This window comes from Rubellimicrobium rubrum (genome assembly GCF_006152115.1).
Taxonomy (GTDB): Bacteria; Pseudomonadota; Alphaproteobacteria; order Rhodobacterales; family Rhodobacteraceae; genus Rubellimicrobium; species Rubellimicrobium rubrum.
The window spans coordinates 1-56,119 of sequence record NZ_VDFU01000025.1; the positions used below are offsets into that span (position 1 = coordinate 1).

The 56,119-nt window shown below is 65.4% G+C and carries 50 protein-coding genes and 7 pseudogenes (1 of these 57 cut by a window edge); 27 read left to right on the forward strand and 30 right to left on the reverse strand.

All coding sequences use genetic code 11. The features are described 5' to 3' along the window. Positions 1–191: pseudogene (locus FHG66_RS16415) on the reverse strand (transposase); the annotation flags it as partial. 126 nt (positions 192–317) lie between these two features. On the opposite strand from FHG66_RS16415, the pseudogene FHG66_RS22655 reads away from it, so the two are divergent. Then, positions 318–518, forward strand: a pseudogene (locus tag FHG66_RS22655) (cyclic nucleotide-binding domain-containing protein); the annotation flags it as partial. Positions 519–608: 90 nt separating this feature from the next. Next, entirely contained in the window at positions 609–863 is a 255-nt protein-coding gene (locus FHG66_RS22660; protein WP_281282956.1) for a helix-turn-helix domain-containing protein, read from the forward strand. 11 nt (positions 864–874) lie between these two features. Here FHG66_RS22660 and FHG66_RS16425 read toward each other — a convergent pair. Continuing rightward, a pseudogene (locus FHG66_RS16425) lies at positions 875–1,303 on the reverse strand (transposase); the annotation flags it as partial. A gap of 874 nt (positions 1,304–2,177) precedes the next feature. Here FHG66_RS16425 and FHG66_RS16430 point away from each other — a divergent pair. Genes FHG66_RS16430 through FHG66_RS16445 form a run of 4 tightly spaced genes read left to right on the forward strand, consistent with a single transcriptional unit; the run spans position 2,178 to position 6,956 of the window. After that, a complete protein-coding gene (locus tag FHG66_RS16430; RefSeq protein ID WP_246082653.1) occupies positions 2,178–3,704 on the forward strand; it encodes an L-fucose/L-arabinose isomerase family protein in 1,527 nt (508 codons plus the stop codon). An 11-nt stretch (positions 3,705–3,715) separates the two neighbouring features. Then, complete coding sequence (locus tag FHG66_RS16435) at positions 3,716–4,540, forward strand: transketolase (RefSeq protein ID WP_139078142.1); 825 nt, start codon at positions 3,716–3,718, stop codon at positions 4,538–4,540. After that, the gene (locus FHG66_RS16440) at positions 4,540–5,493 is read left to right on the forward strand and encodes a transketolase family protein (RefSeq protein ID WP_139078143.1); all 954 of its coding nucleotides are present in this window, start codon (positions 4,540–4,542) and stop codon (positions 5,491–5,493) included. The genes FHG66_RS16435 and FHG66_RS16440 overlap by 1 nt, the downstream gene beginning before the upstream one ends. Next, positions 5,493–6,956, forward strand: coding sequence for an FGGY family carbohydrate kinase (locus FHG66_RS16445; RefSeq protein ID WP_139078144.1), 1,464 nt, complete (start codon positions 5,493–5,495; stop codon positions 6,954–6,956). Before FHG66_RS16440 ends, FHG66_RS16445 begins: the two co-directional genes overlap by 1 nt. A gap of 284 nt (positions 6,957–7,240) precedes the next feature. Here the strand turns inward: FHG66_RS16445 and FHG66_RS16450 are convergent, their stop codons facing one another. Continuing rightward, positions 7,241–8,308, reverse strand: coding sequence for a LacI family DNA-binding transcriptional regulator (locus FHG66_RS16450; protein ID WP_139078145.1), 1,068 nt, complete (start codon positions 8,306–8,308; stop codon positions 7,241–7,243). A 152-nt stretch (positions 8,309–8,460) separates the two neighbouring features. Between FHG66_RS16450 and FHG66_RS16455 the strand changes: the two genes are divergently transcribed. Then, positions 8,461–8,889: a hypothetical protein gene (locus FHG66_RS16455; protein ID WP_139078146.1), complete on the forward strand. Its 429-nt coding sequence runs from the start codon at positions 8,461–8,463 to the stop codon at positions 8,887–8,889. A gap of 353 nt (positions 8,890–9,242) precedes the next feature. On the opposite strand, the gene FHG66_RS16460 is transcribed toward FHG66_RS16455, so the two are convergent. The 5 genes from FHG66_RS16460 to FHG66_RS16480 all read right to left on the reverse strand — a co-directional run bounded on the left by FHG66_RS16460 (position 9,243) and on the right by FHG66_RS16480 (position 14,600). Continuing rightward, positions 9,243–10,178 (reverse strand): ABC transporter substrate-binding protein, encoded by a 936-nt coding sequence (locus tag FHG66_RS16460; protein ID WP_139078186.1) that lies wholly within the window; start codon positions 10,176–10,178, stop codon positions 9,243–9,245. 59 nt (positions 10,179–10,237) lie between these two features. Next, positions 10,238–11,245 (reverse strand): ABC transporter permease, encoded by a 1,008-nt coding sequence (locus tag FHG66_RS16465; RefSeq protein ID WP_139078147.1) that lies wholly within the window; start codon positions 11,243–11,245, stop codon positions 10,238–10,240. After that, positions 11,242–12,750 (reverse strand): sugar ABC transporter ATP-binding protein, encoded by a 1,509-nt coding sequence (locus tag FHG66_RS16470; RefSeq protein WP_139078148.1) that lies wholly within the window; start codon positions 12,748–12,750, stop codon positions 11,242–11,244. The genes FHG66_RS16465 and FHG66_RS16470 overlap by 4 nt, the downstream gene beginning before the upstream one ends. Positions 12,751–13,086: 336 nt before the next feature. Beyond that, positions 13,087–13,914, reverse strand: a complete 828-nt coding sequence (locus FHG66_RS16475; protein WP_139078149.1) for a GNAT family N-acetyltransferase — start codon at positions 13,912–13,914, stop codon at positions 13,087–13,089. Next, the gene (locus FHG66_RS16480) at positions 13,911–14,600 is read right to left on the reverse strand and encodes a GntR family transcriptional regulator (RefSeq protein WP_139078150.1); all 690 of its coding nucleotides are present in this window, start codon (positions 14,598–14,600) and stop codon (positions 13,911–13,913) included. The genes FHG66_RS16475 and FHG66_RS16480 overlap by 4 nt, the downstream gene beginning before the upstream one ends. Before the next feature lie 233 nt (positions 14,601–14,833). On the opposite strand from FHG66_RS16480, the gene FHG66_RS16485 reads away from it, so the two are divergent. From FHG66_RS16485 to FHG66_RS16505, 5 genes are read left to right on the forward strand one after another with little or no spacing between them, the layout of a single operon-like run. Continuing rightward, positions 14,834–15,808, forward strand: coding sequence for an ABC transporter ATP-binding protein (locus tag FHG66_RS16485; protein WP_139078151.1), 975 nt, complete (start codon positions 14,834–14,836; stop codon positions 15,806–15,808). Between the two features lie 29 nt (positions 15,809–15,837). Next, the gene (locus tag FHG66_RS16490) at positions 15,838–17,103 is read left to right on the forward strand and encodes an ABC transporter substrate-binding protein (protein ID WP_139078152.1); all 1,266 of its coding nucleotides are present in this window, start codon (positions 15,838–15,840) and stop codon (positions 17,101–17,103) included. 40 nt (positions 17,104–17,143) lie between these two features. Further along, positions 17,144–18,025, forward strand: a complete 882-nt coding sequence (locus tag FHG66_RS16495) for an ABC transporter permease (RefSeq protein ID WP_139078187.1) — start codon at positions 17,144–17,146, stop codon at positions 18,023–18,025. Beyond that, on the forward strand, positions 18,025–18,861 hold the full coding sequence (locus FHG66_RS16500; protein ID WP_139078153.1) for an ABC transporter permease: 837 nt from the start codon (positions 18,025–18,027) through the stop codon (positions 18,859–18,861). The genes FHG66_RS16495 and FHG66_RS16500 overlap by 1 nt, the downstream gene beginning before the upstream one ends. Next, a complete protein-coding gene (locus tag FHG66_RS16505) occupies positions 18,861–19,538 on the forward strand; it encodes an aspartate/glutamate racemase family protein (protein WP_139078154.1) in 678 nt (225 codons plus the stop codon). The genes FHG66_RS16500 and FHG66_RS16505 overlap by 1 nt, the downstream gene beginning before the upstream one ends. A 59-nt stretch (positions 19,539–19,597) precedes the next feature. Here FHG66_RS16505 and FHG66_RS16510 read toward each other — a convergent pair whose 3' ends face one another. Next, the gene (locus FHG66_RS16510) at positions 19,598–20,917 is read right to left on the reverse strand and encodes an alpha/beta fold hydrolase (RefSeq protein ID WP_139078155.1); all 1,320 of its coding nucleotides are present in this window, start codon (positions 20,915–20,917) and stop codon (positions 19,598–19,600) included. A gap of 11 nt (positions 20,918–20,928) precedes the next feature. Beyond that, complete coding sequence (locus FHG66_RS16515) at positions 20,929–22,587, reverse strand: S8 family peptidase (RefSeq protein ID WP_218013878.1); 1,659 nt, start codon at positions 22,585–22,587, stop codon at positions 20,929–20,931. A gap of 436 nt (positions 22,588–23,023) precedes the next feature. On the opposite strand from FHG66_RS16515, the gene FHG66_RS16520 reads away from it, so the two are divergent. The 4 genes and pseudogenes from FHG66_RS16520 (at position 23,024) to FHG66_RS22670 (ending at position 25,508) form a co-directional block, all read left to right on the forward strand. Beyond that, positions 23,024–23,740 carry an NlpC/P60 family protein gene (locus FHG66_RS16520; RefSeq protein ID WP_139078157.1) on the forward strand — a complete coding sequence of 239 codons (717 nt, stop codon included), beginning with the start codon at positions 23,024–23,026 and terminating at the stop codon, positions 23,738–23,740. Positions 23,741–24,366: 626 nt separating this feature from the next. Continuing rightward, positions 24,367–24,770 (forward strand): annotated as a pseudogene (tnpB, locus tag FHG66_RS22385) (IS66 family insertion sequence element accessory protein TnpB). Further along, a pseudogene (locus FHG66_RS22665) lies at positions 24,770–25,126 on the forward strand (IS66 family transposase); the annotation flags it as partial. The pseudogenes tnpB and FHG66_RS22665, both read left to right, overlap by 1 nt. A gap of 118 nt (positions 25,127–25,244) precedes the next feature. After that, on the forward strand, positions 25,245–25,508 hold the full coding sequence (locus FHG66_RS22670; protein WP_281282955.1) for a transposase: 264 nt from the start codon (positions 25,245–25,247) through the stop codon (positions 25,506–25,508). Between the two features lie 318 nt (positions 25,509–25,826). Here FHG66_RS22670 and FHG66_RS22390 read toward each other — a convergent pair. The 6 genes and pseudogenes from FHG66_RS22390 to FHG66_RS16565 all read right to left on the reverse strand — a co-directional run. Beyond that, positions 25,827–26,030, reverse strand: a pseudogene (locus FHG66_RS22390) (cold-shock protein); the annotation flags it as partial. Positions 26,031–26,186: 156 nt separating this feature from the next. Then, positions 26,187–26,369 (reverse strand): annotated as a pseudogene (locus FHG66_RS21960) (cold-shock protein); the annotation flags it as partial. 159 nt (positions 26,370–26,528) lie between these two features. Continuing rightward, on the reverse strand, positions 26,529–27,434 hold the full coding sequence (locus FHG66_RS16550) for a DMT family transporter (protein ID WP_139078160.1): 906 nt from the start codon (positions 27,432–27,434) through the stop codon (positions 26,529–26,531). Positions 27,435–27,490: 56 nt separating this feature from the next. After that, the gene (locus tag FHG66_RS16555) at positions 27,491–28,498 is read right to left on the reverse strand and encodes a TRAP transporter substrate-binding protein (protein WP_139078161.1); all 1,008 of its coding nucleotides are present in this window, start codon (positions 28,496–28,498) and stop codon (positions 27,491–27,493) included. Between the two features lie 40 nt (positions 28,499–28,538). Further along, positions 28,539–29,816 (reverse strand): TRAP transporter large permease, encoded by a 1,278-nt coding sequence (locus FHG66_RS16560; RefSeq protein WP_139078162.1) that lies wholly within the window; start codon positions 29,814–29,816, stop codon positions 28,539–28,541. Then, the gene (locus FHG66_RS16565) at positions 29,813–30,352 is read right to left on the reverse strand and encodes a TRAP transporter small permease (protein WP_139078163.1); all 540 of its coding nucleotides are present in this window, start codon (positions 30,350–30,352) and stop codon (positions 29,813–29,815) included. Before FHG66_RS16565 ends, FHG66_RS16560 begins: the two co-directional genes overlap by 4 nt. A gap of 576 nt (positions 30,353–30,928) precedes the next feature. On the opposite strand from FHG66_RS16565, the gene FHG66_RS16570 reads away from it, so the two are divergent. Both FHG66_RS16570 and FHG66_RS22985 read left to right on the forward strand, forming a co-directional pair. Further along, positions 30,929–31,456, forward strand: a complete 528-nt coding sequence (locus tag FHG66_RS16570) for a flavin reductase family protein (RefSeq protein WP_139078164.1) — start codon at positions 30,929–30,931, stop codon at positions 31,454–31,456. 862 nt (positions 31,457–32,318) lie between these two features. Beyond that, positions 32,319–32,615, forward strand: a complete 297-nt coding sequence (locus FHG66_RS22985) for an FAD-dependent oxidoreductase (RefSeq protein WP_218013886.1) — start codon at positions 32,319–32,321, stop codon at positions 32,613–32,615. A 343-nt stretch (positions 32,616–32,958) separates the two neighbouring features. Here FHG66_RS22985 and FHG66_RS21970 read toward each other — a convergent pair whose 3' ends face one another. Next, the gene (locus tag FHG66_RS21970; RefSeq protein WP_218013879.1) at positions 32,959–33,120 is read right to left on the reverse strand and encodes a helix-turn-helix domain-containing protein; all 162 of its coding nucleotides are present in this window, start codon (positions 33,118–33,120) and stop codon (positions 32,959–32,961) included. A 15-nt stretch (positions 33,121–33,135) separates the two neighbouring features. Next, complete coding sequence (locus FHG66_RS16580; RefSeq protein WP_218013880.1) at positions 33,136–33,951, reverse strand: cupin domain-containing protein; 816 nt, start codon at positions 33,949–33,951, stop codon at positions 33,136–33,138. Between the two features lie 91 nt (positions 33,952–34,042). On the opposite strand from FHG66_RS16580, the gene FHG66_RS16585 reads away from it, so the two are divergent. Further along, a complete protein-coding gene (locus FHG66_RS16585) occupies positions 34,043–34,774 on the forward strand; it encodes an SDR family NAD(P)-dependent oxidoreductase (RefSeq protein WP_139078165.1) in 732 nt (243 codons plus the stop codon). Positions 34,775–35,013: 239 nt separating this feature from the next. On the opposite strand, the gene FHG66_RS16590 is transcribed toward FHG66_RS16585, so the two are convergent. Then, on the reverse strand, positions 35,014–36,015 hold the full coding sequence (locus tag FHG66_RS16590; protein ID WP_218013881.1) for an AraC family transcriptional regulator: 1,002 nt from the start codon (positions 36,013–36,015) through the stop codon (positions 35,014–35,016). Positions 36,016–36,133: 118 nt separating this feature from the next. Here FHG66_RS16590 and FHG66_RS16595 point away from each other — a divergent pair, with 118 nt between their 5' ends. Next, on the forward strand, positions 36,134–36,889 hold the full coding sequence (locus tag FHG66_RS16595; RefSeq protein WP_139078166.1) for an SDR family NAD(P)-dependent oxidoreductase: 756 nt from the start codon (positions 36,134–36,136) through the stop codon (positions 36,887–36,889). Between the two features lie 99 nt (positions 36,890–36,988). Here the strand turns inward: FHG66_RS16595 and FHG66_RS16600 are convergent, their stop codons facing one another. Together FHG66_RS16600 and FHG66_RS16605 are read right to left on the reverse strand one after the other, a co-directional pair. Beyond that, positions 36,989–37,612 (reverse strand): cupin domain-containing protein, encoded by a 624-nt coding sequence (locus FHG66_RS16600; RefSeq protein ID WP_218013882.1) that lies wholly within the window; start codon positions 37,610–37,612, stop codon positions 36,989–36,991. A 701-nt stretch (positions 37,613–38,313) separates the two neighbouring features. Continuing rightward, positions 38,314–38,559, reverse strand: coding sequence for a hypothetical protein (locus FHG66_RS16605; RefSeq protein ID WP_139078167.1), 246 nt, complete (start codon positions 38,557–38,559; stop codon positions 38,314–38,316). A 250-nt stretch (positions 38,560–38,809) separates the two neighbouring features. On the opposite strand from FHG66_RS16605, the gene FHG66_RS16610 reads away from it, so the two are divergent. Further along, a complete protein-coding gene (locus tag FHG66_RS16610; RefSeq protein WP_139078168.1) occupies positions 38,810–40,438 on the forward strand; it encodes a recombinase family protein in 1,629 nt (542 codons plus the stop codon). 335 nt (positions 40,439–40,773) lie between these two features. Here FHG66_RS16610 and FHG66_RS16615 read toward each other — a convergent pair whose 3' ends face one another. The 5 genes from FHG66_RS16615 to FHG66_RS16635 all read right to left on the reverse strand — a co-directional run bounded on the left by FHG66_RS16615 (position 40,774) and on the right by FHG66_RS16635 (position 46,370). Next, a complete protein-coding gene (locus tag FHG66_RS16615; RefSeq protein WP_139078169.1) occupies positions 40,774–41,256 on the reverse strand; it encodes a hypothetical protein in 483 nt (160 codons plus the stop codon). Between the two features lie 505 nt (positions 41,257–41,761). Then, positions 41,762–42,616, reverse strand: a complete 855-nt coding sequence (locus FHG66_RS16620) for an alpha/beta hydrolase (RefSeq protein WP_139078170.1) — start codon at positions 42,614–42,616, stop codon at positions 41,762–41,764. A gap of 30 nt (positions 42,617–42,646) precedes the next feature. Then, positions 42,647–44,119 (reverse strand): NAD-dependent succinate-semialdehyde dehydrogenase, encoded by a 1,473-nt coding sequence (locus FHG66_RS16625; RefSeq protein ID WP_139078171.1) that lies wholly within the window; start codon positions 44,117–44,119, stop codon positions 42,647–42,649. Positions 44,120–44,138: 19 nt separating this feature from the next. Then, positions 44,139–45,338 (reverse strand): iron-containing alcohol dehydrogenase, encoded by a 1,200-nt coding sequence (locus FHG66_RS16630; protein ID WP_139078172.1) that lies wholly within the window; start codon positions 45,336–45,338, stop codon positions 44,139–44,141. Positions 45,339–45,359: 21 nt separating this feature from the next. After that, positions 45,360–46,370, reverse strand: coding sequence for an Ldh family oxidoreductase (locus FHG66_RS16635; protein WP_139078173.1), 1,011 nt, complete (start codon positions 46,368–46,370; stop codon positions 45,360–45,362). 94 nt (positions 46,371–46,464) lie between these two features. Here FHG66_RS16635 and FHG66_RS16640 point away from each other — a divergent pair, with 94 nt between their 5' ends. From FHG66_RS16640 to FHG66_RS16660, 5 genes are all read left to right on the forward strand, one after another. Continuing rightward, on the forward strand, positions 46,465–47,151 hold the full coding sequence (locus tag FHG66_RS16640) for a GntR family transcriptional regulator (RefSeq protein WP_139078174.1): 687 nt from the start codon (positions 46,465–46,467) through the stop codon (positions 47,149–47,151). After that, positions 47,151–48,713 carry a sugar ABC transporter ATP-binding protein gene (locus tag FHG66_RS16645; RefSeq protein WP_139078175.1) on the forward strand — a complete coding sequence of 521 codons (1,563 nt, stop codon included), beginning with the start codon at positions 47,151–47,153 and terminating at the stop codon, positions 48,711–48,713. The genes FHG66_RS16640 and FHG66_RS16645 overlap by 1 nt, the downstream gene beginning before the upstream one ends. Then, positions 48,710–49,699, forward strand: coding sequence for an ABC transporter permease (locus FHG66_RS16650; protein ID WP_139078176.1), 990 nt, complete (start codon positions 48,710–48,712; stop codon positions 49,697–49,699). Before FHG66_RS16645 ends, FHG66_RS16650 begins: the two co-directional genes overlap by 4 nt. 42 nt (positions 49,700–49,741) lie before the next feature. Beyond that, entirely contained in the window at positions 49,742–50,698 is a 957-nt protein-coding gene (locus tag FHG66_RS16655; protein WP_139078177.1) for a substrate-binding domain-containing protein, read from the forward strand. Between the two features lie 77 nt (positions 50,699–50,775). Beyond that, positions 50,776–51,408, forward strand: coding sequence for a DJ-1/PfpI family protein (locus FHG66_RS16660; RefSeq protein ID WP_139078178.1), 633 nt, complete (start codon positions 50,776–50,778; stop codon positions 51,406–51,408). Positions 51,409–51,837: 429 nt separating this feature from the next. Here the strand turns inward: FHG66_RS16660 and FHG66_RS16665 are convergent, their stop codons facing one another. From FHG66_RS16665 to FHG66_RS16680, 4 genes are all read right to left on the reverse strand, one after another. Continuing rightward, positions 51,838–52,839, reverse strand: a complete 1,002-nt coding sequence (locus FHG66_RS16665) for a zinc-binding alcohol dehydrogenase family protein (RefSeq protein WP_218013883.1) — start codon at positions 52,837–52,839, stop codon at positions 51,838–51,840. Between the two features lie 29 nt (positions 52,840–52,868). Continuing rightward, complete coding sequence (locus tag FHG66_RS16670) at positions 52,869–53,642, reverse strand: ATP-binding cassette domain-containing protein (RefSeq protein ID WP_139078191.1); 774 nt, start codon at positions 53,640–53,642, stop codon at positions 52,869–52,871. A gap of 132 nt (positions 53,643–53,774) precedes the next feature. Beyond that, complete coding sequence (locus FHG66_RS16675) at positions 53,775–54,716, reverse strand: ABC transporter substrate-binding protein (protein ID WP_139078179.1); 942 nt, start codon at positions 54,714–54,716, stop codon at positions 53,775–53,777. A gap of 39 nt (positions 54,717–54,755) precedes the next feature. Beyond that, positions 54,756–55,787 carry an ABC transporter permease gene (locus FHG66_RS16680; protein WP_218013884.1) on the reverse strand — a complete coding sequence of 344 codons (1,032 nt, stop codon included), beginning with the start codon at positions 55,785–55,787 and terminating at the stop codon, positions 54,756–54,758. 150 nt (positions 55,788–55,937) lie between these two features. Between FHG66_RS16680 and FHG66_RS16685 the strand changes: the two genes are divergently transcribed. Further along, on the forward strand, positions 55,938–56,119 hold the 5' end (the start) of the coding sequence (locus FHG66_RS16685) for a GntR family transcriptional regulator (RefSeq protein WP_139078180.1). 721 nt of this gene lie beyond the right edge of the window; only the first 182 of its 903 coding nucleotides appear in the window; the start codon lies at positions 55,938–55,940; its stop codon lies beyond the right edge, outside the window.

The window sequence follows — 56,119 nt, forward strand, 5'->3', positions numbered from 1 at the left end:
TCTCGTCCTCACGATGCTTCAGCCGCCGGATCTCCGGGCACCCCCATCCCGGCGACCTGCTTCTTCCAGCGTGAGACAGGTCGGTTCCGAGATCCCCAGCTTGCGGCAGATCTCGTCCACCGCCGTCCCGCTCTCCGCTTGGCCCCCAGGGCAAAGGCGATCTGCTCGTCACTGGTGCGCTTCCGCGTCATGGCACTCCTCCTCAGAGTTCAGAGGGCCCGAAGAACGGCCATCAGACCGGACCAGGCTTCGGGGTCAGGACCATCCCCTGTGTGCCCACGACCATAACCCGCCACATCCGCTAGAACGAGGCTGTCTTCTCCGAGCACGACGACTCCACGCATCTGTACCGGGTCGTGTCTGGCGCCGTTTGGACTTCGCGGCTCCTGAGTGACAGCCGGCGGCAAATCGATAAGTTCCACTTCGTGGGCGACGTTTTCGGCTTGGAGAGCGGGGATGAATACCTGTGCAGCGCCGAGGCTATCGAGGACACCGTGGTAGCGATCTACCCCCGCCACATCTTCGAGAGTGTGTCTCCGGCGGACGCCGTCCTGTCGGGGCAGTTGGTGACGGCCCTCGGTCATTCCCTGAGCCGCGCCCGCGAGCACATGCTGCTCCTGGGCTGTAAGACAGCGATCGAGAAGATCGCGGCCTTCCTTCTGAGCCTCGCTGACCGCCTGAAGAACACCGTCCTCACCCGGCCGATGACGCGCCTGGACATCGCCGACCACCTCGGACTCACCATCGAGACCGTCTCGCGTTCGTTCACCCACTTGGAACGTGAAGGCCTGATCGAGACCGGCACGGGCCGTCGCTCTATCAGTCTTCGCGACATGCGGGGGCTCCGGCAGCTCGACGCGTGAGGCGGATATCATCAAGAGTATCTATGCCTAATGTAGGAGGTATGCCCTACGATCGGGGCCCATGATCGGAGCCGGAAGATGACGGCGGTCGCGAGCGCGACGGCGGACAGGAACAGGTCGCGGCAACGCGTGGAGCGCATGGCGAGGGCGCGCCAGTCCGTGAGGCTCACAACGGCGTTCTCGATGCGGCAGCGTGTCTTGGTGAGCTTTCGGTTGTGGGTTGCGGGACAGTTCCGCTTGCTCTGAGCCGGGATGCAGACGCGCAGACCGCCGCGAAGACCCCGGGCCTTCAACTCGTCACGCAGCCAGTCGGCATCATAGCTCTTGTTGCCCAACAGGCGCGTCGCTGGCGGAAGGTCTGCCAAGAGCACCAGGGCACCTTTGGCATCGCTCTTCTGGCCGGGCGAGAGGAAGAAGCTGAGTGGCCGGCCACGGCCGTCGGGTTCCACCTCCCGTGGTTCAAGGATGTTCTACGGGCGCTACGGACCTGCGATGCCGGTCCGCACCGAGCCTAACTCGATTCCGATGGAGTCAGTGCAGCGCAAAGCTTGAGCGGGATCAGGCCAGTTGAAAGGCGTAGTGCTCCACTCGATCCACCGTCTCAGCGTCCCGGCCCGTTTGGCAAAGTTCAGTCCACAATGCCTGATCGATGGAGAGATAAGCTGTCTGCGCCGTGAGACTGCCCTCAGGCCGTGCCGCGTCGTTCCTCCAATCGCTCCAACCCGTCCGTTCCCGGTCATCTCTGCCCATGCACCACCTATGGGACCGGAGTGATGGTGAATCAGCTTTGACAGCCTTCATACAGCCTAAGATCTGCGAAGCATTTCAGAGGCCACAGCCCAAGTCACGTCGCGAGAACCTAGCGGAATGCGCTGCGCCCCGCCTGCACATTATAGGCCCACTCGTACTCCGGTCGTTCTTGCGCCACGACCTGTGCGGTTCACGCAATCAATGAGAGCGCGAAGATTATCAGTGAACACTCAGCATCAAGCGTTGCGCAATGCAGCCCAATGACGCGCGCCAACCCGACCGTTGTTCCCTAACGGCCAAGAGCAACGCTTGTTCGGAGTCAGCACACATCATGGGCCGAGGTGACCGTGGCGCGTTCCAGATCGGCGCCATCCATGCGTCGGCCTGGCAGACCAACGCTGCACCACAACTGACCGGTCCTTGCTCGTACTTCACGCCCCGCAGCCCGGCTTAGTCCACAATCATCTCGTCGTTCTTGCAGGATACAAGAAATGATGTTAATCGCAGGCAAGCAAAAAAAGTCGAAAGCTCGAGATCAGATCTCGTTTGCTTGGAGGAAGGGTGATGACGCTAACCATCATGGGGGAAGAGGCTCCGACCGAAGAAGCGGCCACTGTTCCCGTCACGCCGCAGATCCGGCGCGATGTGACCCTGGGCGTCGTCATCGGCAGCCGTGCCTTCTTCAACGGCGCACCGTGCCGTCAGGTGCGCCAAGAAGTGCTGGACCAACTGCAGCACCTAGGCGTCCGCGCCGTGATCCTGCCCTTTGAGGCGACGCATAACGGTGCGGTCCAATCGATCTCTGACGCGCAGTTGTATGCCGACTACTTCAAGCAGCACCGCGACCGGATCGATGGCCTTGTCATCTGCCTGCCCAACTTCGGCGACGAGATCGCGATCGTGGAGTTGGTCAGCCGGGCGAAGCTCAACGTGCCGATCCTTCTGCAGGCTTCGAACGACGAGAACGACAAGGTTTCGGTCAAGGAACGGCGGGACGCCTTCTGCGGCAAGATCAGCGTTTCCAACAACTTCTGGCAGTACAGCATTCCGTTCTCGGAAACGACCCTCCATACCGTCGATGCCGGAGGCGCCGAGTTCGCGGCCGACCTGGATCGCTTTGCCCGCGTTTGTCGCACCGTCCGGGGCCTGCGGAACGCTCGCCTCGGATCGATCGGGGCGCGCACCGGGGCGTTCCAGACGATGCGCTATTCGGAGAAACTGCTGCAGGACGCCGGCGTGACCGTGGTCACCGTGGACCTGTCCGAGATGATGGGCGCCGCCAACCGGCTCAGCGACAGTGACCCCGACCTTCTCGCCAAGATGGAGAGGATCAAGGTTTACGGCCGCATCCCGGCCCATATCTCGCCTGCGCAGATCCTGCGGCAGGCCAAGTGGTCCCTCACCGTGGACCGCTGGATTGTCGAGAACGGCTGCGACGCCTCGGCCATCCAGTGCTGGCGCTCGCTCCAGGACAACTTCGGCTGTGCCACCTGTGTCACCATGTCGATGATGGGTGAGGAGTTGATGCCCTCGGCCTGCGAGGTGGACATCATGGGCGCGCTGTCCATGTACACCCTGGCCCTCGCATCAGCGGCGCCACCCGCGATCCTCGACTGGAACAACAACTTCGGCCGCGAGCCCGACATGTGCGTCTGCACGCACTGCGGCAACTTTCCCAAGACGTTCTTCGGCCACGTCCCCGAGGTTGGCGAGCTCGACGTTCTGGGCGAGACAATCGGGCGCGAGAAGTGCTTCGGAGCGGTCAAAGGCAAGGTGAAGGCCGGCCCGATGACCTACTTCCGGGTCTCGTCGGACGACAGGGCCGGCACTCTCAAAGCCTATCTCGGGCAGGGTGAGTTTACGGACGACCCCTATGCGATGGACGGCGGCATCGCGGTCTGCCGAGTGCCGCGTTTGCGCAACCTGATGCGCTTCGTCACTCAGAATGGCTTCGAGCACCACGTCGCCATGGTTCGCGGCCACCACGCCGAGGCCGTCAACGAGGCCCTCACCCGTTACCTCGGCTGGCCACTGTACGATCACGATACCCCGCCCGAGCCCATGCTCGTCCCCCCGCCGCGCCGCCTTTGAAGGACCTGCTGATGAGGCTTCCCAACGACTTTCTTCCCCTGATCCGCGAGAAGGCCTTGTGGATGCGCCGGCGCGCCTTCCGCATGGTCTACGAGGCGCAGCTCGGCCATCCGGGGGGCGACTTCTCGGCGACCGACATCGTGGCCACGCTCTACTTCGGCGTACTGCGCCACGACCCGAAGAACCCCGCGGATCCGAACCGGGACCGTTTCGTGATGTCCAAGGGCCACGCCACGGGGGTTCTCTACACCGCACTCGCCGCGTCCGGCTTCTATCCCGAGGACTGGCTCGACACCTACATGCAGCCCGAGTCGCGGCTCAACGGGCATCCCAACCGCAACTATCTCCCGGGCGTGGAGACCAACACGGGGCCGCTCGGCCACGGCCTGCCCGTTGCCACCGGCATCGCCATCGCGGCCCAGCTCGACCGGGCGCCCTGGCGCACCTTCGTGCTGACGGGCGACGGCGAGCTCCAGGAGGGCTCGAATTGGGAAGCCATGATGACGGCGGGGCACCGCAAGCTCGCGGGCCTCACGCTCATCGTGGACCGCAACCGCCTCCAGCAGGGGGCAGGCACCGAGGAGACCAACGGCCTCGACCCCCTGGACGAGAAGATCCGCGCCTTTGGCTGGGACGTGGAGGTCGTGGACGGGCATGACCATGCCGCGCTGCTCGAGGTGCTGGGGGCGCCGGTCGGCGATCGGGTGAAGCCGCTTTGCGTGATCGCCAACACCGTCAAGGGCAAGGGCGTGTCGTTCATGGAGAACAAGGCCGCCTGGCACCACGGCGTTCCCAACGCCGACCAGTTCGACCAAGCGATGAAGGAACTCGTGTGATGGCCCATGCCGCCCCCGTCCAAGCCGGCCTCCACGACTGCCGCGAGGCCTGGTCCGCGACGCTCATCGCGCTGGCCCTGGCCGATCCCCGCGTGGTCGCCGTCGTCAACGACTCCGTGGGCTCCTCCAAGCTCGGCGGGTTCCAGAAGGCGTTCCCCGAGCGGCTCATCAACGTGGGCATTGCCGAGCAGACCATGGTGGCCGTGGGCGCGGGCCTCGCCAACGGCGGCAAGGTGCCGTTCGTCTCGGCCGCCGCTCCCTTCCTCACCGGGCGGGCTCTCGAACAGATCAAGGCCGACGCCGCCTACTCGAACGTCAACGTCAAGCTCGTGGGCCAGTCCTCGGGCGTGGCCTACGGCGAGCTCGGCCCCACCCACCACTCGATCGAGGATCTGGCTTGGCTGCGGGTGCTGAAGAACCTCGCGATCCTGGTCCCTGCTGACCCGGCCGAGACCGAGGCTGCGATCCGCTGGGCCCACGCCCACGAGGGCCCCGTCTTCATCCGGGTGAGCCGCATGCCGGTGCCCGACCTGGGCGAGCAGGGCGCCTACGAGCCCGGCCGGGCCGTCACGCTGCGCGAGGGCGGCGATGTGGCGATCCTGGCCTTGGGCACCACCGTCCACCTGGCCATGGCCGCCGCTGAGCCGCTCGCCGCTGAGGGGATCGCCGCGCGCGTGGTCAACCTGCGCTCGCTCGCCCCCCTGGACGAGGCGGCGGTCCTCGACGCTGCCCGGACAGGCGCCCTTGTGACCGTCGAGGAGGCCCATGTCTCGGGTGGCCTGGGCGGCGCGGTGGCCGAGGTCGTCACGGCCCATGATCCCGTGCCGGTGGAGCGCCTGGGCTTCCCGGGCTTCGTGCCGACGGGCTCGGTCGAGTGGCTCTTCGACACGTTCGGTCTCTCACCCGAGGGCATCGCCGCCGCCGTGCGCCGCGCCATCGCGCGCAAGACGTGATGCGCATCCTTGCCATCGACCAGGGCACCTCAAGCACCAAGGCGGTGCTGTGGGACCAGGATGGTGCGGTTGTCGCCCGTGCAAGCCGCCCGCTGGCCTCGTCCTACCCCCAGGACGGCTGGGCCGAGCAGGACGCCAACGCCCTCTGGGATAGCGTCCGGGACGCCATCACCGACATCGTGGCCCAGACCGGCGCCGAGGGCATCGCAGGCCTCGCCATCGCCAACCAGCGCGAGACCCTGGTCGCCTGGGACGCGGAGACGGGCCGTCCCGTCGCCCCCGCGATCCTTTGGCAGGACCGACGCGGCGCGGCGCTCTGCGTGGCCCTCCTGGGCCAGGGCCATGGACCAGCCATCGAGGCCGCCACCGGCCTCGCCGCCAACCCGCTCCTGACGGCGGCCAAGCTCGGATGGCTCCTGGCACACCACGACGGCGCCCGCGGGCTCGCCCAAGCGGGGCGGCTCCGCGCGGGCACGGTGGACGTCTGGCTGCTATGGCGCCTGACGGACGGGGCAACTTTTGCTACCGACCACGGGAACGCCTCACGCACTCAGCTCTTCGACACCGCGAGGCTTGCCTGGTCGGAGGAGCTTTGCGCCCTTTGGGGCGTTCCCTCCACCTGCCTTCCCGAACCGCGTCCCTCGGACGGGCTCTTCGGCGACCTCGCCGCCACCACGGCCCTGCCTGCGGGGCTCCCAATCCTCTCGGTGATGGGCGACAGCCACGCCGCGCTTTATGGGCACGGCGTGCGCGCGCCGGGGGCCGTCAAGGCCACCTTCGGAACCGGCTCCTCGCTCATGACCCTGTCCGGCTCGCGCGTGGCCTCGACGAACGGGCTTGCCAGCACCGTGGCCTGGTCCACCCAGCAAGGCGGGCCCGCCTACGCGCTCGAAGGCAACATCACCGTCTCGGCCCAGGCGGCGGCCTGGACGGCAGGGTTTCTTGGCCTCCCCGACGCGGCGGCCCTGTTCCGCTTGGCGGGCGAGGTCGACTCCTCCGAGGGCGTGACTTTTGTTCCGGCCCTGGCCGGCCTGGGTGCCCCCCATTGGGACGAGGCCGCGCGCGGCACAATCACGGGGCTCAGCCTCGCCTCGCGCCCCGCCCACCTCGCCCGCGCCACTCTGGAGGCTATCGCGCTCCAGGTGGCCGACGTGTTCGAGGCCATGGAGCGGGACGTGGGCCACCGCCTGGACGCGCTCCGCGCCGATGGTGGCGCCTCGAGTTCCGACCTCCTCATGCAGATCGAGGCCGACCTCCTGGACCGGCCCGTGACGCGCGGCGTGGTCGCCGAAGTGGGCGCCTTAGGAGCGGCCGCGATGGCCTTCGAAGCCTTGGGTCAGCCCATGGCCGCGGCCGCTCAGAAGGACAAGGGCCGCGCCTTTCGGCCCCGGATGGACCTGGACCGCCGCGAGACGATCCGATCGGATTGGCGTGAGGCCTTGCGGCACCTAACTGGACGCTAAGGCGATCGGGCCCGACCCCCTCGTCAGGAACGTGTTCCCTAGTTGATGCCAAAAAAGATCGCTTGGCCGCTCAGCGGCAGGGGTTCGCACCGACTCAGGCGTATTCGACGTCAACACCACAGGTTCCAGATGTCGCGGTGGCTGCCAGGTTTAGGTCATCCCTGCGCAAGGGCCTTTCATGGGAGGCCTTTCGACCGGGATGCTGAGACGCTGTGCTGCGGCACCCTGGCCCCTTCCAGTAGACTGGTCGTCGTCCCGGGAAAGCCCAGCGTGGTAGGACGGGGCTAATCCGCCTTGTGGGCTGGTCCGGTGCTATTCCGGATCACCAGGGACAGGGGCAGCACCTCGCGGCCAGCGGGGATGGCATCATCCAGGATCGCGGCGACTGCCCGTTCCGCAATTTGTCGATAAGGCTGCTCGACGGTGGTCAGAGAGGGAACGGCGGCTTCGGCTTCCGGTACGCCGTCGAAGCCCACAACCGATACATCTCCAGGAACTCGCAACCCTTGATGGTTCAGCCAGTCCAAAGCCGCCAGCGCGACACGATCCGACATCGCCAGCAAAGCCGTGGGGCGAACCTCGCTGGTTTGGAACAGTTCGGCAAGTGCCGGCCCGATCATGCTGCCGTCATCCTGTCCGACCAGGATGGGGACATCCTCGGGGCCAATGCCAGCTTCGGCAAGCCCGGCCCAAAAGCCCCTGGCCCGTTCGCGGACATTCACGAAGCGCGTTGACCGAGCCAACTCGGGTGAGGCTCTGCCTGGACCATCCCCCAGTCCGATCCCGATAATCGCAATGTGTCGATGTCCGAGAGCGACAAGATGACGGGCTGCGTCGCGGGCACCTCCGAAATCGTCGATGTCCACTGCTGGAACGTCCGGCTCGGCGGTGTCCAGGGACAGCGCCACGAAGGGCAACCCTCGTCGCTGCGCGATCTCCACCAAGAGTTCCCGACCGGCGCAGCGAAGCAGGAAGCCATCCACCAACGCACTTTCGATGCCCCAGCCCAAGGGGCCACCCCTGCCGACCGAAACGAGCGCCAAGCCGGCTCCGCGGGCGTCGCACACGGCAGCCACCTCGCGCAGGAGACGACGTGCCCAGGGGTCAGCGAAGAAGTAGTCGAGCGGTTCGGCTGCCGCGACGCCGATCGCGTTGACTTTCCCGGCCCGCAGGAGACGGCCTTTCGGGCTTGGTCCCGCATAGCCAAGAGCCTGGGCTGCGGCATGGACCCGAGATCTCACTTCCTCCCGGACGAGCTCGGGGCGGTTGAAAACGTTCGAAGCCGTGCCTTGCGACACCCCGGCCCGCTCCGCCACATCCCGAAGTTTGATCGTCTTGGTCAGTCGCGTCATGCCACCCCACCAACCGGTCCAGCCCGGCATCCTGCGGGCGTTTGAACCGATTCAACAAAATTCTTGACGCGAAGCTACCACTGGTATTTGAATCGGTTCAAGAGCGGTCACTATTGTTCGTAGCTTGTGTTGCCTCAGCTTGGGAGGTCAGATTGGGTGAGTTCGGACAGGCTTCCTTGGGCAGCCCATCCCCATGGGTCCAAAGCTATGTGGGTCTACCCTATGTGTTGGGCGTCGCAGAGTGCGGTCATCGTGCCGCGCTCGTCTGGCGTGAGCGGTTCGGTCTCCACGTCAGCGCCTCGCCTGCTTTCGGGGACATGGCTGCTGCCCAGAACCACATCCAGGATCACCTGTCAGGCGGGGACTGGCTCCGCGTTTCGTCACCCCTCGAAGGCGACGCCGTCATCATGTGGAAAGGCGCGCACGTCTCGCATGTCGGCGTCTGGATCGCGCCCGGATATGTCCTGCACTGCACAAGGAGGGACGGAATGGTGCTGACACCAGAAGCGGAGTTGGAGCACCAGGGTTTTCCGGTCTACGGATACTTCCGTCACTATCATCAGCAAAGGCTGGCTGCGTAACCAATCTCTGCTGTATTGTGATGACGGTTTCCCACGCTCTCGGCCAACCCTGGTCTGTCGGAACTGTACGAGGCGGGGAGGACTTGTCAGGACCACGAGCGCCCGTCGTTGCCCGTGAATGCACCGGTTTGACTTGGGGCGTTTAACGCCGCGCAAGTCCGACCGGAGCGGTCTAACTCATCCCGGAGTCAAGGGCTATTCGCGCAGCCACAAACACCTTGGTCCCGCGCAAGAGATAGGCACATGTTGAGCGATACCCAGAAAAGCGGGCATCCGTGGCCCTCGGCGATCCAGACGTCTCTGCCAGGTCCAGAGGTGTCACGCGCCGCCAGCGCGGCGCGCGACGAGGAATTCTAGAACGGGCTGTCCGGGAAGTAGTACTGCTCGGCGTTCTCGGGTGTGACGAGTTCGGAGCCGATGATGAACCGGCCTGCCACCGGTGCGTCCGACACGAGCCCCAGGGCTGTGATCTCGATAGCGGAAGCAATCATCGAAGGCGGATAGGTGACATTAGCAGGAACCATCGGATCGCTGTCGCGCGTGCGGGCGATCATCTCTTTCATGCCAGCGCCGCCCAACACGAACTTCACGTCGCTCCGGCCAGCGGCCTCGATGGCAGCCAGCACGCCAACGGCCATATCGTCATCCGAGGCCCAAACGGCGTCGATCTGAGAATGCTTGGACAGAAAGTCCTGCATGACCGTAAAGGCGTCGTCGCGGTTCCAGTTGCCATGCTCCATGCCCAGGACTTCGATGCCCGAACCGGCGATGGCTTCCTCGAACCCGGCCACGCGTTCGTTGTCGATGGTGGTGGGAATGCCGCGAAGGGCGACGACCTTGCCACCTTCGGGAAGGGCCGAAACCATGTACTCGCCGGAGACGCGCCCGAAACCGGGGTTGTCACCCGCGACATAAAGATCCTCGATGCCCGGCTCGGACAAGCCGCGGTCCACCACCGTGATCCAGACTCCCTGGTCGGCCACAGCCTTGACCGGTCCGGTCAGCGGCTCGGATTCAAAGGGCAGCACCACGAGGGCGTCGATGCCGCGCGTAGCCACCATGTCTTCGATGTCGCTGACCTGCTTGGACGGGTCGGAGGCGGTCGCCAGCACGAAATCGAGCTGCGGATAGACCTCTTCCAGGCGCTCAACGGCAGCTTGCGCGAAGTAGTTCATGCCTCCGGCCCAGCCATGCGTAGCGGCCGGGATGGAGATGCCGATCACTTGGGTCTCTTCGGCCTCTTGAGCCCAGAGCGGCGCGGCTGACAGCGTCAACGCCGTCGTGGCCATCAGTGCGAGATGTTTCACGGGTATCCTCCCTTGTTTGTGCTGTTGCGGCCGTTCGAGCCTTAGCCCTCGGGCCGGTTTTCACGCTGCAGGATCACAGCGAGAACGATGATGACGCCCTGGATCGCGCCGTTCAGATACGGGCTGACCCAGTCGGTCAGGTTCAGAAGGTTGTCGATAAGGCCCAGGATCAGGACGCCCACCACGGTGCCCCAGACCCGCCCGAAGCCGCCCTTGAGCATCGTGCCCCCGATGATGACGGCAGCGATGGCCTCCAGTTCCCACAGCACGCCCGTGGAACTGGACGCCGACCCGAGCCGGGGGACATACATGATCGTCGCGATGCCAACGAGCAGCCCCAAGCCGACATAGGTCAGGAGCCTGATACGGTTGACGTCGACCGATGAATAGCGGGCTACCTGATCATTGGAGCCGATGGCCGCGCAATAGCGGCCGAACGCGGTCTTGCGCATCCCGATCTCCCCCAGGATGGCCACGACCAGGAACACGATGATGGGCCAGCTCACGCCCAGGAGACCACCGTAATAGACAGGACCGTATGCCTCTCTGAGGCCGAAATCGAGGCTGAGGGTTCCGCCGTCCGCGAGCCAAGTGACGAGGCTCCGGTAGATCCCCATGGTCCCCAGCGTGACGATGAACGCCTCGATCCGCATGTTGGTGATCAGGAAGCCGTTCAGGAACCCAGCTAGGAGCCCTGCCCCCAGCGCCACCGCCATCCCCACCAGGATCACGGAGATCCCTGCTCCCATCGACGGCACAAGAAGGTTCATGACCAGGATCATGAGCCCGGCAATGAAGGCAGCCATCGACCCCACCGACAGGTCGAGCCCTCCAGCGGTGATGACGAAGGTCATGCCGACCGCGATGATGCCGATGAAAGCCGACCGGGCCAGCACGTTGGTGATGTTGGCGTAGCTCAGGAAATTGGGGTTCATTAGGGCGCCGGCTACGATCAGCACCAAGAGCGCCACGATCGGCCCGAGCACGTGGAGATTGATGCCGTGGCCCGGCCCGGCGGGCTGCCCGGGCCGTGTGACTTGGGTGGTCATGCCGCTTCTCCTTTGGTCCGCGCTTCCAGCCCCATGGCGAGGCGGACGATGGCATCCTCGGTCTTTTGCGGCCCTTCGACCCCGCCCGTGATACGGCCCTGCCTCATGACGAGCACCCGGTCGGCAAGGCCAATGACCTCGGGCAGTTCCGACGAGATCACGATGACGGACACCCCCTGCGCCGAGAGCCTGTGGATGAAGTCGTAGATCTGCTGCTTGGTCCCGATGTCGATGCCGCGCGTCGGCTCATCGATGATGACGATGCGGGGGCCGGTCTGCATGATCTTGGCGATCAGCAGCTTCTGCTGGTTGCCGCCCGAAAGGTTGCGGACGCGGACAGCGCGAGACGGAGCCCGGATGTCGAAGTCGCGTACGGCCTTGTCGAGAGCCGTTTCTTCGGCCTTGCGGTCGAGGAAGGGCTTGGCAAACTGACCGAGGCTCTGAAGGGTCAGGTTCTCGCGCATTCCCATGTTGAGCACGAGGCCTCGTCCCTTGCGATCCTCGGTCAAGTAGACGAGGCCCTGCATCTGCGCGTCGCGGGGGCTGCGGATCGTCACGGGGCGGCCTTCGATCTCGACCTGTCCGGTGTGACGCCGCAGAGCGACCAGTCCTTCCATGGTTTCCGTGCGGCCAGAGCCCACGAGGCCGGCGATGCCCAGGATCTCTCCGCGCCTCAGGTCAAAGGACACGTCGTCGGCGTAACGCGGCACGGTCAGGCCACGCACCCGGAGGGCGATGTCCTGTCCCAAGGCCGAGACGCGCTTGGGAAAGAGATCAGACATCTCGCGTCCGACCATGGCGTTCGCCATGGCGTCCTCGGTCATAGCGGACGTCGGTCCGCTTTGGACCACCCGGCCGTCCCGCATGACCGTGACCCGGTCCGAGATGCGCTTGACCTCATCGAGCTTGTGGGAGGTGAACAGGATGGCCACTCCCTCTTTCCTGAGACGGTCCACCTGCTCGAACAGGACCTCGGCTTCGCGGTTGGTGAGCACGGCCGTCGGCTCGTCCATGATGAGGACCTGCGCATCCCGGCCGAGGGCCTTGGCAATCTCCACCATCTGCTTGTCCGAGTTCGAGATGTCCCGCACCCGTGCATCCGGATCCACGCGGCAGTGAAGACGATCCAGCAGTGCCACCGTCTGGGCCCGCATCGCATGCTTGTCGAGGAACAACCCCCGTCTCAGCTCACGCCCGAGGAAGACGTTCTGCTCCACCGTAAGCTGATCGGCCAAGTTGAACTCTTGGTGGATCAGAACAACCCCGCGGCTCTCGGCTGCCTGGCTGCCACCAAAGACCATGGCTTTGCCGTCGAGCCGCACCTCACCCGAACTGGGGGCGAGGTAACCGGACATGATCTTCATGGTCGTGGATTTGCCTGCGCCGTTCTCGCCGATCAGAGCATGAACCTCGCCGGGCAACAGGTCGATCGAGACATCGAACAGGATCTGAACAGGGCCGAAACTGCGGTTGACAGCCGACAAGGACAGCTTTGCTGCAGTCAAATCCGTCCCCCTCGCGGATGGCAACATTGTGCCATCGGCCATATGCCTAATGGAGTGCTTCCGTTCATTCCGCTCGTCCTCCCCTGGGCCAGATTATGGTTGCCAAGCGGAGTGCGGTCAACGGTTCTGCTTGAAAATCAAGCCTTATCGTTCTGCACTTGGTTCCCCACCGCGGTCCGCCCCGACTCCAGCCGGAGTTCGCCCCAACCGCTGGATGAGTTGTTCCCCGCCTGCTCATACTTGAGGGAGCATCGCCCTGGAACCGCAGGAGCGGATGATGATCGAGGCATGGTCAAGCGACCCGCCCTGCAGGCTGGATACGGACGCACCGCCCTGTCAGCCCAGTTCCATGGTCGCAATGGCCTGCTCCCAACCATTGCCCGGCGCATGCGACCCGCGGTACATCCGCGCCGTTCGGAACGTTTCGTGGTACCCCAACGCCCGGAGGTCGCGAATGAACGCGTCGTTGGCCTCGGGCACGTCGATGATCCAGGGTTCAGGACCGTCGGCCGAGGCGACCAAGGCCATGGCATGAGCCGCATCGGGCGCGACGATCGGGCCGATCTTGCAGCCTGTTCGGCAGGCCCGCACGGTTGCGAACGCCTGGACTCCCTGATTGTCCTCGAACACCAGCGTTCTTCGATGGAGCGAGGGTTTCACCCATGCCGACAGGAAACGGGGCCGTTCAACGCCGGTCGCAGCCCGGTCGAGATGCTCGATCCGCTCAAGATCCTGGGGCAGCGCCGGGCGGACCCCTGGGCGCCTCGAGCCGTTCTGCCGTCCTTCGAAGCGCAGCGTCGCACCGTTCCTGACAAAGCCTGACCGCGCGTAGTTGGCCTCTTGGGCGGCCACCCCGTCGAGCCCGATGGTCCGTGCGCCGCCATGGGCGAGGCCGCGCTTCCAGAGCATGGAACCGATGCCCTGCCCTCGCCAGTCTGGGCGGCAGATGTATAGGCCAAGGAAGGCGTACCGGTCGGAGTGGTTCACGACGGAGATGGCGCCAACGGGCTCGCCGTCGCAGAGCGCAAGAAGGAATCCAGCTGGATCGGCAGAGTGGAAGGCCGCGGCATCGTCCAGTCCAGGGTTCCAGCCCTCGGTTTCGGCCCAACCCAGGACTTCATCCAGTTCCCCGCTCTCCATCCCCTTGATGCACACCCGTGTCATGCTCCCAAAGCCTCTCGCAGGGACCGGGGCGCCGAAGGCAAGGACCGCAAGTCGAGCGAGGACACGAGGTCGAGCAGATGGCCCTTCATCATCTGCTCGGCCCCCTCACCGTCGCGGTCGGCCAAAGCGTTCAGCAAAGCATGGTGCGCGTGGCTTTCGCAGAGCGCGTTGCGACGCCGCCAGTACAGCGCAATGATGAGAGAGGATCGCGCGATGAGTTGCCCGATGAACTCCGCGATCGTGTCCTGGTCGGCAATCCGCGCGATCTCGAGATGGAACAAGCCGGACTGGCGGAGGGCTCTTCCTGGGTGGTTGTCGGCAATGGCACGGTGCTCCTCGTCGATCAGTTCCCGGAGGCGGGCGACCTCCGCAGGGCCGGCGCGCTCTGCCGCCGAACGCGCAGTCCGAGGCTCCAGCAAGGCGCGCGCCTCGAAGACCTCGCGGGCCTCGCGAACCGTCGGTTGCGCCACGAACGCACCCTTGTTGCGCTTCAGAGTGATCAGTCTTTCGTGGCCGAGGCGCTGAAGCGCGGCACGAACCACTGTCCTGCTCACGCCAAAGACCTCGCCCACGTCGTCCTCACTGAGCTTCGTTCCCGGCACGAGACGATGCTCGTGAATCGCGAGCGCCAACTGATCAGCGACCGCTTCAGCCGGTCCTGCGACTCGGCCCGCCTCCCTATCCATGCTTGCTGCCTCAAGGTTTTTCGATGTTCACACGACCGGGGGTCCGACCCGGAGGCAACACCCAAATGGACCCGCGGCCGTATTGTATACAATCAAGTCTATGATTTAGGCGCAGCACGTCTACGAACGCTCTCATTTTCATCAACGGCTGTCTGAGGGGGACAAAGGCGCGATTTCTTCTCCGCTTCCGGTTCGTCGTTGCCCAGTGTTCCCAAGAGCGAGCGGGAGTGCCCATGCGAACTGGCCAAGACCTTGAGTTGATCCACCTGACCAAGCGCTACGGCGACACGGTGGCGGTGGACGATGTGAGCTACCTGTTCCGGGGCGGCAGCTATGTGTGCCTGCTGGGTCCGTCCGGCTGCGGGAAAACCTCGACCCTCCGGATGATCGCGGGTCACGAAACCGCCTCGCAAGGCTCGATCGTCCTTTGCGGGACCGAGGTCACGGGGCTGCCGCCTGCCAAGCGCGGCACGGCCATGATGTTTCAAAGCTATGCGCTGTTCCCGCATCTGACCGTGCGCGACAACGTGGCGTTCAGCCTCAAGATGAAGGGCGTGGACCAAGCCGTCCGGCACAAGCGCGCGGGCGAACTCCTCGAACTGGTCGACATGACCCGCTACGCCGACCGCCTGCCCTCGCAACTGTCGGGCGGCCAGCAGCAGCGGGTCGCGCTGGCCCGGGCCTTGGTCACCAATCCTCAAGTCCTTCTTCTCGATGAGCCGCTCTCGGCGCTGGACCCGTTCCTGCGTGTGCGGATGCGGACAGAACTCAAGAAACTCCAGCGCGAGCTTGGAATAAGCTTCATCCACGTCACCCACGGTCAGGACGAGGCGCTGGCTCTCGCAGACGAGATCGTGCTGATGAACAACGCCCGCATCGAGCAGGCCGGCCCCGCGCGCGAGATCTTCAATGCCCCGCGCACAGAGTTCGTGGCCCGGTTCATGGGGGGGCACAACGTGGTCGCCCTTCCGCAAGGTCGCTTCGCGCTTCGGGCCGACAGTGTGCGCTTGGCCCAGAACGGGACCGAGGCCGTCGTCCGTGCCGTCGAATACCAGGGGGGCCATGTCGCGCTGACGGCGCGCCTTGCAGGGGACCAGGAGATTCTGGCCCTCATCCCCGAAGGCGACTTCTACGCGGATCCGAAATCCCCGGGCGACGCCGTTCGGCTCGCCTGGGATGAGGGGCGGCTCCACCGCCTCCAAGCCTGACACGACATCCAGACAGGGACAGAAGACCGATGACCAAGATGCGATACAGCCGGCGCAGCCTGCTCAAGACCGGGGCCGCCGCCCTTGCCGCCAGTGCGCTGCCCGCACCGATGATCTGGGCGCAGGAGATCAAGGACATCACCCTGCGCCAGTTCGGCACCGGCGTGTCGAACCTCAACGAGGTCGCGCAGAAGGTGAAAGAAGACCTCGGCTTCACGCTTGAGATGACGGCCCTCGACTCGGATGCCGTGACTCAGCGCGCTGCGACCCAACCGGACAGCTTCGACATCGCCGATATCGAGTATTGGATCGCCAAGAAGGTCTGGCCGACCGGCAACCTTCAGGCCATGGATACCTCCAAGATTGCGAACTACGACAAGATCGTGGGCATCTTCCGCAACGGCAAGCTCACACCTGACAGTACCATCGCACAGGGTACCGCGCCGCACACCGTGGGCTTCACCTCCGGGCCCGGCGGCACCGACTTCGTCGCCGAGGAGTCAGGTTGGATGACCTTGATCCCGACGATCTACAACGCCGACACACTGGGCATCCGCCCCGACCTCATAGGCCGCCCCATCGAGTCCTGGGCCGAGCTGCTGAACCCCGAGTTCAAGGGCAAGGCCTCGCTCCTCGACATCTCCTCCATCGGCATCATGGACGCCGCCATGGTCTGCGAGGCGATGGGAGAAATCCAGTACGGCGACAAGGGCAACATGACCACGGACGAGATCGACCGCACCATGGCGATCATGACCGAGGCCAAGCGCGCCGGCCAGTTCCGGTCCTTCTGGAAGACCTTCGACGAATCCGTGAACCTCATGTCCTCGGGCGAGGTGGTGATCCAGTCCATGTGGTCACCGGCCATCACCGCCGTGAAGTCTCGCGGCATCCCCTGTGTGTACCAGCCTCTCAAGGAAGGCTACCGCAGCTGGGGCGGCGGCATCGGCCTGTCCTCAAGCCTCGATGGCATGGCGCTGGATGCGGCCTACGAGTACATCAACTGGTACCTGTCGGGCTGGGTCGGCGGCTTTCTGATGCGTCAGGGGTACTACTCGGCGGTGCCCGAAACCTCCAAGACCTTCATGACCGCCAACGAGTGGGGTTACTGGTTCGAGGGCAAGCAAGCCGTCGAACCGATCACCAACCCGTTCGGCGATGTCCTGGCCCAGGCCGGCGAAGTGCGCGATGGGGGCTCCTTCGAGGAGCGCATGGGCAAGGTCGCCTGCTGGAATTCCGTCATGGACGAAAACCAGTACATGGTCCGCAAGTGGAACGAGTTCATTGCCGCCTGAGTCGATCAGCATCGCGGGGTCCTTCGAGACCCCGCCTCTCGTGCGGCCCCAGCGGACGCGCCGGGGTCACCTCGCGTCGCGCCACGTAACCGGCTGGTTGCTGGCCGCTCCTCTGGCTGTGGTGCTTCTGGCGTTTCTCGTGCTGCCGATCATCATGATCGTGGTCGTCAGCTTCTGGACCGCGACCGAGTTCTCGATCGTGCCAGCTTTCTCATGGGAGAACTATGAGTTCCTCCTGGGCTCGGACGTGACCTGGCGCGTGCTGCTGAACACCGCCAAATACGCCGTCGTCACATGGGCCATCACCGTCGTGCTGGGCTTCACGGTCGCGTATTTCCTGGCCTTCCACGTTCGCTCGCAGACCTGGCAGACGGCGCTGTTCCTTCTTTGCACCATCCCCTTCTGGACCTCGAACATCATCCGCATGATCTCCTGGATCCCGTTCCTGGGCCGCGAAGGCCTCGCGAACTCGGCGCTTCTGTCCTGGGGCGTGATCGACGAGCCGCTGGATTGGCTGCTGTTCTCCGACTTCTCGGTGATCCTCGCGTTCGTGCATCTCTACACGCTGTTCATGGTCGTTCCGATCTTCAACACGATGATGCGGATCGATCGGACCCTGATCGAGGCCGCAAACGACGCGGGCGCGAGCGGGTTTCAGACACTCTGGAACGTGGTGCTGCCGCTGACGAGACCCGGCATCATGATCGGCACGATCTTCGTCATTACGCTGGTGATGGGCGATTTCATCACCGTGCGCTTCATGTCGGGGTCGCAGTCCGCCAATGTCGGCCGCCTGATCCAGAACGACATCGGCCTGCTTCAGTATCCCTCGGCCTCAGCGACATCGGTGCTGCTTCTCATCGTCACGCTGATGGTCATCGGCATCCTGCTGCGTCTCGTGGACATCCGGAAGGAGCTTTGATGAACCCGCGCCCCCGTTCCTTCTACGTGCTGGCCGCGATCTTCGGGCTCTTCCTGCTGTTTCTTTACGGCCCCACCATCACCATCGCGATCCTGAGCTTCCAAGGGCCTGAAGGCGGCCTGACCTTCCCGATGCGGGGCGTGTCGCTGCACTGGTTCCGCGACCTCTTCCAAGAGCAGGCCGTCGGCGACATATGGGGCAGCTTCGGCCGTTCGTTTGTCTTGGGTCTCATGGTCATGGTCACGACGGTCGTTGTGTCGGTCATGGGAGGCCTTGCCTTCCGCAAGCGGTTCAAGGGATCGGCCGTCCTGTTCCAGCTCGTCATCGCCAGTCTCGTGATTCCCTCGATTCTCGTCTCGCTGGGTGTGGGCCTGATCTTCTCGCAGGCAGGCCTGCCAGTTCACTGGGCGTCGTCGGGCTTCGGAGCACAGCTGACCTGGACGGTCCCATTCGGCCTGCTGATTATGTTCGCCGTCTTCAACCGCTTCAACCCAGCCTACGAAGAAGCGGCCCGTGACCAGGGCGCCACCGCATGGCAGACGATCCGCCATGTCGTCCTGCCGATCATCGCCCCGTCCCTGCTGGGTGTGGCGCTCTTCGGATTCACGCTCAGCTATGATGAATTCGCGCGGACGCTGCTCACCGCCGGAAGCCGCAACACGCTCCCGCTCGAGATCTATGGCATGACCACCAACGTCACGACGCCTGTCATCTTTGCCTTGGGCACACTGACGACGGTGTTTTCCTTCGTCGTGATCGGTGCCTTCCTCCTTACGTTGGGCGCAGCAAGCCGACGCAGGGCAAAGGCTGGCTCGGACGCGGGCAGAGCTGTCTGATGCGTATCCTGTTCATCAACCCGAACTCCACGGTTGCCATGACGGACGCTGCTGTCCGAGTTGCTCGCCTCACCCTCCCGGAAGCCGAGATCCTGGGCTGGACAAACCATGACGGCCCGCCAGCAATCCAGGGCCCTCGGGACGGTGAAGCCGCCGTAGCGGGAGTGCGGGCGCTACTGCCCCGCGCACGGGCGGAGCGGGTGGATGCTATCGTCATCGCCTGCTTCGACGACACCGGCCTGGAGGAGATCCGCGCCGCAGCCCATTGTCCTGTCATCGGCATCGGACAGGCTGCCATGCACCTCGCCGCGCTCATTGGCCGCCGTTTCACGGTTGTGACCACCCTTCCCGTCTCTGTCCCCGTGATCGAGGCCAACGTCGCTGCTTACGGGTTCGGCGAACGCTGCGCCCGGGTGCGGCCATCGGGCCTGCCCGTGCTTGAGGTCGAGGCCGGGGGGCCGGCGGTCGTGTCGCGGCTGCAGGAGGAGATCGCCGCCGCGAGGCAGGAGGACGATGCGGAGATCGTGGTGCTGGGCTGCGCCGGGATGGCCCTCTTGCGTGGCGAGTTGCAGGAAGGCGCAGCCGTCACCCTGATCGACGGCATCGAGGCTGCCACCGTGCTTGCCGGCGCGCTCGCCAACTGGACGGCGACCACGCAGCAGTTGCTTCGGGTCTGATCCGTCGCCGCACTGCACCCGGTGGACGCCAGAAGCGTTGCGGGGGGCTTGGCGGTGGATCAGGCGCCCGTTGCGGCGACCGCCATCAGGATCGCGCTGGCCACCTGATTGCCGCCCACATCGCTATGCGAACTCACAAACCGGTCTGCGCGCAGGTTGTAAACCTTGCCGGCTTCGAAGCCGTAGTCCTGCCCGGCTTCTTCCAACAGGGTGCTGGTTTCCTCGACTTCGGGGGTGTGCTGCGCTCCGTTCCGGCCCATGCCACCGTAAGGATCGTTCTCGTCCCCCAGCGCCGCAGCCGCTTGGCGGGCGATGCGCGAGGCCAAGGGGTAGGCGATGCCGACAGCCGTGTCGTTCTTGGTGTGGGTGATCAGGATCGGACCGGAAGCACGCCGCTCCGCCAGAAGTGCCCGGAACGCGCCGTCGCGCCCGTTCTCATCAAAGTTGTCGGCCAAGCCATTATGGGAAAAGGCAGCCTGGAGAAGGCTGAGGGTCACGCCGTGCGTACGGGGCGGAAGGTCATGGGCTGCGACCGTGACGAGGCGTCCCCCGAAACTGTGGCCGACCAGATGCAGGCGCAAGGTCGGATGTCGGTCGCGCAAGCGCCTGAGCACCGGAGCAAGGCCAACCCGCCCGACAATGCCGGCCCGGCTCTTCATGCCATAATAGGTCGTATAGTTCGCCAGCCGCCGCGCCGCCGCACCGACCCCGCCCAGGAAATCCCCCAAACCTGCTGCGCCGCCGGAACCCACGCCCGTGGCTCCACCGGCTTTGGGGGCTCCCGGAGCGACAACCTGCCCATTCAGACCTGCAAACAGCTCGTCTGCCGGGCGCGTGAAGAAAGCATCCGATCCATCGTCAGCATGCGCCTCGGCCGGGTCCAGAACCGATCGCAAGATGGCCACAAACCGCTCTCGCGCTGCAGGATCCTCACTCAGGCTAGGTGCCAGTGCTTGCGCTTCGGACAAGAGCGCTTCCCGGATCTCGTTCCGTTCCGTGCCACCCAGGGTTTCCGGATCGTGCTTCATTGCCTCCAGAAGCCGAGCGAGCGCCTCGTCGTTCTCGTGGGTCGCCGATGCGGCACCGCCGCCTGGGATGAGGTCCTCGTCCGCGAACTTCTTCGACGGCCAGAACACCCGCAGCGCGCCCATTCGGCGATCTTCGAGGCCCGACACGAGATTTGCCGCCGTTACCCGTTCCAGGCTCTTGGTCAGGCGGTCGAACAGAGCGCTGGCTTCGGCCTTGTCGTTGTTCCAGCCGTGGCAGAGCACCAGCAGGTCCGTGTAGCCTCCGGCCTTCTCCAGCAATCCGGTCACCTGGGCTTCGTCGAAAACGCGACCATCGCGGGTGAATTCGATCTCGTGGTGCTCGATGACCAAGACCTGCCTCCCTAAACCGCCTGAAGCGCTCGCATGAGATCGACCAAGCCGTGCCCCTCGAAGTACCGTTCACGTCCCAACGGCGTGGCGTTCTCGAGAAAGATCCGTTTCACTTCCAGGGGTCGGCCGATGAACTCCCGCCTGATGGACAGGAAGGCCGCGATGGCGCCCGACACGTGCGGCGCAGCCATGCTCGTGCCGGTGTCGTCCAGGTAATGCGCCGCCTCATCTTTCGCGCCACCCGCTTCCGCCAGCTTGTGGCCTGCGGCGCAGGAGGTGATCCGCTCGCCCGGGGCTACGAGATCGGGCTTGAGCCGCCCATCCGTCGTCGGCCCTTTCGATGAGAAATAGGACACCCCGTAAGTGTGCGGCGAATCCCGGTGCGTGGCTCCCACCGTGATGGCCATGTCCGCATTGCCAGGATCGTTGATGCTGTTGGAAATCCCGACCTGAGCCGATCCCGAGCTCGATGCTGCAGCACCGTATCCCGTGTTGCCGGCCGCCGTCACCACTACGACGCCCTCCTGGACCAGGCGGTTTACCGTTGCGCAAAGCGGGCTCTGACCGCAGGCGAACACCTCGGGGTCGAAGGAGTATCCGACGCTCAGGTTGACCCCATGGACCCGCATGACCTTGGGGTTGTCGTTGATCTTCTCTCGCAGGTACTCCAGTGCCTCAATGACTTGGCTGGATCGCCCTTCCCCCTTGTCGTCCAGCACCCGTAGGCTGATCAGTCGGCATAAGGGGGCCATGCCCCGAGGCTCGTGCTTCCCGCGCGAGGCTGTTTTCCGCGCCTTCGGCCGATAGCGCCGCTCGGCGAAGCGCGATGTGACAGCCTTGCCGTCCGGGTTCACGACGAACTGCCGCTCCAGAAGCCGGAGTGCCGCCCGTTCGGCTGGGGGTGCTTCTCCAGCGATGATGCCGGCAACATGTGTGCCATGGCCGAAATCGTCCGTCAGCGCCGCACGCCGATGCTGCTCAATCAGGTCGTCGCGGACCTCGGGTGCCAAGGTCGTGTCCCAGTCGGGGCTGGGGAGAGAAGGCAGGGGTAAACGATCATCCCCGGTCCCACTGAACAGATCGGCGAAGTTCCTGTGGAGGTCGCGCACCGTGTCGTTCAGCAGAAGATGCGTAGCTTGCTCCTCGGGGGTGCTGGACTCGCCAAAATGCAGGTGGCTGGCGTCGATACCCGAGTCGATGACCGCCCAGGTGATGTCCTCTCCGGCGGCGCCGAAAGAGTTGAGCGCCGCATCCGACTTGATCGTGGTGACCGAACGGTCAGTGTAGGCCCGGACCTTGAAGTCGGGCCAAAGCCGGAAGATCGCCCGCTCCGGGGACGGTTTCTGTTCGTCTTCGGCGATCAGCGCCCGCCATTCATCATCCGTCAGATCGCATCGGTAGTAGGATTTTCCAATCCGGATGGGAAACCGTCCAGGGCTCTGCCCCGGATCGGACGTCGGATCGGGCTGCTGGACGTGGAGCCGATGCAGGGCGAAGAAGTCACTTTCAGCCCCAGGCAGCCCACCCCGATGCTGGGCGTTCAGCTCGACGATGTATCGACCCGGCTCGGCCGAACCGGGTGCGGGAAGCCCCCACTCTTCCCGCTTGGCGGCATCGCGCATCTCGACCGGAGCGACCATCCGACCGAAAGCACGGAACGGACGGCCCATTATCTGGTCCTGTCCACCGGATTGAGGACCCGCAGAATTTTTGGATGGTCGTCGGGCCATTCGGTCTCAACCGATTAGACTGCATGGGTGAAAGCATAGCAGCACCGCCCGAATTCATCCAGTCGCTATGTGCGTGAACCGGAGCGGCGAGATGCGGGGCTCGGATGACCCTGGGAGATTGAAGAATGCAAGTTTAGCTTGACACTACGGCAACTGTTCGCGTTATGATTTCGGTCAAAGATCAGGAATGTCCTGCTTGGCTATGGACCCATAAGCTAAAGGGTCTGCTATCGGCTTGGCAGCCGATTTTCAGTGTCCCTCCTGGCATCGATCAATCGGAGCCAGCGTCTTGATGCAACTGCTCCGCATCCTCCGTTATTCATTGCATGGAAGTCTCTCTGGTAGATTGGTGGTTTCAGATTAGAGGAGTTACACGATGCCTTTAGAGAATGTGGATTATGAAGCAATTCAACGGCGACTGCATAAGTTGGGGTACAATCCCGGTCCGATAGATGGCGTACGCGGCCGTCTGACCATCAATGCGATCAAGCTGTTCCAATCCCAGAACGACCTTGTGGTCGATGGCCTCGTGGGGCCTAACACCCATGCCGCGCTGTTTCGCGGTAGCTCTGCAGGCATAGCGGCAACTCATGATCTTATGCCATGGATGCAGGAGGCCCGACGCCTGATCGGTCTCAAGGAGGATGTCGGCCCCGGCTCGAACCCGACGCTCATAGACTTTGGCGAAGCCTTGAACATCGACTACGCCAACGACGACGTTCCGTGGTGCGGGCTGTTCGTGGCCCATTGCGTCGGGTCCAGCCTTCCCAGCGAGCCCCTTCCGACGACACCACTGCTGGCTCGGGCCTGGCGCAAGTTTGGCCAGTCCTGTGCGCCCCAGTCGGGTTCCGTCCTTGTGTTCTGGCGGGGATCGCCTGATGGCATCAAGGGCCACGTAGGCTTCTACGAAGGCGAGGACCCGACCCACTACCATGTGCTGGGCGGCAACCAGTCGGACGCTGTGAACGTCCGCCGGATTGAACGCAGGCGGCTTCTTGCGGCCCGGTGGCCGCTCTCAGCTCTGGCCCCGACCGGGCAGACGCTGATGGCATCGGCTGACAGCGGAGTGGAGGCATCGACGACAGAGGCTTGAGACAACGTCAGCGACGCAAGCCATTGCGATGTCACGGCTTCAACGAGACAGAACTAGACGCTTGGCCCGGAAGCGCCGATCAGCCGTCCTTGACTGCACATCTAGAGGCGGTGTCGGGAACGAAATTATCTTGCTCGCAGCGACGCGATAGCCTCTGGGCCACTGCGAACTCCGTCCGAAGCAATGTGATCGTCCGGTTTGACTGTTCTGACGGGCCGAGATGCCTGACGATGGTGTCCGCTTGTGGATGATGAACACTATCGGGGTTGCGGGTCGTGGGTGGCGCGAGGTCGGAAGCGTCGGGTCTGGTCGGGCGAGGAGACGCGGGCGATCTGGGCGCGGGTGTCGGGGGTCTGGGGGAGCTAGGTCGCGCGGCGCTGCGACGCGAACACGAACCTGGTCTTCACCGGGCTGCGCGACCCTCGGTTTGCGCCTGACAAGGCGGCCGGGGAAGCGGCCCTCTTCCGGCCCGTCGAGGTCGTCGCGGAGCGCGACTGTCCTGCTGAGCCTGCAGCACCAAGCGTCCAGAGCCGGATCGAGATCGATCGTGCAGGCGGCCACCGGCTGCGGATCACGGGCCGCTACGACCCCGATGCGCTGGCGCAGCTGATCGGGGGCCCCTCGGTGTGATCCCTGTCCCCAGCAACACTCGGGTCTGGCTCGCGGCCGGGGTGACCGACATGCGCCGGGGCTTTGCCGGGCTGGCGGTACAGGCCGAGGCGCTGCTGAAGCAGGACCCCTTCGCGGGCCATCTCTTCGTTCGGCACGGCCCTCGGAGCGGTGGCGTGCTCGTGCCTTGCTCCGCAGCCGGCGCGGTGACCTGGTCAGGGTGATCTGGTGGGATGGCCAAGGGCCCTGCCTTTTCGTCAAGCGCTTGGAGAAGGGCCGCTTCCTGTGGCCGGCGGCGGCCGAGGGCAAGGTGGCCCTGACCCCGGCGCAGCTCGCTATTTTCGCCGACGACACGCCCGTGAGCATGCTCGCACCCGGCACCGGCAGGAGGCACACGGCAGCTCTGGACCTATGGTCGTGATGAGCGCCCTTGGGACGGCGGCACGCCCCCGGCGGCCCTCGCCATGGTCCTCGGACCCATGGCGGACCCTGGCTCGATATCGCTTCTCGACCGACCGCAAGGGCCAGCATCCGAAGGATCACCTCTCGGGCTTCTGCGGCTGGATGCACGTCGACGGCTACGCCGGCTTTGAGGACCTCTACCGCGCCGGCAGCGTCCGCGAGGTCGCCTGCCTGGCGCATGTCAGGCGCAAGTTCGTCGATGGGCATCGGGCGCAAGGCTCTGCCCTTGCCGAGGAGGCCATCGGGCGCATTGCCCAACTCTATGCCGTCGAGGCGGAAGCCCGGGGCTCACCCCCAGACCAGCGCGTCGCGATCCGGCAGGCCAGGGCCAAGCCGGTCTTCGAGGATCTCGAGAGGTGGCTCGTCGCCCAAGCTCCCCGCCATCTCCGGCAAGAGCCCCCTCGCTACAGCGATCCGCTCCGCGCTGGCCCGAATGGCACGGCTCAGGCTCTCTCTCGAGCCCGGCCTGCTCGAGATCGACAACAGCGAGCCGTTGTCCGCCCTCGGTCCGCCGACAATGGCAAGCGCCGAGCGCAGCATGCGCGCCATCGCCCTCGGCCGGAAGAACCACCTGTTCGTGGGCTCGGAGGCGGGCGGCCGCGCCGCGGCCATCGCCGACACCCTGAGCGAGACAGCCAAGCTCAACGGTGTCGGCCCGCAGGCCTGGCTCGGCCTGTCCCCTGGCGCGCCTGCCTGACCACAAGATCACCAGGCGATGACCTGCTGCCTTGGCGCCCCCGGGCCCAGCAAATACGCCGGACGCCGACGAAGCAATTCGGCCGCTTGCGGATCTTCATTGGCTACGCCTGAGAGGGCGGAACGTCATGGCCGCAGTCGTTTGATCCACGTGTCAGGAACGGCCTTCATAGCCCCAGTTCCGCCAATGCCGGCCGGTCGCAACGACCATCCAGCCCTTTGATTCAGAAAAAGGGCCCGCTGCGATTCCTGCAGCGAGCCCGAACGGCGAGACCTCTGCCGATGCGGGTCGCATCAGCCTAGCCGTGCCGGCGTCGGATCAGTTGTCCACGCGCAGGTTGCCTGCGGCGGCCTTGCCGCTGCGAGCGTCGCGTTGGATGTCGAAGGACACGACTTGTCCTTCGTGCAGATCACGTAGGCCAGCTTGCTCCACGGCCGAGATGTGGACGAACAGATCCTCGCCGCCTGACTCGGGTTCGATGAATCCAAAGCCCTTGGTCGCATTGAACCACTTGACGGTGCCCCTGCCGCTTCCCTCGACCTGGCGGGATGCACCACCCCGCGGACCGCCGGAAGACCGCTCGTAGCCGCCCTCCGAACGGAAGCCGCCCTGCGACCGCGGCGCGGGACGTGAGGAGGCGCCGCCGCCGGAGCCAGTGACCCGCAGCTCGACCGCGGCAACCTTGCCCGAACGACGATCCTGTTCGACCTCGTAGCTCACGGTATCCCCGTCGTTCAGGGACCGGATTCCCGACCGCTCGAGCGCGGAAGCGTGAACAAAGATATCGGGGCCGCCGTCCTGCGGCGTGATGAAACCAAAGCCTTTGGCTGTGTTGAAGAACTTGACAGTGCCGCTCGCCATTCCGGATCTCCTGAGAAAGCGCGCCGCCTCTAGCACAGGTTGCGGGACGAAGGGAGTAGGAAGTGGAGAAAGACGAAACGTCACGGGAATCCTGCCGATCCGTTGGAGATCAGCAGCCAAACTCCAATGATGCCCAGACTACGAATTCAGCGACCGTGGTCAGGCTTTGGCACGCTCCGCCGAACGCTCCTGGAGGAAGATCACCAAGCCTGCGCCCGTGATGAGGGCACCCCCGAGGATCATCGCCGGCCTTGGCATGTCGGCGAAGAACAGCCACCCGAGAAAGATCGCCCAAGGCAGGAGGGTGTACTGGAACGGGGCGATCACAGCCGCATCGGCAAGTTTCAGGGCACGATTGACGCAAACATGGGCCAGCATCGCCACCACGCCGAGCAGACCCAGTAGCGTCAAATCCAGCCCTGTCGGGTCAGTCCACCCCCAAGGAGAAGCCAAGACGCCAGCCACCAAGGCGCCGGCAATCTGCCAGAACACAAGCGTGGTGTCCGGCGTGGCCCGGAGTTGCCGACCGGTCAGCATCATGGCGGCAAAGCAGCCCATACCCAGCAGCGCGACCCACACCGCCCTGCCCTGGCCTGCGCCGAATGGATCGAGGGCGATGAGCACGCCGACGAAGCCCACAGCAATCGCCATCCAGTTCCACCGGCCCACTCGCTCCCCCAGCAGCAGCGGAGCAGCTACGGCGACGCAGATAGGCGCGGCCATCCAGTAGGTCATCACGTCCGCCAACGGGAGAAGCATCACGGCCCAGTAGAAGCAGAAAACTTCGCCTGTCGAGAAGACGACGCGAAGCGCCTGCAACCCTGGTCGCTCCACCGCAAGAAGCCGTTTGAACCCCCAGCGCCAGAGAACCGGAGCAAGGACAATGAGAGCGACCGCGCTGCGGATCAAGAGCACCTGACCAACGGAATAGGTCGCCACCAAGAGCTTTCCCATCGCGTCGTTCAGCGAGAAAAGAAGCATGCCAAGCAGCATGAGCCCGATGCCTGCCCCGGCTGCAGAGAACAGCCCGGCACGAGAAACGCGGTTTGCTGTGCGGGCGGTCATGGCGCAGTCCGTCCAGGGAAGGGCCGGCCCGGCTCCGGGCGGCCCTCCGTGTCTGCTCAGCCGCCGGACCGCAACTCGTCGAGCGCCGCCTGCATGGCCTCGACGACGTCGCGGCCGATCGTGTCAGCGTGCGTTTCGTAGACGGTCGCGACCGCCTCCCGAATGCGCTCCATCTCGGTGGGCTCAAGCTGGTTGAACTTCATTCCGGCTTCCTGCACGCGCTCAAGCGATTGCTGGGAGAGTTCGCGGCTCGCCTGCCGCTGCACGGCCTGACCCTCCATGGCACAGTCGCGCAGGATCTGCTGCTCCTCGGGAGAATAGGTGTCGAAGATGGCCTTCGAGAACAAGACCATGAACGGTGTATAGGCGTGGCGCGTTTCGGTCAGGTACTCCTGCACTTCGGAGAACTGGGAGGTGTCGATGGTGACGTAAGGGTTCTCCTGCGCGTCGATCGTGCCCGTCTCCAGTGCAGTGAAGACCTCGCCAAAGGCCATCGGCATGGCGTTCGTGCCGAGATTGGAAAAGGTGTCGAGGAAAATGTCGTTCTGCATCACGCGAACGCGCATGCCCTCGAGATCCTCCAACTTTGTCACGGGCCGGACGGAGTTGGTCAGGTTGCGGAAGCCGTTCTCCCAGTAGGCCAAGTTGATGAGGCCATGAGCCTCCATCTTTTCGGAGATCATGGCCCCGAACTCGCCGTCGAGGATGGCATCTGCCTCTTGGTCGTCGGCAAAGAGGAACGGCAGGTCGAACACTCCCAACGCGGGCTCGATCCCGACAAGCGGCGAAGTCGAGGTGACCACCATTTCCTGCGTGCCCGACCGCAGCGCCTGCGTCGCGTCGAGGTCGTTGCCCAAGGCGGCCGACCAGAACGCATTGAGGGTCCAGGTGCCGCCCGTCCGTTCGTCGAAGCAGGCTTGCATCGCCTGTACGCCATTGCCGACGGGATGGGTCTCGGCCACTCCGTTCGAGATGGTGATCGTGCGTTCCTGGACCTGGGCGGTGGCCGGCAGCGCGGCGGCCGAGGCCAGAAGGGCTGCCAAGGCAGTTGTAGTCGCTCTCATCGTTGGTTTCCTCCCATAAGTTTCCGTCTATTGGGTTCTGTCAGCGCAGCCATTCCAGCGGAACCGTCACGATCTGCGGAACCAGGACCAAAAGGAAAAGGAGCGCGATCTGTCCCAAAAGAAAGGGCGTGACCCCAACGACGACCTGACCGAACGGCACCCGGGCCACCCCGCTCACGACGTTCAGCACGACACCGACGGGTGGGGTGAGCAGGCCGATGCAGTTGGCCATGACGAAAATGACGCCGAAGTAGACGGGGTCGATCCCGGCCTGAATGATCAATGGCATGAGAACGGGCGTAAGGATGAGGATCGTCGGGGCCAGATCCAGCGCCGTTCCCACCAGAAGCACCAGAAGCACGATCAGCAGCATCAGCAGCCGGGGTCGGTCGATGACGGGGGCCAGGAACTGGCTGATCTCGCCAGGGATGTTGGCGCGGGTGATGAGCCAGGACGTGACCAGCGCAGCGGCTACCAGGAACAGCACCACCGAAGTCACCTTGGCCGCATTGAGGAACACAGCATAAAGATCGCGGATCTTCAGTTCCCGGTAGATGAACAGCCCCACCAGCAAGGCGTAGGTCGCCGCGACGACGGCCGCTTCGGTCGGGGTGAAGATCCCAAGGCGGATGCCCCCCAACACGATCACCGGCATGACCAGCGCCCAAGTGGCCCGCCCGGTCGCGCGCAGACGGCCGCTCATGGGGACTCTGGGCAGGACCGCTACTTTCTCCTTGCGTGCCACGATGATCCAGATCACGACAAGCGTCAGCGCCATCAGGATTCCCGGGACGACACCGCCTAGGAACAGCCCGGTGATGGAAACGTTGGCCGCCACCCCAAAGATGATGAAAGCGATGGACGGTGGGATGACGGGCGCGATGATCCCGCCTGCGGCCATGAGGCCGGCCGCGCGGGGGACATGATAACCCGCCTCGCGCATCATCGGGATGAGGATCGAGGCCAGCGCCGCACTGTCGGCGGCAGCCGAACCCGACAGCGACGCCATGATGACGGCTGCAATGATGGCCACGAGCCCCAGACCACCGCGGATGTGACCCACGCAGGCGATGGCGAAGTCCACGATCCGCTTGGAAAGTCCCCCCGCGTTCATGAGTTCGCCCGCAAGCAGGAAGAACGGGATGGCCAGCAGTGTGAACGTGTTGGCACCCTGGATCATCTGCTGGGAGAGGATCGACGAGTTGAAGATCCCGAGCCACTGCATCAGCACGACGCCGCAGAACATCAGAGCAAAGGCCACCGGCACGCCGATGGCCATGGTGACGAAGATGGTGACCAGGAAGACGATGATTGTCATTCGCCGCCCCTGTTCTGGACCACGCCATCGCCCCATTCCCCCGCGAAATGTGCGACCTCGGCCTCGGTCGTGCGGCCGGTCAGGATACGGAACAGACGGATCGTGGCGATCACGCCGATGCCCAGCGCAGTGAAGTAGCCTACTCCGAACACCCAGATCATCGATAGGCCCACCACCGCAGCGGTCATGGATGCGTTGATGTCATGTTGGATCCATGTCCCCCAGAACATCACCCCCGAACAGATCAGAATGATCGCGTTGCTGATGGCCATGCAGATCAGGCGGCCACTCCGGCCGAACCGGCGCACCAGGGTCTCCACCCCGATGTGACCATGCTCGCCGAAGGTGAGCACGGCACCGATGAACGTAAGCCAGACGAAGAAGTAGCGCGACATCTCCTCCGAGAAGGTCAGGCCGCTATTGAAGCCGTATCGCAGGACGACATTGAGCAGCACCATGGCCGCCATGCCCGCAAGAAGTCCGATCAGGATCCATTCCAGCAAACGCGTGATCGCAGCCACGGCCCAGTCCGTCATCAACTCACCTCCCCTAGGCGGATCTCCGGTGAGCTTGGCGCCCCCTGGGTCCAGTTCGCAACCTGCTTGCCTGTAACGCATCATAGGGCAAACGAGACGGATGACGACCCGTCCATCAGAGGACTGGCGACACAACCGTCCATGTGTCGTGGGTTTGGCGTGACTTCATCCGCAAGTCGCCAAACCCTGGCGGCGCGCCTGGGGTGCATGCCAGGAGGCCGGCGCCGTCCCCTGGGCGGCCCGAGCACGGCCTCGGGCGTAGTGGCCACCCCGCAGCCGGGACTAACGCCGGTGGCGCCTCGTAAGCTCCAGCCGAAGTTCACGACGGGAGATATGGTCACTGGCCCGCGCGACGGAGAAACAAGGCGGGGTTGAGGCCACGATACAGCCCGGATCCCCTGCGGGACCTGCTCCGCCACTGTCCGCGTCAGGCAGCATCACGAACTGCGGTTGCAATCCCCCCAAGATTCAGTGTGATCAAGTTCGGCCGTTTCAGGATCCGATCCAAACGAGGAAACCCTGTGCGGAACGGCTATTGCTGCCGCTTGGCCGACTCTTGAAGGGGACCTTCGTACGATGAGCGCTACCAACCAGTCCGTTCTTTCGGAGGTTTTCCGCGAGGCTTTCCGCAACCATCCCGCTGGCGTTTCTGTCATCGCCGCAGATCCGGGGGACGGTCCGGTCGCTCTCACCGTGAGCTCCCTTATCTCCGTCAGCGCCAGCCCACCCACGGTGGCCTTCTCACTATCAGCCCAGTCCACGACGGCCGTCACCATCCTGAGAGCCGAGACGATGGTGATCCATCTGCTCCGGCACAAGGACATGCCCCTCGCCCAGCTTTGCGCGACCAGCGGCGCTGACCGCTTCGGAGCCGAAGTAAGATGGGCACGCCTGCCGACCGGAGAGCCTCGTTACATCGACGTGGGCATATGGTTCCGCGCCCGACCTCTGCACACATTGCCGGTGTCCGGAGCAACCCTGATCGTGGCCGAGCTTCTCGAAGGTCAAGTGGCGGAGGCGGAGGTGAGCGAGGACGAACTGTCGATGGTTTACCTCAATCGACAGTGGCATGGGCTGCGGCCTGTCTTGGAAGTGTCTCTCTAAGTTGAGGAGTGGGTCGCAACACCGTCCGGAATAGGTCAACTCCCCTGCAAGGTTGTCACGCGCTCCTTCCATCGACAAGGATTCCGTTGTCGGTGACAGCCTTGTCGATCAAGGCCCTTCCGGGCGTGAAAGCTCTGCTTCGTGCTGCGCTTCGATGGGCTCAGGACCTGCAAGCGCTGATCTGGAACCACGTCGCCTGGTCGGGGGAGTTTGCCGATGAGATCCCGGCCAACCCCCGGTTCGCGATCGCAACTCGAGCCGGTCCTGTGCCTCCCTCCCTTTCGCCGGGAAAGAACGGATGATGCGGCCCAGATCGCCCTGTCGAACGGCAACAACCGGGACGGGTGCATCGACCCAACGGACACCAAGGTGGGTTCGGAGATCGCGATCCGGGGGCCCTGGTGATAGACACAGGCCAGCGGCGCACCCGCTTTGCCCGCCACTGCCACACGGTTCCTGGGACAAAATGGGGCCGACCCGGCCGAGATCGCAGGTGCGGCGAGACGTCAACTGGACGGCTACCCGACCCTGACTTGGCTTGAGGGCCGGGCCGTTGCAGCTCCGACGGCCCCGACGCCTTCACTATCAGGACCGAGGACAGACAGATCCACGAAGGATGGTGCATCGTCTTGGCCATCGGGGTGTCCGACCAGCGTCCAGAGATCCCGGGGACAGCCGAGCGGTGGGGGCGGAGGGTGCTCCACTGTCCCTACGGCCACAGCTACGAACTCGATGAGGGCCGCGTCGGCGTGATCGCGACAGGACCGATGTCCGTGCATCAGGCGGAACTCCTGATTGAATGGGGCGACGTCACCTTCCTGACCAACGCCGCCCAAGAGCTTGACCCGAACACGCGGCGCACCTGCGTAACCGGGGCGTCACAATCGAGGAGAATCATATCAGCCGGATCGAAGAAGAGGCAGACCTCCTACTGTCGCACGGACGCCGCCTGCCCTTCGCGGGCCTTTTCACCGCAACCCGCTGTGTGCCCGCAGGCCCCCTGCCCGCAGAAATGGGCTGCGCCTTGGACGAAACGCCCATGGGTCTTCAGATCCGAACTAGCGCGGCCCAGGAGACCACCCTGCCCGGTGTCTTCGCCTGCGGGGACGTGGCCTCTGTCCCGCATCAATCTCCCTCGCCATGGACAACGGCGCCATGACCGGCATCCACATCCATCGCTCCCTTGTCTGGTCGGAGCACTGAGGGATGGAGGCAGCAGGCTCAGCCTTCTCGGGCTACGCCGAAGGAACGGCGTGAAGACCGAGGTCAGCGGCGCCGGCGCTATCACGCCTGTGGACGAGCGTACGCCGCCCGGTCCGGTTCGCGCTCGGCGGCGAAGAAACGGGCCGGTTCGTCGGGCCCGATAGGACGACGCCGTGCGGAGGCTACGGACTTCGCCAATCTAGTTAATCGCAATGTATCGGTTCCGTGGAGCATGATTGGTCCACAGCCGGACACATCAATCCTGGACTTCGTCGCAGAGGCGTCTGGCTGGCCAGCGCTTAGGCTTGCTTGGCCTCCCGCCGTGCCCAGGTCGCTGGCGCCACCCCCTGCTGGCGGGTGAAGGCGGCGCTGAAGGCGCTTGCCGAGCCGTAGCCCGCACGGGCGGCGACCAAGGCCAGCGGCGCATCGCCTTGCCGCAGCATCTCGCGCGCAAGCGCCATGCGCCACTGCGCGAGTTAGGTCATCGGAGGCATGCCGACGGCGCGGCGGAAGCGCTCGAAGAAGGCCGAACGCGACAGCGCCGCCTCTCCTGCCAGCGCTTCCATGGTCCAGGGAGCATCCGGGCTTTCGTGCAGGCGGCGCAGGGCGGGCGCGAGGCGCGGGTCGGCGAGCCCGCGCAGGAGCCCAGGCGCCGCCGCCGAGCCGCCCGCTCCGCGCAGCGCTTCGATGAGCAGGATCTCGACCAGTCGCCGCAGTACGGCATCGCGCCCCGGACGCGCCGTGCGACCCTCGTCATCGAGCAGGCGGGCCAGCGTGGCAAGCCGGCCGCCGCCGTCGCCCTCCTCGGCGTCGCTCCGCGCCAAGGCCAGCCGGGGCAGCATCCCTACAAGGAGTTGCGCGTCCGGCGAGCCGAAGCGGCAGTAGCCGACCACGAGACGCGTGTCCGGCGTCACGGCCGCCTCGCCCACCCGCACGCGACCCGGTCCCGTCAGCACCGGGTCGGGATCGAGCCGGCGCGCGGGTGGCACGACGCTCGATGCCTCGAAGTCCTGAGCCTCGGGGATCAGCGCCACGTCGCCCTGTCGGAGGGTCGCCTCGGGTTCGCCCAGCACGGCGAGTCGCACGGCGCCCTCCAGCACGGCGCAGTAGAAAGGTCGCCCAAGTTCCGACCGTCGCACCCGCCAGGGGCCCGACGCTTCGACCAGCTTGGATGCCCGCGCTTCGGGTCGCAGGAGCGCGACAATCTCGCTGAACGGATCCGACGACGGGCGGTCGGGGTCCGCAACGGCAGGTGCCTCGGGCACCGGGGAGTCGAGAAAGGAAGCGGACATCCGGACGCTCTCTAATGAATGATGGATGGTCGATGATAGCGCATCCGGCAGACTCCGCCCATGTCCTGGTCTCAGATCACAGGAGATCGTCATGCCTACCGTTCTCGTCACCGGAGCCTCGTCCGGCTTCGGCCTCGCCACCGCGCGGTTGTTCCTCGACCGCGGCTGGACTGTCGCAGCCGCCATGCGCGTCCCGCAGGAGGGGCTGCTGCCCGCGTCCGACCGGCTACGCCTCGTCGCCCTTGACGTCACTGACCCCGAGGGGCCGCTACGCGCTGCAGCTGAGGCAGGGCCTGTGGACGTTCTCGTCAACAACGCCGGCATTGGCTTCTTGGGCGCCGTCGAGGGCATGCCCGCGCAGGACATCCGCGATATCCTCGATACCAACCTCATCGGCGCCATCGCCATGGCGCAGGCGGTGCTGCCGCGGATGCGCGAGCGGCGCTCGGGCACCATCGTCCACGTCACCTCGTCGGTGACCCTCGCTCCTATCCCGCTGCTTGCGGTCTACACTGCCAGCAAGGCCGCGCTCTCGGCGTTTTCGGCCGTTCTTTCGCGCGAGGTCGAGGGGTTCGGGGTCCGCGTGCGAGAGGTGCTGCCGGGCCGCGCGCCCTCGACGCCGTTCGGTGCCAAGGGACGGGTGCGGATGCACCTGCCCGAAGCCTACCGACCAGTCGCCCAGGCGCTCATGGCGGGCTGGCAGAGTCCCGGCCCGCTCACCACACCCGACGACGTGGCCGAGGCGGTCTGGCGCGCGGCCAACGACGAGGGCGCGCCCGAGCGCCTGCCTGCAGGGGTCGACGCAGAGGCACTCATGCCGTGACGAGTGCCGCCCCCGCACCAGCGCGGCGGAGCAGGCACTCGGACCAAGATCAGGTCGCCAGCGCCGTCCTCATGAAAGGAACAGCTTTCGGTTCCGGCATTCGAAGTGGACGTGGTCCTCCTCGTTGCAGCCGGTCTCCCGGACGTCGAGTCGTTCTATGCCGCCCTCACATTCATAGGCTGGCTCGGCACCAAGGCCCGACCGCTGCAAGGAGCGGGGCCCTCTGGTCGAGCCCCTCTTCAGGCGGGATGAGCCGCAGGCTCGTCCCGGGCAGCAAACTCGTGTGGCTCGGTCTCTAGACGAAGTTCATCGCCTTCGGGAAACTGGGCCCGATCCTGTGCCCTAGAGGCTCTGGCATCCTTGGCGGGCGGAAGGCCGAACAGCCTCCCGTACTCGCGGGTGAACTGTGGCACGCTTTCGTAGCCGACCTCATAGGCGGCGCGGCTCGCGGACAAGTTCTCGGTACGCATGAGGCGGCGCGCCTCGACAAGGCGCAGATGCTTCTGGAACTGCAAAGGCGAGAGCGAAGTCACGGCGCGGAAGTGCCCGTGGAACGACGACAGGCTCATCCCAGAGACGGCGGCCAAGCGGCCGACCCGGAGCGGTTGCGTGTACTCGGCCCGCAGCACGGCTACAGCACGGGCAATGCGGCTCACATGGGCGTCGGGCCGGCCCAAGCGCTGGATCGCCGCCCCATGCCGGCCCACCAGGAGCCAATAGTGGAGCTCGCGCAAGAGTTGGCCTTGCAGCACCGGCTGGGAATCCGGACGATCAAGCAAGCGCAGGAGCCGCAGGGCCGCGTCCGACACCTCGGCTTCGGTAGGCTCGGACCACAGGGACCGGTGAAGGGGAGCTGCCGGGCCGGACACCGTTGTCCGCATCTCCATCGTGAGCTCGGTCAGGGTCGCCAAGTCCAGGTCGATGACCAGGGCCAAGTAAGGCTGGGCAACGCTGGCCCCGGTAATCCGGCTCCGTGTTGGCACGTCGGCGCCGATCACGAGCGAGTCACCGGCGTGCATGACGATATCCTGATCCCCAAGTGTCACGCGCTTGCTGCCTTGGACGACCAAGGCCACCAAGGGATGGAAGATCTCGTACTGGATTTCGCTCGCGGCCGTCGCGCGAACGGCCGTCAAACCGGGAATAGGCAGGCGTGCGATCCCGGCTGGGTCGGCATGTGCCTCGGCAAGGCGGTGAAGGGCGTCGCAGAGATCAAGGTGCATGGACACGAGTGTAGGCATTGGGACCCGCCTCCGTAAAGGAAAGCCGGAGGAATAGGCAAGAACAATTAAGGATCCGGCAAATTTGGGAGTGTGTCTTCGGCGATGTTGGGCACATCACCTCATCGGAGACACAATCATGACCACCATCACCCTGATCACCGGCGCCGGCCGCGGCCTTGGCCACAACACGGCCCTCAGCATCGCTCGTCGTGGGGGCGACGTCGTCCTCACCTATCGCTCGAGCGCGAGCGAGGCTCAGGCCGTTGTGGCGGAGATCATGGCTATGGGTCGCAAAGCGCGCGCCTTCCAGCTCGACTCGGGCGACATCGCGGCCTTCCCGGCCTTTGCCAAGACCCTTCGCGCCGCCCTGCGTGAGACCTGGGGCCGCGACAACTTCGACGCCATCGTCAACAACGCAGGCCACGGCGAATACGCCATGTTCGGCGAGACTACCGAGACGCAGTTCGACGGCCTCTTCGACGTCCACGTCAAGGGCCCATTCTTCCTCGTGCAGGCTCTTCTGCCACTCCTCGCGGACGGAGGACGCATCATCAACATCGGAACGGGCCTGACCCGCGTCTCCTACCCGGGCTTCTCGGCCTATGCCGCCGCCAAGGCCGCAAGCGACATGCTCACCGTCTATATGGCGCGGGAGCTAGGTGCGCGCGGCATCACCGCCAACTCAGTGGCGCCCGGGGCCGTCGAGACCGACTTCGGCGGCGGCCTCGTGCGCGATACACCCGAGGTCAACAGCCAGTTCGCCGGGTTCACCGCGCTCGGGCGCGTGGGCGTGCCCGACGACATCGGCCCCATGATCGCAAGCCTTCTCGGACCGGAGAACCGCTGGGTCACCGGTCAGCGCATCGAGGTCTCGGGCGGCCAAGTGATCTGAGGCGCAAAGCCCGCAGGACTGGCGCGGAAGTCGGCCCAGCTGACTGCCCGAGCCACGGCCAGCCCCTGGAAGCTGGCCGTGTCATCTTGCTGCCCGCCATCAGCGCGGCGGCAGGAACTCGGACCGGAAGCGGGCGGCGAGCGACAGGGCCAGCACCCGCTTGGCCGCGACCTCCTCGGACGAGAGCCGAGGAGCCGGCGCGGTGCGCGAGGGCAGCCGGTCGCCCACGGCCTCGAAGAACTCCTCCTGGCCGGGGCCCACGCAGAGGCACAGGAAGCGCGCTGCCGTCGCGGACGTCACGCGGAAGCCGTGCGGGGCGTTGGCCGGGATGTTCAGGCTCTGGCCGGCCCTGAGACGCATGGTCTCGCCCCGGAAGGTCACCTCCAGCTCGCCCTGGAGGACGTGGAACATCTCCTCGAAGTCGTGGCGGTGCGGGGGCGGCCCGCCGTTGGGCGGCACCAGCATGTCAATGAGGGCGTAGGCCCCGCCGGTGTCCGAGCCGCGCAGCAGGATCGTGTAGGTGCCCGGGCCGATCGCGAGGTGGGTGAGGCCGGGCTCGTCGGGGTCGACGAGCGTGGCGGCGCGCGACAGGTCGTCGGCGGGGAGTTCGGCGGGGAGTGAGGCAAAGGTCGGGGTTGTGTCGGCCATGGCGGCCTCCTGTGAGTGGGCGGGGATTAGGTCGGCGACGGCCTGACCGGTGGCGCCGGTGACGAGGATGGTCATGGGAGCTTTCTGGAGTGGGCTGGTTGCGATGAGATCAATATCGGTGGATCAACGATGATCCGACAGACGCTCAATCGGGACAGGGCGTCTCGCCCATGGGACACAATGCTGGAAGCTAGAGCGCTGACTTCCGCCCGCTCCCGTCGACTGGGTCGCCGATCATCGGCCATCTCGGGCCCCTCGCCACGGGCCGCATGAACGCCGTCCGTGCCCGCATCTACGCCGAGCGCGACATCGCCGCCTCTCGTCGGGCGGATGTCCGTCGCGAACGTCGGGAGCGGCAGGAGCGCCACTGGTCTCGGAAGCCGAGCCGGCTGGTCACGGTCGAACGGCGGCCCTCCAGGGGGGAGCCGGTCGTGCCCCTCTCGCGCGGGCCTTCCGGTACCCGGAACCCGGCGGGAGGGCACCCTCTCTCCCCACTATCACCTGGCTTGGAGCCCCGGAATAACCCTGCCCTCCTCTCTCGACATCGCCGCTTACAGCGACATCGAAGCGCTCGCGGCCGCGACTTACGCCCAAGGCCGGGCATGCCTGCACGTCCTACGCACTGTTATGGTTCCGGCTCTGCTCCCCATCCAGCGGTTCAAGCCGGAGCGAGTCATCCACCTCATCGAGGCGCGCAACCGCGTTGATGATCGGACGGTCACGGAGATCGACATCCTCCTCGACCTTGTGGGCCGACTCGAGGCTCAGGGCACTGTTCAGGTGACGCGCTGGAGCGACGAGTTCAGGGCCATGTCGGCGAGCCGCGCGCCTTCACCGACACGCGCCGTACGCCCGAGGCCGAGCGCCTGGCGGAGGCTCAGGCCCACCTTGAGACGCTCCGAGATCTGGCGCAGGCGATCCTTGGCCACGTGCACGCGCAGCGGGCCATCCGGTGTCAGCAGAGCCGCGGCTGACCAAGACCAAGGGAGGCCCCGGTGAGACGCCCGGGCCGTCACCTTCACGCGGGACCCCTTCAACTGCTTCTTCAGGGGCAGTGGCCACGCTCACAACTTCCTGTCCGAGGCGCTGATCCCGGCGCCCGGAACAAGGGACAGACATCAGGCGGATCCACCGCCCCTCCTCGACCCCCGCCGCCCTCCTGGCAGCCAACGACAACGCCGGCGGGGCGACCTCCGCCTCCCTGGCGCTGACCGGCCTCGTGTCGGTGATGGCGCGCGCCTACGTGGCCAAGCTCCTGAAGGAAGCCCAGAGATGGAGACCCCCAGCCGCAAGGCTCGCCGGGCCGCGGCCGCGATCCAGCGCCAGGCCAAGACCCCGAGCAAGCCCCAGGCAGTCCTCTACACCCGCTTCTCCTCGACAAAGCAGAACGAACTATCTGCGGAGGACCAGCTCGCCCTCAACCGCAACACCGCCGAGCGCCAGGATTTCGACGTCGCGGGCGAGTTGAAGGACTGCGCCCTCTCCGGACGTACCCATCTGCGGTCGCCTCCGGGCATCAGCGCGCTCAAGGCCTTCGTCGACGCCAACGACGTCCAGGTGCTGGTCGTCGAGAGTGTCGACCGCCTCGGTCGGCGCGCCGCCGATATCGCCAACCTGGCCAGCTGGTTCGAGAGCCGTGGCGTGGAGCTCTGGGCCTCGAACGGGGGGCGGATCGACTGGAAGTTGGTGCCGTCTCTCGGAGCCGTGGCCGAGCTCCAGTCCCGCGAGACGGGCGACAAGACCCGGCGGGGCGGTGCCAGCGCCACCAAGAATGGCCGTGTAGCCGCGGGCGTGGCCTACGGCTACTGTGTCATCCACGGCCTCAAGGGAGAGGTGAACCGCGCGGTCGTGCCCGAGGAGGCGCGGGTCGTGCGCCGTATCTTCTCGGACTACGCGGCCGGTATGTCCGCCCGCTCCATCGCGGACGCGCTCAACTCCGAAGGCATCCCCAGCCCCAAGGGCGGAACCTGGAACGACTCCACCATCCGCGGCAACGCCAAGAAGCGCGACGGCATGCTTTGCAACGAGGCCTACGTGGGCCTGATCGTCTACGGGCGCAACGAGCTCCACCGCGACCCAGACACCGGCAATCGCCTCTCCCGCCCCGGATCGGCAGAGGACATCGTCACGGGCGAGCGCCCCGAACTCCAGATCGCCGACGATGCAACCTGGAACGAGGTGCAGGACCGGCTGGAGGCCACGCGCGAACATTTCGTGGGTCAGGAGAAGGATCCCACGACGAACCCACTGAACACGGTTCACCGGGCCAAATACCTCGTCGCCCGCCTCCTGACCTGCGGTTGCTGCGGGGGCGGCTACACCATCGTCGGCAAGGATCGGTATGGCTGCTTCACCCACAGGTCGAAGGGCGCCTCGGTTTGCAAGAACGGCAAGACCGTCTCGCGCTTCAGGATCGAGGAGCGCGTCTTGCGCCATGTGCGTCGGGGGCTGATCACGCCCGGACTGGCGGAAGCCTTCGCGACTGAGGCGACACGCCTTCTCGCGGCCCACAAGGCCGAGGCACAGACGCAGATCAGCAACCTTGCGCCGAACCTCGCGAAGGTGGAGCGTCGGATCAAATCGCTTCTCGATCAAATCGAAGACGATCCACGCCCTAGTCTGCTGGATCGCCTCGGGAAGCGCGAGACCGAGCGGGACGAGCTCAGGGCCCACATTGCCTCACAGGCTGCCACCCGCCCTCGGCCCATGGCCCACACACCCGAGGACCTCCGCGCCATCTACGCCGACCAGGTGCGCCGCCTGGACACCCTGCTGGCCGGCCCGGGTCATGTCATTGAGGCGAACGAGCTCCTGCGCCACCTCATTGCCCGTGTGGTGCTACCCCCCGACCCCGAGGCACCGGACGGGCTTGCCGTCGAGCTCCAGGGGGACCTGTCCTGAGTCCTCATACGCGGCGGGCTTGAGGCCCGGTTCCACCCTCTCCAAGGCTCCCTCCGAGGAGCATTTTCTCTTCAGGGGGTAGCACCCTTTTAGCTTACTCGCCGGACGCCCTGAGACGGTGCTGGCATCCAAGGAGACGCGAGCTATCGAGCCTCATTCAACTACGTGACTGAAGTAACCTTCAATTCGACCATCTTCCGATGTTCTTTCAATTTGAGAAGCTCGACCACCTACCTGTCGATAGTACGCCACCTCAGTCCCGAACATGATGCATGCCTTCTGCAGGCTAGTCATGAGCTCCTTATGCTTCATACGTCGAGGATCCTCACTAAGCATCATATGATAAACAGCCGGCCAAAAACCGCCGCAGTCGTAAAGTTGACATCTGATGTAGGGCCAACAACTGAGAAACACCCTGTTTTTGTTAAAAGATGATCCGTCACATCTTGGTGGACCATAGAGCATGCCGATAGGAATAGCCTACGGCCATTCAGAGCCAGGTCCAACAAATAGGCCAACTCATCAAAGTCGATCTCTTCGCCATTCGTAGTAACCATGCCTTCCGGGTCACCGAGGCACGAGAGATGTAGATAACGCGCTCGCGATTTCGCGAATTCATCAAGTGCTTCTTCGAAATCGTTTCTTGTCCGAACATATCGATATTGGGGACTTTTGCCGTGGAGACGCAAGACATGCATTATGCTTTGGCCCTCGAAGCTGCCACTGCCCTCATCATCGGGATCCAAAGTTTCGATGATAAAGACGTCTGCTTCAGTTGCAGCTTTCTTTGCAGGCTGACGAGCGAGATTTTTGGCCATGGAGATATCACCTAAACTTCTGCACATGAAAGATGAGCCGCAATCCCCAAAACGCTTAGAAGACTGACTTTCACGACTACTTCGTACAGAAGGGGTAAACTATCAAGTATTAGTCGGCCCATGAGGAGGTGCGAGTCCCTGCAACCTCTGGGCGATACGCCAATTGCTGATCATGAATTGAATTTGCGCCGAGGTTGCCGCATCCCGCTTCAGGTCTGCCGTTCAAAAGGAGAAACCAACAGTGGCGGCCCTCACCTGCTTAAGTCTCCCCGAAAGCCACTTTCGCGCGCCTGTGCAGGCTCGACAAAGCTCAGCCGCTGTTGTCAGTGTTTGGGACCCGAAACCTACGCGTGGCAAGCCCAAGGCAAGGCTATGCGGTCGCGTTCTACCGAAAGTTGCGAATGCGACAAGGCCCCCGGGCTTTCGCCTCGGAGGCCTTCTCTGTCAGTCTTCGTCGACCCATGTCCTGAGTCAACTGTCGGTGGTTGCGGGGGCAGGATTTGGACTATGGCGAACGGCAGTTTAGTCCAGCCACCATGTCAGCGAGACGTTGGCCGAGCGGGTGGTCGGGGTCAGCTAGGGCCAGGACGATGCTCATGTGGTTGAGGGCAGGTTCGATCCGCAGGTCGGCGTGCAGGTCCTGGGACCCGAGGAGATCGCTCAGTTGCTGGCCCTGGTCGTGGAACGGTTGGGTTTCCGCCGCGCCCACGACCAGTGTTCGTTGGGGACCCGGATGCTGGGTTGAGGTGATCGGCGTCCAGGCTGTGGCCTCCTCCGCCGTCATCCGCGCCTCGGACCTCAGAAAGCTGCCAGGGATCTCGGACAGGTCATAAAGGCCGCTCACGAGGAGCAGGCCCGCGACGGTCGGGAGAGCGGGCGCGCCCTCCCCCGGGCCGCTGGCGGCCAGATAGGAGGCGAGATGCGCCCCCGCCGAATGCCCGCTGACCGTGAACCGGTCCGCGTCGGCGCCGAAGCTGGCGGCGTTGTTGTGCAGCCACTGCGAGCCGCGCCGGACCTGATCGACAAGCGTGGCGAGCCGCGCGCCGGGCATGAGGTCGTACTCGACCAAGGCCGCGATCCCGCCCGCCTTCAGCACCGGTTCCGCGACGAGTCGGTAGTTGGCCTTCTCTCCCGATCTCCAGTAGCCGCCATGGACGAACAGGTGGAGCGGCGCGCCGGGGGCGACCCGGTCGCGGAAGATCAGGTCGAGCGTCTCCCGCGGGCCCGGCCCGTAGGGGATGTCAGCCCGGAGGTTGGCGCGTTTGGTCAGGGCTTGGCTGCGCGAGGCGAACTCGGCCGCGATCGCGTCGAAGTCGGGGACGAAATCCCGAATTCGGTAGGGATCCTCGCCGTTTGTCATTCCAGTCCTCCCCCGCGCCGCAGGCACAACTCAGAAGTCCACGGCGTAATACTTCGCTTCCATGAATTCGAGAATGCCGGTCGTTCCCCCTTCGCGGCCCAAGCCGCTCTGCTTCGCTCCGCCGAAGGGCGCCGCGGGGTCCGACATAAGGCCGCGGTTAAGGGCGACCATGCCGCTTTCCAGCGAACGGCCTACCCGGAGCGCGCGCTTGAGGTCGGCGGTGTAGACATAGGCGGCAAGGCCGTATTCGGTGTCGTTGGCGAGCCGGATCGCCTCGGCCTCCTCGGAGAAGCGGTAGATTGCGGCCACCGGGCCGAAGATCTCCTCGCGCGCCATGGCAGCATCGGCAGGCACGTTGTCGAGGACCGTGGGCGGATAGAAGTTCCCTGCCCCTGTCATCGCGGCGCCGCCGGTTCGCACCCGCGCGCCCCGTCCCACTGCATCCGTGACCAGCGCCTCGATTTTCGCCACCGCCTTGGCGGTGATCATCGGGCCGCACTGCGTCATGGGGTCGGTTCCGGCGCCCACCCGAAGGGCCGCCATCCGTTCGGTCAGCCCGGCCACGAAGGCGTCATGGATGCCGTCCTGCACGTAGAAACGGTTGGCGGCGGTGCAGGCCTCGCCTGCGTTGCGCATCTTGGCCACCATGGCCCCGTCCAGCGCGGCCGAAAGGTCGGCGTCGTCGAAGACGAGGAACGGCGCGTTGCCGCCAAGCTCCATGGAGCAGCTCACCACGGACTTGGCGGCCTCCGCGAGAAGCTGGCGCCCGACCGGGGTCGAGCCTGTGAAGGACAGCTTGCGCACACGCGGGTCGGCCAGGATCGCGGCCACGACGGGCCCGGGCTGCCGGGTCGTCAGGACGTTGACCACGCCGGGCGGCACCCCGGCCTCCTCCCCCAGCCGCGCCATGGCGAAGGCGGTCAGGGGCGTCTCGCTCGCGGGCTTGAGGATCACCGTGCAACCAGCCGCAAGGGCCGGGCCGATCTTGCGCGTGGCCATCGCGGCCGGGAAGTTCCAGGGCGTGATCAGGAGCGACACGCCGATGGGCTCGTGATCCACCAGGATGCGGTTCGCGCCCGAGGGGGCGGTCCGGAACTCGCCCGGGATGCGCGTCGCCTCCTCGGCGTACCAGCGGAAGAACTCGGCGGCGTAGGCCACCTCGCCCCGCGCATCGGCCAGGGCCTTGCCGTTTTCGAGAGAGATAAGGACGGCCAGATCCTCGGCGCGTTCGGTCATCAGCGTGAACCAGCGGCGCAGGATCTCGGACCGCTGCCGGGCGGGGGTGGCGCGCCAGCCTGGCGCGGCGGCGGCGGCGGCCTCCACGGCGGCGAGGCCGACTTCCACCGACGCATCCGGCACCTCGGCCAGGACCGCGCCCGTGGACGGGTCTGTGACCGGGATGCCGCCGCCGGGGAGCCAGTGGCCGCCGATGTAGTGCCCTTCGGCATGCAGGGCGGGATCGGAGAAGTCCGGATGGAGGTTGAGGACGGACGCGAGGGTCATGGCTGGGCCTTCCTGGGCATCAGTGGACTAGGGCCAGGTCGCCCGCATAGGCGGCGGCGACGAGGCGGCGCATTCCGATCCGGTCAATCGGGCGCGGGTTGTTCTGGATCAGGCGCTCGATCCCGCAGGACTGGTCTGCGACCCAGTCGATGCGATCCTCGCGGAGGCCCAGCGCCTTGAGGGAGCCGGGGATGCCGATGCGCGCGAAGAGGGCGGCGATGGCCGGGATGACCTCCTCCGCCTGCGCCAGACCGATGACCGACGCGATCTCCTGGAGCTCGGGCGCGATGGCGGGCCGGTTCCACTCCATCACATAGGGCATGAGGCAGGCGACGCCGGTCCCGTGCGCCGTGTGGGTCGAGGCTCCGATCGGGTACTGGATGGCATGAGCTGCCGCCGTTCCGGCAACCCCGAAGGCTAGTCCGGCGAAGGTGGCGCCCATCATGACCTTGGCGCGCGCCGTGCGGTCCGACCCATCGGCACAGGCCGCCTCCAGTCCTTCCCACAGGAGGGCTATGGCCTGGAGAGCAAACCGATCCGACATCGCGTTCTTGCCGACGAAGACGCGCTCGGTCGCCAGTTGGGCGGTGACCGGGCGGCGGACGGCGGTAAAGGCCTCGATGGCATGGGTCAGCGCGTCGGCCCCCGCGATGGCGGTGAGGGCGGGGGGACAGGTCAGAGTGAGCTCGGGATCGCAGATGGCCGCGATGGGGATGAGGTAAGGGCTGGAGACGCCGACCTTGAGGCTGCGCTCGCTGTCGGACAGGACCGCGACCGGAGTGACCTCGGACCCAGTACCCGCTGTCGTGGGAACAGCGATCAGCGGCAGGATCGGACTTGGGACCTTGAGCTCGCCGTAGTAGTCCTGCGGCCGCCCGCCATGGGTTAAGAGGAGCGCGATGCACTTCGCGAGATCAAGGCAGGACCCGCCCCCTACCCCGATGACGAGGTCGGGCGCAAAGGGTCGCGCCGCCTCGGAGCAGGCGAGCGCGGAGTCGACTGGCACGTCCGGCAGCGCCCCCGCCTCGACCTGCACCTCCACGCTACTCCTGCGGAGATCCTCGACCAATTTAAGGAAAGCTGGGTCCGTGGCCAGCCGCGCGTCTGTCACCACGAGCGCCCGCCGCCCCAGCCGACGCGCGACAGTCGCCAGGGCCTGCCGCTGGCCGTAGCCGAACAGCAGCTCCCGAGGCGCCCTGATCGTCCCAAAAAGATCCATTCGTCCCTCGCGAAGGTTGGGTCAGGCCACGACGGCCCGAACTCGGTTAAGTTGGTCCATCAGTGCGTCCGGCACGTCGACGCCATCGCGGAGAGCGGCGGCCCGACGAGCCCGCATGCCGTCTCCAGGGATCGCGACCGGCCGCTCGGGGTCAGCCGGGCGCGAAGTGCGGAGCGCGTGGAGATACTCCGATAACCCGCATCGGTCCGCCGCCCCTCCGCGCGGATCGATCAGGAGGAGGATATCCCCCTTGTTGGCCACGTGGGTGTCGTCCAGCGTGCCCCGAACCTCCGGGGCAAGGTCGGAGCCTGCAAGAAGCGCCACCAGCAGTTCCACGGCCAGGCCCAGGCCATAGCCCTTCGCCCCGCCGAAGGGCGCGAGGGCTCCGGACTTGGCCGCCTCGGCGTCGGTCGTGGGGTGGCCGTCCGCAGCCACCGCCCAGCCGTCCTCCAGCGGTTCACCTAGGAGCGCGTGGCTATGGATGCGCCCCATGGACACTTGACTGGTCGCCAGATCGAGCACGAAGGGGTCCGTTCCGGTCGGGATGCCAATGGCGATGGGGTTCGTTCCGAGCATCGCGCGGGTCCCGCCGAAGGGATGCACCAGAGCCTCGCTCGTGCACATGACAATACCCGCCAAACCCCGATCCACCGCCTGTTCGGCGTAGTAGGCCAGCATCCCGATATGATTGGCGTTGCGGATCGCGGCCATTGCAATGCCAGTCTCGGCGACCCGCGCGAGAAGTGCGTCGAGCGCCGCCATCATGACCACCGGACCGAGCCCGCGCTCGCCGTCCACTGTCAGGAGTCCGGGGCGGCGCCACTCCTGGCGCCCCATTGCTGCCGGATGGGCCAGTCCCGTCCCGAGCCGCGCGAGCAGCCGGGGAAGACGCTGGAGACCATGCGACGGCAGGCCTCGCAGTTCGGCCTCTACGAGCACCGAAGCCTGAAGGGCAGCCGCCTCGGGGGGCACGCCGTGATGCGCAAGTAGGTCGCCCGCCAGTAATCGGAGGTTCTGCTCCGGGACTATCAAGCGACCTCTCCCTCGATCCTATACGATATTATATTTGACATGTGATATGCTATCTGGCAGGAAAGCACCTGTGTCAAGATGAATGGGGCTGAGCATGGCGATCACGGCGGAACGGGACAGCAAGACGGCTCCGCTTCGCCCGTCCAGCATCGTGGACGGCGTCTATGACGCGATCTACGAACAGCTTATGGCGCTCCACATCGCGCCGGGCGTACGGATCACCATCGACAATCTGGCACGCGCGTTGAACGTCTCGCAGACTCCTGTCCGCGAAGCCCTGAGCCGGCTCGAACGCGAAGGGCTGGTTCGCAAGGCCCACCTCATCGGATACAGCGCCGCACCCCAACTCACACGCAAGCAGTTCGACGATCTCTACAGCTTTCGCCTGCTTCTCGAGCCCGAGGCCGCCCGCCTCGCGGTCCGCAACATGAGCCCCGAGGCGCTTGCCGAGCTGGAGGCAAGCGCCACCAAGATGCATTACGACGGAACCCCGCCGGATCGCAGCAGCCGGTATTCGAGCTTCGCCCGGGCGGATGCGGACTTCCATGACGAGATCCTCCGCATCGGCCGGAACGAGGTCATCCGCAACACGCTGGCCAACCAGCACGTCCACCTGCACATCTTTCGCCTCATGTTCCACACCCGCGTCACTCAGGAGGCGCTGGAGGAGCATGAACGCCTTCTTAAGGCCTTCCGCGCCGGGAATGAGGCTGCGGCGGCCACGGCGATGTACGAGCACATCGAGCGGTCGCGCGACCGCCTTCTGGCGGCCTTCGACTGATGGCGTCGGGAGCCCTCCCCCTTCGCAGGCCGGACCTGGCTCCAGAGACGGCACCGGCGCTGCGAGCCACCGATCTCGCCAAGGCCTTCGGCTCGATCACGGTGCTGTCGGGCATCACGCTCGATCTTCATGCGGGCGAGGTCCACGCCATCATCGGGGAGAACGGGGCCGGCAAGTCGACCCTGATGAAGCTGCTCTCGGGGCATCTACGACCGAGCGCGGGCCATCTGGACATGGGCGGGCAGCGGGTCGCCTTCACAAGCGCCGCCGCAGCCGAAGGGGCCGGCATCGCCCTCGTCCACCAGGAGATCCTGCTTGCCGCAGACCTGACCGTGGCCGAGAACCTGTTCCTCGGACGCGAGATCACGCGGGGCATCACCGTCGATGACCGCGCCATGAACCGTCGGGCGGCCGAGGTACTGCGGTCCATTGGCGCCACTGGTCTTCCGCAGGATCTTGTCCGGGATCTCCCGCTGGCGCAGCGCCAACTCGTGCAGATTGCGCGGGCGCTGCTGGATGAGCGCAAGGTGGTAATCTTCGACGAGCCCACAGCCGTCCTCGCCAACAAGGAGGTGGAGGCGCTGATGCGCATCGTCCGCCAGTTGCGGGATGCGGGCGTGGCCGTGCTCTACATCTCTCACCGCCTGGAGGAGGTGGAGGCGCTGGCGGACCGAGTCACCGTCCTGCGCGACGGGCAGATGATCGGGACCTACGACGCCGCCTCCCTGAGCCAGCGCAACATGGCGGAGCTCATGGTGGGGCGCGAGCTGGCGATGCTCTACCCGCCCAAGCGGCAGGCCTCCAAGGCCGCGCCGCTTCTGGAGGTCGGAGGCCTGTCGGTCGACCATGGCCGCCAGTCGGGGTCCTTCGACATCCGCCCGGGCGAGGTGCTGGGCATCGGCGGGATGATCGGATCGGGCAGGACGGAGCTGTTCGAGGGGCTGCTGGGACTGCGCCCCGCCAAGGCCGACAAGGTGGTCCTGAACGGGCAGCCGGTCGCCCGCCGGTCCGTCGCCGCATGGCGGGATGTCGGGCTGGTCTACCTGACCGAGGATCGGAAAGGCCGCGGTCTCCTCCTGGAGGAACGGCTCGCGCCGAACCTGACGCTTCTGGCGCTGGACCGGGTGCACGGCGCGTTCGCCCTGAACCGTGGCAAGGAAGCGGCGGCTCTCGACGACGCGATCCGCGACTATGATATCCGCGTGCGGACCGTTCACCTCGATGCGGGGCAGCTGTCGGGCGGAAACCAGCAGAAGCTGCTTCTGGCCAAGGTCATGATGACGGACCCGTCCATCGTGATCATTGACGAGCCGACCCGCGGCATCGACATCGGCAACAAGAGCCAGATCTACGATTTCATCGACCGGATGGTCCGGGCCGGCAAGGCCTGCGTCGTGATCTCTTCCGAACTGCCGGAGCTGGTCGGGTTGTCCGATCGGGTGCTGGTGATGCGCGGCGGACGGATCGTGGCCGAACTCGGCGGGGAGGAGATCACCGAAGCGAACGTGGTCTACGCCGCCACGAGCAGCCGAAGCGACACCCCAGCGGAGGACAACCCATGAGCATTGCCAGCGCGCAGGTCGGCGCCAAGAACCGGGGCTGGTCGATCCGCTGGAGCGACATGGGTCCCTTCATCGCGCTCGGCGTGATCGTCCTTCTGGGGGCGCTGCTGAACCAGAGTTTCCTGTCCGAGACGAACGTCCTGAACGTCGTCACACGCAGCGCCTTTGTCGCGATCATCGCGATCGGCGCCACGTTCGTGATCTCCTCGGGCGGGATCGACCTGTCTGTGGGCTCGATGATGGCCTTTGTGACCGGCGTGATGATCATGGTAATGAACGCGCTCGCGCCGTCGCTGGGGAGCGGCGCCATCGTGGTCGGCGCGGGCTTCGCCCTTGTGGTGGGCGCCCTGTGCGGCGCGGCCAACGGGCTGATCGTCACCATAGGCCGGATCGAGCCCTTCATCGTGACGCTGGGGACGATGGGCATCTTCCGCGCGCTCATCACCTTCATGACTGACGGCGGCTCGCTTCCCATCGATCGTGGCCTTCGCGACGCCTACCGCCCCGTCTACTTCGGCAGCGTCCTGGGCGTCCCGATCCCGATCGTCATCAGCTTGGCCGTGATCCTTCTGGGTGCGTTCCTGCTGTACCGCACGAAGTACGGGCGGCGCTGCGCTGCGGTCGGGGCCAACACGGACGTGGCGCGCTTTTCGGGCGTGCCGGTCGCACGGGTGCAGACCACGGCCTACGTGATCCAGGGGCTCTGCGTCGCCGTGGCCGCGATCTGCTACGTCCCGCGCCTTGGCGCCGCGACCCCCACCACGGGCCAGCTCTGGGAATTGCAGGTCATCACGGCCGTGGTGATCGGCGGCACCGCGCTGCGCGGCGGCAAGGGGCGCATCTGGGGCACCGTCGCGGGCGCCCTGATCTTGGAGGCCATCGCGAACCTCATGGTCCTGTCCGACATGGTGTCCGAATACCTCGTGGCCGCCGTGCAGGGGGTCATCATCATCGTCGCCATGCTGGTCCACCGCTTCGCCAAATAGCCGCGGCACAGAAACGCGGTCCATTCCAGAGGAGGAGAAGACATGAATACGATCACGAGGACGGCCCTGCTGTCCGTGTCGCTGGCGGCCCTTGGCGCCACGGGCGCGATGGCCCAGGAGGACAAGACGGTCATCGCGGTGTCCATCCCGGCGGCGACCCACGGCTGGACCGGCGGCGTCGTCTACCACGCCGAACAGGCGGAGCAGGAGATCGAGGCCGCGTTCCCCGACATCGACATCGTGCTCAAGACCTCCCCTTCGGCCACGGCGCAGGTGTCCGCTCTGGAGGACCTGACGGCCAGCCAAGACATCGCCGCCCTGGTGATTCTGCCCTTCACCTCCGAGGAGCTGACCGGGCCGGTGGAACAGGTCAAGGCCGGCGGCACCTTCATCACCGTGGTGGACCGCGGCCTGACCGATCCGGCGATCCAGGACCTGTACGTCGCGGGCAACAACATCGCCGTGGGCGCGAACACCGCTGAGTACCTGGCCGAGCAGTTGGGCGGCGAAGGCGAGATCGTCGTGCTGCGCGGCATCCCGACCGTGATCGACGACGAACGCATCCAGGGCTTCACCGAGGTGATCGACGGCACGAATATCAAGATCCTCGACATCCAGTACGCCAACTGGAATCAGGACGAGGCCTTCACGCTCATGCAGGACTACCTGGCCAAGTACCCGCATATCGATGCGGTCTGGGCCAACGACGACGACATGCTGCTGGGCGTGCTGGAGGCCATCGAGCAGTCTGGCCGCACCGAGATCCGCTACGCCCTGGGCGGCAACGGCATGAAGGACGTGATCGAGATGGTGATGGCGAACGACCCGGTCACGCCGGTCTCGACCCCCTACCCGCCCTCGATGATCAAGACGGCCATCTACATGACGGCCGCCCAGTTCCATGGACAGGCCCCGGTCCGCGGCACGGTCCTGCTCGACGCGCCGCTCATCACGCCCGAGAATGCGGAGCAGTTCTACTTCCCCGACTCCCCGTTCTGAGCCCGACCCGCTCAGTCACAACTGGCACTCGCCGCGATCCGGCGGGCGCCCCCAGACCAAATGCGAAGGAGAGACTCATGCCCGGCAAGAAAATCCTCATGCTCTGCGGCGAATTCACTGAGGAATACGAGATCTTCGTCTTCCAGCAGGGCATGGAGGCTGTAGGCCACACCGTCCACGTCGTCTGCCCGGACAAGGCCGCAGGCGACGTGATCGCGACCTCGCTCCACGACTTCGAAGGCCACCAGACCTATACCGAGAAGCCGGGCCACAACGCCCTCATCAACCAGACCTTCGCCGAGGTCGTCCCGGCCGAGTACCACGCCGTCTACTGCGCCGGGGGCCGTGGCCCGGAGTACATCCGCACGGACCCGCGGGTGCAGGACATGGTTCGCCACTTCCACGAGACCGGCAAGCCGATCTTCACGATCTGCCATGGCGTGCAGATCCTGATGGCGGTGGACGGGGTGCTGACCGGGCGCAAGGTCGCGGGCCTCGGCGCCTGCGCACCGGAAGTGCGGCTGGCGGGTGGCACCTACATCGATCTCTCGCCGACTGAGGCCTACGTGGACGGCAACATGGTTTCGGCCAAAGGCTGGACGGCCCTCGCGGCATTCATGCGCGAATGCCTGAACGTCTTGGGCACGAAGATCATCCACACCGAGGAACAGACCTCCTCACCGATGTCTCGGGAGCGGCTGCCTGCCTAGCACGCGGAAAGCTCGGCTTGCATTGCGTGACCTCAATTGGCCCCACGAGCGTCCGGGCCCGAGTGGCTTCTTGAGGCCACCTGATGTCGAGGAGCGTCTCGGCACCCACAAGGTCCTGTGGTCGCGCCGCTCTGACGGTGAACCCTCAGGTTAGGCTTCGATCACACCGTTCTCTGTTCGCCTTCAATCAACGGCTGCTATCTATCGAACCTCCGGCACAGTCTGTGCCGGAGGTTCGAATGGTTGCGGGGGGGCCGACCCCACCGAGAGTTGAGCCTACTTCACTGATAATGGCAGTCCAAAACTTAAACACCGCGGCGATAACGCAGTGTGAAAGGACGAGGTCGAGCGGGCCGCGACATCGCTCTGCGAACTGGCAGTCTTACGGCATAATCGCTTCCAACCAGGCCGCGAGTTACTAGGGCGACATCAGAACCGCACGACGGCTTTGATAAGTCGGGTGCGGTCGCTAGCCAGCGCCTCGAACCGGTGCTGGAACTGTTCAAGGTTCATGATCTCGGAGCACAAGGCTTCGCTGTCGACCGCGCCCGAACGCAACGTCTCCATCACCTGGTCGAAGTCCTCCTTCAGAGCGTTGCGGCTACCGATCAACCGCATCTCGCGCTTGTGGAACTCCGGGTCTTCAAAGGTGATCGTGTCGCGCACGACGCTCACCAGCACGTAGCTGCCGCCATGGGCGACCAAAGGAAAGCCCGCCTCGATGGCCCGCGCGTTGCCGGTGGCATCAAACACCGCGTCGAAGCCGTCGGCCAGGTCGCCCTGGGTCACGGGCTGGCCCACGACATGGGTCCGCTCGAAGCCGAAGCGCGTGGCGGCCAGGTCCAGCCGTTCGGGGCTGACGTCGAGGATGTGGACCTCCGCCCCGGCCAAGCGTGCGAACAGCGCGGTGCCCAAGCCGATAGGGCCGACCCCGGTCACCAGCACCCGGTCGCCGGCCTCAGTGCCCGACCGCCGCACCGCATGAGCTCCGATGGCCAGGAACTCGACCATGGCGGCCTGGATGGGCGTCAGCCCCTCCGCCGCATAGAGGTTTCCGGCCGGAACCACGATCCGGGCGCAGAGCCCGCCATCGCGATGCACGCCCAGGACTTCGATCTTCTGGCAGCAGTTGGGCTTGCCACGCCGACAGGCCCGGCACGTCCCGCAGGCGATGTAGGGATTCACCACCACGAGCTGCCCCTTGGTCCAGCCCTCGGCCGTCTCAGCCACGGTCGCGCTCAGCTCATGACCGATCACCCGCGGATAGGCGAGGAAGGGGTGCTTGCCCTCGAGAATGTGGTAGTCGGTGCCGCAGATCCCGACGGCAGCGATGTCGATGAGCACATGGCCCGGCGGCGCGACCTGCGGGAGCTCATGCTCCAGCAGCGCGAACTCACCGGGTTGGACGCAGGTCCCGGACAGCATGGTCATGACTGATCCGGGTGAGCTGGCTTCGAACGTCATTGGGCAACCCCTACGCGGGCCGAAAGGCTGGCGCTGTTCCGAGGCGCCCACCCGTCCGGCAGGGCCCCCTTGATGATCAGGCTCAGCACGTCGTCCTTGGTCACCTCCTCAATCCGATGGGAGCCTACCAGCGCGCCGCGGTTCATGACCACGATGCGGTCGCAGAGATCGAAGACGTCGTGGATATCGTGGCTGACGAGGAAGATGCCGATCCCCTGTCCCTTGAGTCGTCGAACCAGGTCCCCGACCATGGCCGTCTCGGATGGACCCAGGGCGGCCGTGGGCTCGTCCATGACAAGTATATTGACGTCGAAGTAAATCGCGCGGGCAATGGCAATCACTTGTCGCTGCCCCCCTGAAAGGCGGGACACGGGATCGCTGAGGTTCCGGAAGTTCGGGTTGAGTCCACGCAGCGCCTCGGTGGCCTCCCGCATCATGCGGGCGTCATCCAGGTTGCCGAAACGAGTCTTAAGCTCCCGCCCCAGGAATAGGTTGGCCGGAGCATTCAGATGGTCGGCCAGGGCCAGCGTCTGATAGATCGTTTCGATCCCGTGAGAGCGCGCATCCTGCGGCGAGGCGATCTGGACGTCCCGGCCCCGCACGCGGATGCGTCCCTCGTTGGGGATCATGGCGCCGGACAGGATGCGCATAAGGCAGGACTTGCCCGCGCCGTTGTGCCCCAGCACCCCCACGACCTCTCCAGGGTAGAGGTCCAGCGAGACGCCGTTGACGGCGCGCACCCCGCCGAAGTGCTTCTCGATGCTGATCATCTCGACAAGCGGCGTGACCCCTTGGGGTGGGTCGGCTTGCGCATGGGTGGACTCGGTTGCGATCACGTGGCAGGCTCCGTTCGGGCAGAGCCGGCCGGGGCGAATAGCGTCGTCCCAGCCGGCCTCACGGTCTCAATAAAGCACGTTCTGCGCTTCGGGGGCGTCGATGTTGTCCTTGGTCACCATGACGACTCCAGTGTCGATCATGGGCTCGACCGTCCCGCCGGCAAGCAGGTCGAGAACGGCCTGCACGCCAAGCTCGCCCATCTGGAACGAGCCCTGCACGGCGGTCGCCGCCAAGACGCCGCTGCGGACCATGTCCTGAAGATCGGCGTTGCCGTCGAAGCCGATGGCCGTCAGCGTGCCCGCGCGGCCGGCCTGCTCGATCGCGCGGCCCATACCGATCGCGGTGGGCTCGTTGGCCCCGAAGATCCCCACGAGGTCGGGGTTCGCCGCCAGCACGTCAGTGGTCTGGTTCAGCGCCGTGGCCATTTGGCTCTGGGAGTAGAAGGGTCCGACGATCTCCAGGCTGGAGTTGGCCGCGAGGTACTCGGTGAACCCTCCCACCCGCCCAATCTCGGAGCCGACGCCCGCGACATAGGACATGACGGCGACCTTCCCCTCGGTCCCCACCGCGTCGATCATCGCCTGAGCGGCCAGCTCGCCCGCCGTCTTGTTGTCGGTGGCGAGGAACGTCTGGTAGGTCCCCTCCGCCCCCTCGCCCAAAGCGCTGTCAATGATCGCAACCGGGATGCCCGCCTCGAAGGCCCGCTTGACCGACGGAGCGAGGGCATCGGGATCGGACGGCGCAAGGACGATGCCGGCCACACCGCGGCTTATCGCATTCTCGACCATGTCGACCTGGTCTGCGATGTCGGACTCGGCAGCGGGGCCGTCGAATGTCATCGTGTGCTCGCTCTGGCCCTCTATGGCCGCGGCCGCACCTTTGTTCACGTTCTGCCAGAAGTTCGAGTTCGTGGTCTTCACGATGACGGCGATCTCGCCGGCCATGAGCGCCATTGGCGAGACGGTGAGTATGCCGGCCGCAAGCACCGCCTTGAACAGTGTATTCATGATGTCCTCCCTTAGTGTAATTCAGGCAGTGGGGCGCGTTCAGCGCCGGTTACGAAGCTGGTCGACGTAGACTGCGCCGATCACGACAAGGCCAATGACGATCTGCTGGATGAAGGACGACACGCCCGCCATGTTCAGGCCGTTGCGCAGGACGCCAATGATGAAAGCGCCGATCATCGTCCCCGAGATATTGCCTACGCCGCCCATGAGGGAGGCGCCCCCGATGACCGCCGCCGCGATGGCATCAAGTTCGGCCATCACACCCTCGTTCGGCTGGACGGTGATGAGGCGGGACATGAGCACCATTCCGGCCAGCCCGGCGAGCCCGCCCGAGAGCGCGTAGGCTGCGATCTTGGTGCGGTCGACGTTCACGCCCGAGAGCCGGGCCGCGTCCTCATTGGAACCAACGGCATAGATGTGCCGCCCAAGCTGACGTCGTCGTAGCAGGTAGGCGGCCAGCAGGGCCACCACGAGCAGCAGGATCGCAGGATAGGGGACGCCTGGGAAGATCACCCGGGGAAAGCCGTTCTCCCCCATCTCAACCACGCGGAAGAGAGCGCCGTTCCCCAGCAGGCCGAAGGTCTCCCCCAGTCGCGAGATCGGCGCCGCGCCGGTCAGCTGGAGCGCAAGGCCCCGCGCGATCAGCATCATGCCCAGGGTGGCCACGAATGGCGTGATCCGCAGCTTGGTGATGACCAGGCCGTTGAAGACGCCGCAGAGCGCGCCTGTTGCTACGCCCAGCCCCATCGCGGGCACCACCGGCAGACCGCCCTGGATCAGGAGCCCGCAGACCGTTCCCGACAACGCCAGGACCGATCCAACTGAGAGGTCGATCCCGCCCGTGACGATGACCAACGTCATTCCGATGCCGAGCAGGCCGATGATTGAAGTCTGAAGAAGGACCGTCAGGCCGTTGTTGATCGACAGGAAGGCCGGGTTGCCGAAGCTGAAGGCCACAATCAGGGCGAGAAGCGTGACGAGGGCGGCCAGCTTCTGCGCCAGGCGCGAGACCCCCTCGATTCTGCCACGCTGTCCGAGCGGCTCCGCGCTGGCCTTCTCGACCTGTGACAAACGCGGTCCTCCCCTGGTCACGCAAAGTAGTATTTTATCATTAAAGTCTGGCTATCAGCCGCGATTGACTCGGGTCAATGGTTTTTAATAGTTTTGGACATAAGGACCGACCCGGGCGGCAACCTGGGCCAAACCTGCCAAGGAGATGTTGTGGCTCGAACCGATGCGCGCTTTCGAGAGGCGTTCAACAGCCTGCTCGACCTCTGCGGCGGGCTCACGCCCGGGGACTCGCTCCCGTCCGAGGCGGCCTTGGCGGAGCAGATGAATGTCAGCCGCACGATCGTCCGGGGCGCACTGCGCGATCTGGACGAACGCGGCCTCCTCCGGTGGGA

Excerpts from the sequence above, each read along its gene's own strand:
- FHG66_RS22660 (WP_281282956.1), top strand. The coding sequence starts at position 609 with ATGCTGCTCCTGGGCTGTAAGACAGCGATCGAGAAGATCGCGGCCTTC.
- FHG66_RS16430 (WP_246082653.1), top strand. The coding sequence starts at position 2,178 with ATGACGCTAACCATCATGGGGGAAGAGGCTCCGACCGAAGAAGCGGCC.
- FHG66_RS16435 (WP_139078142.1), top strand. The coding sequence starts at position 3,716 with ATGAGGCTTCCCAACGACTTTCTTCCCCTGATCCGCGAGAAGGCCTTG.
- FHG66_RS16440 (WP_139078143.1), top strand. The coding sequence starts at position 4,540 with ATGGCCCATGCCGCCCCCGTCCAAGCCGGCCTCCACGACTGCCGCGAG.
- FHG66_RS16445 (WP_139078144.1), top strand. The coding sequence starts at position 5,493 with ATGCGCATCCTTGCCATCGACCAGGGCACCTCAAGCACCAAGGCGGTG.
- FHG66_RS16450 (WP_139078145.1), bottom strand. The coding sequence starts at position 8,308 with ATGACGCGACTGACCAAGACGATCAAACTTCGGGATGTGGCGGAGCGG.
- FHG66_RS16460 (WP_139078186.1), bottom strand. The coding sequence starts at position 10,178 with ATGGCCACGACGGCGTTGACGCTGTCAGCCGCGCCGCTCTGGGCTCAA.
- FHG66_RS16465 (WP_139078147.1), bottom strand. The coding sequence starts at position 11,245 with ATGACCACCCAAGTCACACGGCCCGGGCAGCCCGCCGGGCCGGGCCAC.
- FHG66_RS16475 (WP_139078149.1), bottom strand. The coding sequence starts at position 13,914 with ATGACACGGGTGTGCATCAAGGGGATGGAGAGCGGGGAACTGGATGAA.
- FHG66_RS16480 (WP_139078150.1), bottom strand. The coding sequence starts at position 14,600 with ATGGATAGGGAGGCGGGCCGAGTCGCAGGACCGGCTGAAGCGGTCGCT.
- FHG66_RS16485 (WP_139078151.1), top strand. The coding sequence starts at position 14,834 with ATGCGAACTGGCCAAGACCTTGAGTTGATCCACCTGACCAAGCGCTAC.
- FHG66_RS16490 (WP_139078152.1), top strand. The coding sequence starts at position 15,838 with ATGACCAAGATGCGATACAGCCGGCGCAGCCTGCTCAAGACCGGGGCC.
- FHG66_RS16500 (WP_139078153.1), top strand. The coding sequence starts at position 18,025 with ATGAACCCGCGCCCCCGTTCCTTCTACGTGCTGGCCGCGATCTTCGGG.
- FHG66_RS16505 (WP_139078154.1), top strand. The coding sequence starts at position 18,861 with ATGCGTATCCTGTTCATCAACCCGAACTCCACGGTTGCCATGACGGAC.
- FHG66_RS16515 (WP_218013878.1), bottom strand. The coding sequence starts at position 22,587 with ATGGGCCGTCCGTTCCGTGCTTTCGGTCGGATGGTCGCTCCGGTCGAG.
- FHG66_RS16520 (WP_139078157.1), top strand. The coding sequence starts at position 23,024 with ATGCCTTTAGAGAATGTGGATTATGAAGCAATTCAACGGCGACTGCAT.
- FHG66_RS22670 (WP_281282955.1), top strand. The coding sequence starts at position 25,245 with ATGGCACGGCTCAGGCTCTCTCTCGAGCCCGGCCTGCTCGAGATCGAC.
- FHG66_RS16550 (WP_139078160.1), bottom strand. The coding sequence starts at position 27,434 with ATGACCGCCCGCACAGCAAACCGCGTTTCTCGTGCCGGGCTGTTCTCT.
- FHG66_RS16555 (WP_139078161.1), bottom strand. The coding sequence starts at position 28,498 with ATGAGAGCGACTACAACTGCCTTGGCAGCCCTTCTGGCCTCGGCCGCC.
- FHG66_RS16560 (WP_139078162.1), bottom strand. The coding sequence starts at position 29,816 with ATGACAATCATCGTCTTCCTGGTCACCATCTTCGTCACCATGGCCATC.
- FHG66_RS16565 (WP_139078163.1), bottom strand. The coding sequence starts at position 30,352 with ATGACGGACTGGGCCGTGGCTGCGATCACGCGTTTGCTGGAATGGATC.
- FHG66_RS16570 (WP_139078164.1), top strand. The coding sequence starts at position 30,929 with ATGAGCGCTACCAACCAGTCCGTTCTTTCGGAGGTTTTCCGCGAGGCT.
- FHG66_RS21970 (WP_218013879.1), bottom strand. The coding sequence starts at position 33,120 with ATGGCGCTTGCGCGCGAGATGCTGCGGCAAGGCGATGCGCCGCTGGCC.
- FHG66_RS16580 (WP_218013880.1), bottom strand. The coding sequence starts at position 33,951 with ATGTCCGCTTCCTTTCTCGACTCCCCGGTGCCCGAGGCACCTGCCGTT.
- FHG66_RS16585 (WP_139078165.1), top strand. The coding sequence starts at position 34,043 with ATGCCTACCGTTCTCGTCACCGGAGCCTCGTCCGGCTTCGGCCTCGCC.
- FHG66_RS16590 (WP_218013881.1), bottom strand. The coding sequence starts at position 36,015 with ATGCCTACACTCGTGTCCATGCACCTTGATCTCTGCGACGCCCTTCAC.
- FHG66_RS16595 (WP_139078166.1), top strand. The coding sequence starts at position 36,134 with ATGACCACCATCACCCTGATCACCGGCGCCGGCCGCGGCCTTGGCCAC.
- FHG66_RS16600 (WP_218013882.1), bottom strand. The coding sequence starts at position 37,612 with ATGACCATCCTCGTCACCGGCGCCACCGGTCAGGCCGTCGCCGACCTA.
- FHG66_RS16610 (WP_139078168.1), top strand. The coding sequence starts at position 38,810 with ATGGAGACCCCCAGCCGCAAGGCTCGCCGGGCCGCGGCCGCGATCCAG.
- FHG66_RS16615 (WP_139078169.1), bottom strand. The coding sequence starts at position 41,256 with ATGGCCAAAAATCTCGCTCGTCAGCCTGCAAAGAAAGCTGCAACTGAA.
- FHG66_RS16620 (WP_139078170.1), bottom strand. The coding sequence starts at position 42,616 with ATGACAAACGGCGAGGATCCCTACCGAATTCGGGATTTCGTCCCCGAC.
- FHG66_RS16625 (WP_139078171.1), bottom strand. The coding sequence starts at position 44,119 with ATGACCCTCGCGTCCGTCCTCAACCTCCATCCGGACTTCTCCGATCCC.
- FHG66_RS16630 (WP_139078172.1), bottom strand. The coding sequence starts at position 45,338 with ATGGATCTTTTTGGGACGATCAGGGCGCCTCGGGAGCTGCTGTTCGGC.
- FHG66_RS16640 (WP_139078174.1), top strand. The coding sequence starts at position 46,465 with ATGGCGATCACGGCGGAACGGGACAGCAAGACGGCTCCGCTTCGCCCG.
- FHG66_RS16645 (WP_139078175.1), top strand. The coding sequence starts at position 47,151 with ATGGCGTCGGGAGCCCTCCCCCTTCGCAGGCCGGACCTGGCTCCAGAG.
- FHG66_RS16650 (WP_139078176.1), top strand. The coding sequence starts at position 48,710 with ATGAGCATTGCCAGCGCGCAGGTCGGCGCCAAGAACCGGGGCTGGTCG.
- FHG66_RS16655 (WP_139078177.1), top strand. The coding sequence starts at position 49,742 with ATGAATACGATCACGAGGACGGCCCTGCTGTCCGTGTCGCTGGCGGCC.
- FHG66_RS16660 (WP_139078178.1), top strand. The coding sequence starts at position 50,776 with ATGCCCGGCAAGAAAATCCTCATGCTCTGCGGCGAATTCACTGAGGAA.
- FHG66_RS16665 (WP_218013883.1), bottom strand. The coding sequence starts at position 52,839 with ATGACCATGCTGTCCGGGACCTGCGTCCAACCCGGTGAGTTCGCGCTG.
- FHG66_RS16670 (WP_139078191.1), bottom strand. The coding sequence starts at position 53,642 with ATGATCAGCATCGAGAAGCACTTCGGCGGGGTGCGCGCCGTCAACGGC.
- FHG66_RS16675 (WP_139078179.1), bottom strand. The coding sequence starts at position 54,716 with ATGAATACACTGTTCAAGGCGGTGCTTGCGGCCGGCATACTCACCGTC.